Genomic DNA, 57,479 nt, shown 5'->3' on the forward strand with positions numbered 1-57,479 from the left:
GAACTGCTTAAAGCAAGAGAAGCATTTGATGAGATTGTTGAATTAATCCAAAGTATTAAAAACTCTGGTGCAGAGGATGCACTCTATGATTGGGAACTGGCCAAAGCTTATGTTGAAATAGAATCGTTTGGTGATGCATTAAATAGCTATCAGGAAGCATATACTAGTTTACAGCATGACAGCGACTTTTTAAAAGAGTATGGCTATTTCCTGACCGAGGAAGGAAGACTGCAAGAAGCCATTCCAGTCCTGAAAGCATATCTCGGCCAGCAGCCTATTGATGAAGATGTGCGTGAGCATGTGGAACGCTTGGAACAAGATTTATTGTAGGTGACATGTCTAGCTTTTAGAGAGGAGAGAGGGGAGAGCGGAATGCTATCATCTGTAACTGCAAAAGATAAGAAGGACTTCATCCAGTGGTTTTTAAACCATTACCGCTTAAAAAAACGGGAAAGTGTATGGATACTTAATTACTTAGTAAACCATATGGATATTTTAGAACATGTGCATTTTGTTAGAGATGTAAAGTATTGTCCTAGAGGCGTAATGATTTCCAGTCGCTGTTCAGAGAAAATACCATTTCGATTTTACAAAAATCATCTGGTAACAACGGACGCAGAGAAAACTTTTCATGACATCCGGTTAAACAAACAGGAAGCGTTATTTATCCAATTAAATTTTCATCAGGCAAACCAAAGCGCTTATTATGCTGCTGTATTAGAAGAAAACCCATTCTTGCCGGATGATTACTATTTAACAAAAGATGACAAACAGACCACATCTGAATTATTGGATCAGCTCCTGATTAATCAAAAACAGGAACGTTTGCGGGAAGCGATTGATGAGGCTTTAGATTCGGGAAATCATACGAAATTTTTAGAGCTGACAAAAGAGTTAGAAAAACTGCTGAATAAATCATAAAGAGCAAGCTTAAAAACGTATAAATCAAATGATAATGTTTAAAAGCAACCTATATTTTTATGGGTTGTTTTTTTTCGTAACTCAAGTTTCATACATTAAAAAGTAACTTCATTTCCATAGAAACAGGAGTTACGGCGTTCCGTTTTGCTTTCCGACGTCCTGGGGCTGCGATTACTCGTCCCATCGAAAACATTTGTATGTCGGAAAGCGGAGTGGTTGGTTGCAGGAGCTATGGACCATCACCAATTCCAAAAAGGCCGGATATTTAATCAAAAAGTAAGCATGTAATGGAGAACATATTCATCCGGGAATAGCAAGATATATATGCTTATTCTTAGGTGTGAAAATTGAATTTGTAACAAATAGATTAAATATTATTCATCATGGATAGAATAAGAAAGATTGGCAAATAAGCTTGGAATCGCGAAAAAGAGACCGTGTTTGTCATGGCCTGGGCCTGTCTGTCTATCAGTTGTATTTGCTGACAATTTATCCTTTCCTATATGTGTGAAAAATTGTTACAATATAGGCAAGTATTTTGGAAGGGAGGATTGTTTATGAAATGGACAAGGGTTGATTTGCAGAAATATGAACAAGCGAAGGAGTATATTGATACAGTGATTGTACCGTTAGCACCTTTTCAAATTGGTGCTTTAGATGCTACTGCTAAAAATGCAGATCAGTATGAGATTTTAACGCTTTTTGCCAGAGAGCTGGAGAAAGAATTAATGGGCAGAATTATGCTTACTCCGACTTATACATACATCAACTCGGCAGAGAGGTCCGAAGAGGCAGAGCGATTAAATCAGTGGACAGCTCATTTTAACGAACAGCCTTTTAAACAGGTGCTCTATATCAGCTTTGATCCGTCTTGGCGAAAAATAGCCAATGATTTAGAAGGAGAATTTATTTGGCTTCCAACTATTCCTTTAAAAGATGCCGAACCAGCTGCAATAAAAGACATGATAAGAGACCAGACTATGCAAACAGCAGAATTAGTCAAGTCCTTTTGGTAGAGTAAAACAAAATTATCAAAACATTTACAGTTAACCTAGGATATATATTGACCGAACCAATAGTTTACGCTATCATTATTAGTGTCCTAGTAATCTGATTTTATCTTAAAAATGTCCGTGACTATTTGAACACAGAGGGGGGAAAACCATGAGTGATGAAAAACGCGATATATCCCGCAGACAATTTTTAAATTATACGCTTACAGGCGTAGGGGGCTTTATGGCTGCCGGTTTGCTGATATCACCTGTTCGGATGGCAATCGATCCTGTATTGAAGTCCGGTGAAGGCGGAGATTTTGCAAATGTTGGACTAGAAGTTTCTGAAATCACTTCTGATCCACAGCGTGTCGATTGGACTGTCGATCAGGTAGATGGCTGGTATGAATCAGAAGTAAATCAAACAGCCTGGGTATATCGAAATGATGATGACGAAATTGTTGCCTTTTCCCCAGTTTGTAAACATTTAGGTTGTTTTGTTTCTTGGGAAGGAAATGACGACTATCCAGAGGAGTACTTCTGTCCTTGCCACAATGGCCGTTATTACAAGAATGGGGTGAATGTTCCTGGAACACCGCCATTGCAACCGCTTGATGTTTATGAACAGGAAGAAAGGGATGGCATGCTGTTCCTAGGTAATATTAGACCACATGAGGAGGCGTAATAAACAATGTTACAGAAGATTTATGATTGGATCGATGATCGCATTGATATTACGCCAATATGGCGAGATATTGCCGATCACGAGGTTCCAGAGCACGTTAATCCAGCGCATCACTTTTCCGCATTTGTATACTGTTTTGGCGGATTAACATTCTTTGTAGTAGTAATCCAAATTCTTTCCGGTATGTTTTTAACAATGTATTATGTGCCGGATATTGAAAACGCATGGCAATCTGTTTACTACCTGCAGACAGAAGTAGCACATGCTCAAATTGTCCGCGGTATGCATCACTGGGGCGCTAGTGTCGTTGTCGTAATGCTATTATTACATACTTTACGGGTATTTTTCCAAGGGGCATATAAAAAACCTCGTGAGCTTAACTGGATGGTAGGAGTTCTTATCTTCTTTGTTATTCTGGGACTAGGCTTTACAGGCTACCTGCTTCCTTGGGACAACAAAGCGTACTTTGCGACTCAAGTGGGACTAGAAATCGCGGAACAAGTACCATTTATTGGAGAAGCTCTTAAAACGCTTCTAGCTGGGGATGCTACTATTGTTGGTGCACAAACCCTGACACGTTTCTTTGCAATCCATGTCTTCTTTTTACCGGGAGCATTGTTTGCATTATTAGCAATTCACTTTATCTTAATCCGTAGACAAGGTATTTCCGGACCACTATAAAAAGGAGGGCAACCAATGCATAAGGGTAAAGGTATGAAATTCGTTGGTGATTCTCGGATCACAGCGGAAAGAACATCAAAAATACCAAAAGATTATTCCGAGTATCCTGGTAGAACAGAAGCTTTTTGGCCCAACTTTTTATTAAAAGAATGGTTGGCCGGAGCAGTTTTCCTTGTAGGGTTTTTATGCTTGGTGTTGGCACACCCATCTCCGCTTGAAGGAATGGCTGATCCGACAGATGCAGCATATATCCCGCTGCCAGACTGGTATTTCTTATTCTTGTATGAATTATTAAAGTATCAATTTGCAAGTGGTAATTGGATTATTCTTGGAATTCTTGTTATTCCGGGAATTGGGTTTGGAGCGCTATTCCTTGCTCCATTCTTGGACAACGGTCCTGGGCGCCGTCCGCGTCACCGTCCAATTGCTGTTGGGATGATGCTTTTAGGACTAGCGTCCGTTATTTGGTTAACGTATACTTCTGCAGCACCAGTTGACTGGGAAGAGCGTGCCGAGCAAAACAAACCAATTCCTCCAGGCGAATCTATTGTTGATGAGAGTCACCCTGGATTTGCAGCGTATGAAACAAGCTGTCTAAGCTGTCATGGCGGAGAATTGGAAGGTGGAGCAGGTCCTGCGTTAGTCGGAGGAAATGAGCACACCAAAGAAGAAATTATGGATATTGCTGTCAATGGTATTGGTTCCATGCCTGCCGATCAGTTCCAAGGAACGGATGAAGAACTGGAACAATTAGCAGATTTTATCATTGAAACCAATGAAGCAGCAGCAGAATAAAGAATAGTCAGAAGCACCTTTGTCCACAATAAGGCAAAGGTGCTTTCTCTATTGATGATAATGACAGAAGGGAGAAATTGAATTGAAAATGCTGTCATACATATTATTAGATAAAAAATTTTTGATCCTGCTTTTCATGATAAATTTCCTGGGGACCATCTATGGTTATTACTGGTATGGATCACAATTAGAAATAACTCCGCCGATATTTATTCCGTTTGTCCCGGACAGTCCGACAGCCAGTCTGTTCTTTACGATTTTCCTGTTGTTTTTTATTTTTGGGAAAAACATACCCTACATCGAGGCATTAGCAATTGTTTCTTTATTTAAATACGGCGTCTGGGCCGTCGTTATGAATTTATTAACCGTGGCAACTGGTGGAAATATTGGCGAAGCAGGCTACATGCTGATTGCATCCCATTTAGGAATGGCTATTCAAGGATTGCTTTATGCACCGTATTACAAAATAAAGCTGCGGCATTTAACACTTGCCGGGATTGTTGTGTTACATAATGATATTATTGATTATGTCTTTGGCCAAATGCCTATTTATTCCGATTTAACAGAGTATATGAATGAAATTGGTTATTTTACATTTTGGTTAAGCGTGGTGTCTGTTCTGCTTGCTTATTACCTGACGGTTCACAAGAAACAACGGCATATATAAGAAGCTTCCTGAAGTTAGAGCCCTCAGAATTTCGGGCAAGATATAGCTATTTCCAAAGTATTTATGTTACTATTTCATCTATTCTTACTAATCAGAAAAACCTGACCGTCATACCAAGTCGCCTCTCATCATAAACTTAGAATATACATCAAAAGATCAGAGGTGATCTCTATGGCAGAGAAACTGCTTCGTGTGATGACAATCGGATTCATAGGGATGTTTTACCATGCAAACGATGTTCATGCTGCCTCTATTCCATCAGGAAACATTTACTATAACAGCTTAGCGCCGTCTCCGTTTATTTTAGGTGTCATAATTGTAGGCGGTTGCATTATTGTTACATTATCTTATGTAAGTTGGAAAAAATACAAAGGGGAAAATGCAGGGAATAAGCCGGTCCGCAAAAACGACAAATCAGTTGACTAAAATAGAGATACTGACTAAAATTGACCTTATGATACAGTAATGGGGGTATTAAGAAATGGTCGCTTATTTGATTTATTTTGTCTTATTAATGATTGTACCGATGCTTGCATCAGGAAAAGTAAAAAGCACGTATACAAAGTACTCTAAAAAACCAACATCTTCCGGAATGACGGGCGCAGACGTTGCCAGGAAAATTTTAGATGATAATGGTTTGCATGATGTACAGATTGGAATGGTTAAAGGGGAATTAACAGATCATTATGATCCACGTAAAAAGCAAGTAAACCTTTCTGAAAATAATTACAACGGCAGATCGATGGCTTCTTCTGCTATCGCAGCACATGAAGTAGGCCACGCGATCCAGGATCAGGAAGAGTATGCATTTTTACGCTTTCGAAGTGCTTTAGTTCCAGTAGCAAACTTCGGCTCTAATATTTCTATGTTCTTAATCATTGCGGGTATGCTTATGCAAGCAAGTAATATGCTGCTTCTTGGAATTATCTTCTTCGCAGCTGCAGTGCTTTTCCAATTAGTGACACTGCCAGTTGAGTTTGATGCTTCAAATCGGGCGATGACCCAGATGGTTTCAGCGGGTATTATCCGTAACAATGAAGAACGGGAAACAAAAAAAGTATTAAATGCCGCCGCAATGACCTATGTTGCTGCAGCATTGGTTGCCGTTGCTGAGCTTATCCGCTTTATTCTTATCTTTGCGGCAAATAGAGACTGATATGTAAAAAAAGATGATCCGAAAGGGGTCATCTTTTTTTAGCTAAGGAATAAATATAAATAAAACCAAAAAAATCACTAGTTCTTTAAAATATTGGTATTCTTGCCGGGCAGATGTCCGCTCCGGGAAGCCGCTTTTCGCTGGCAACGTTCAGCCTTCTCGAAAGAAGCCCACTTTCTGCGGGGGCTTCACCTGCTGCTTTTCCCGCAGGAGTCGACAACATCCGCTCCCATCTATGTGGAATTACATTTTTATTTGCTTTTTTACAAAGAAATAACACAAATTCTAGCGATGGTTTTGATGGGGCAAGTAATCGCAATCCCAGTGTGAAGACCCCGCAGAAAAAAGCGAACTCCTTTTTTCTACCCACAGGGCATAAGTGTGACTTTACTTCTGTCTATGCCTATAGGCTTGCCAATCAGCAGGTCTTCTTTGAAGGAGATGAGCTCGGGGCCCACGGAAAGCGTAGTGTATTTCTTATTAGCCAATCATTCAGCTATGTAAGAGAAAGGAGCTAAGGATAATTTCCTAAGCTCCTTTTTATCTTGCCTAATCATTTAACGGCTTTTTATTCTCATCCAATGTGAAACCTTCTCCCATCACCTCATGCACGGTTGTCATCGAAACAAAGGCAGAAGGGTCTGTCTGATTAATGATGTTTTTCATCCGGACAATTTCATTTCGTGCGACTACACAGTAGAGCACATTCCTTTTCTCTTTGGAAAAGCTCCCCTGACCATTTAAAATTGTCACGCCCCGTTCCATTTTTTCCATAATCTGTTCTGCGATTTCTTCACTTTGATTTGAGATGATAAATGCTCCTTTTGCAGCGTATGCGCCTTCCTGAATAAAATCAATCACCCGCGCGCCAACAAATACAGCCAGCAGAGTGTACATTCCTTCAGACAGCTCAAGGAATGTCAGAATAGAAGTGATAATCACAAGAAAGTCAAAGACAAACATCGCTTTTCCGATACTCCAAGAAGTGAATTTGTTAATGATGCGAGCGATAATATCCACTCCGCCGGTTGTCCCGCCAAAGCGGAAAATAATTCCTAATCCAATACCGATAAACACACCTGCAAATAAAGCGACAAGTGTCATATCATCCTCTAATCCAATTTGAATCTGATAGATTTGAAAAATCCAGAGAAAAAGAGACACGGATAAAGTTCCAACCATGGTATAGACAAACGCATTCCTGCCTAGTATTTTCCATCCAATAAAAAATACCGGAATATTAAGGACAATATTCGAGATTGCCGGGTCGATATCCCATAAGAAGAAAAGCAGCAGGGTGATACCTGTAAAACCGCCTTCTCCTAGATTGTGCTGCATATTAAAATGGACAAGTCCAAAGGAAAAGATGGCTGCTCCTATTAAAATAAATACAATATTTTTTACTCGAATCTTCAACTTATTATGCCTCCTTATGTTCACGTTTCAACCGTAAAGCTGACGATGTGCCTATGTATGCAATTCCTAGTATTTACAGCTTGTTTATAGCCAATATCTATTATAGCCAATATAAAATCAAGTAACAATCCGCATACTGTACCAATTAGTTGTCAAAATCCTTGCTTTTAGCTAACATGAAAGAAGAGAAAAAAAGTATATTGATTTTAAAGAGGTGTCAGAAATGGAGAATACCAGCCATACATTAAAAGATGTCCAAAAACGTGTGGATCAATACATATCTCAATTTAAGGAAGGATATTTCTCTCCGCTTGCTTTGATGGCAAGATTATCTGAGGAGACAGGAGAATTAGCAAGAGAAATTAATCATTACCATGGTGAGAAGCCAAAGAAAGCAGAAGAGAAAGAAAATACAGTGGAGGAAGAAGTCGGCGATATGCTTTTTGTATTGGCCTGTTTAGCTAACTCGCTGGATTTTGATTTGTCGGATTCCTTCGAGAAATCGATGCAAAAATTTGAAACAAGAGATAAAAATCGCTGGACAAGAAAAGAGGAGGAAAATAATCATGGCAATTAAAATAATCGTAGCAGGTCCGAGAGGAAGAATGGGAAAAGAAGCAGTCCATATGATTTATGACACAGCTGATTTTGAATTGACTGCTTGTTTAGACCATAAAAATGACGGAAAGAAATTAAGTGATTTAGAAGGCTTTTCAGGTGATTTTAATGCCCCAATCTACACAGACATCGAAAAATGCTTTTCCGAGCAGCAGGCTGATGTATTTGTTGATTTAACGATACCTGAAGTCGGTTATAAACATACAAAAGCAGCTTTGAATCATGGCATTCGTCCAGTGGTAGGAACTACAGGATATACAAATGAGCAGTTAGAAGAGTTAAAACAGCTGGCAAAAGAAAAACAAACCGGGTGTATTATTGCGCCTAATTTTGCTATCGGAGCTGTGTTAATGATGAAATTTGCAAAAATGGCAGCTGCCTATTTTCCGGATGTGGAAATCATTGAAAAGCATCATGATCAAAAATTGGACGCGCCATCCGGTACGGCGAAGAAAACCGCGGAGCTTATTCAGGAATCCAGAAAATCGAAAAAGCAAGGTCATGACGATGAAGAAGAAACCATTAAAGGTGTCCGCGGGGGAGATTTTGATGGCATGCGTATTCACAGTATGCGTCTCCCTGGTCTGGTAGCTCATCAGGAAGTGGTGTTTGGCGGTGCCGGACAAACGTTAACCATCCAGCATGATTCGATGAACAGAGCCTCCTTTATGGACGGCATCAAAGAATGTGTCCACCAGGTCATGGATTTGGACGAGCTTATTTATGGTTTAGAAAATATTTTATAAGAAATAACAGATATAAATAAAGGGGGAGCCGTCATGAATGTTGCATTAATTGCGCACGATAAGAAAAAAGAAGATATGGTCGAGTTTACAACTGCTTATACACATGTACTAAAGAATCATCACTTATTTGCTACAGGAACAACAGGGACCCGGATTATGGAGTCAACAGGTCTTTCGGTCCATCGTTTTAAATCTGGTCCGCTTGGCGGCGATCAGCAGATAGGCAGTATGATTGCAGAGAATAAAATGGACATGGTTATTTTCTTTCGGGATCCGTTGACTGCCCAGCCGCATGAGCCTGATATCAGCGCGTTAATGCGGTTATGTGATGTGTATCAAATTCCTTTAGCGACCAATATTGCCGGCGGGGAAATTTTCATGCACGGGCTGAATCGGGGCGATTTTCAGTGGAGAGAAATCGTGAAGGAAGATTAAGAAAGAAGGGGAATTGTGAAGAAAATAGGAATTACATGCTATCCAACCATTGGCGGTTCAGGAGTAATCGCTACAGAATTAGGTAAGAAATTAGCGGAAAAGGGTCATGAAATACATTTTATCACCTCCAGTATGCCCTTTCGTTTAGAAAAAGTGTATGTGAATGTGTATTATCATCAGGTAGAGATGAGTCATTACCCTGTATTTCAATATCCGCCTTATGATTTAGCTTTAGCTGCCAAGATGGCAGAGGTGATCGACCGCGAAAAATTGGATATTCTTCATGTTCATTATGCGATGCCGCATGCTATTTGCGGTATTTTAGCAAGAGATATGGCGAAGCACCCTGTAAAAATTGTCACTACCTTACATGGAACAGATATTACTATACTGGGCATAGATAACACGTTAAAGCCTATTATCCGTCATGGTATCGAACAATCCGATGCAGTTACCGTTGTTTCAGAAAGCTTGCGTAAACAAACTGTAGACATGCTGGATATCCAGAAAGAAATGGATGTAATTTATAACTTTATTAATGAAAATGAATACTACCCCCAAAAAGGGGCGGAGCTGCGCAGCCAATTTCAGATAAATGCTTCTGACAAAATTATGATTCATATCTCGAACTTTCGGAAGGTAAAACGGGTCCAAGATATCATAGATACCTTTAAAATAGTTAATGAAAGCATTCCTTCCAAATTATTATTAATTGGTGACGGCCCGGAATATTCGGATATGGTTCAGCATGTTAATGAATTAGGGCTGAAAACAGAAGTACATTTTCTGGGGAAACAAAATAATGTCAGTGATATACTGGCAATGGCAGATGTAATGCTGCTTATGTCTGAAAAAGAGAGCTTCGGGCTAGTATTATTAGAAGCGATGGCTTGCGGCGTGGCTGGGATTGGAACCAATGTCGGTGGTATTCCTGAAGTATTGACCCATGATAAAACAGGGTATATTGTAGAGCTTGGAGATATCGAACAGGCTGCATCATACGCTATTGAGCTTTTATCAGATCCGGAGAAGCAACACCAATTTTCAGAAGCAGCTATCGAGCATGTGCGGAATCATTTTGCATCCGCAAAGATTGTTAACCAATATGAAGCTTTATACGACAAGGTTTTAGAAGAAGGGAAAAGAGGCTAGAAGCATGCTACCATCTATTTTCCATAAGGCAGCAAACATAATTTCCATCATAGAAGAGCATCATTACGAAGCATACTTCGTCGGCGGCTGTGTACGCGATTATATTATCGGCCGTCCTATTCATGATGTAGATATTGCATCATCAGCTTTCCCTTCGGAAATACAAGCAATTTTCCCGAAGGTCATCCCGGTGGGAATCGAGCATGGTACTGTGATTGTCCGGTATGAACAGGAATCTTTTGAAGTAACTACTTACCGGACAGAAGGGACCTATACAGATCACCGCCGGCCGGATGAAGTTCATTTTGTCCGCGATATAAAAGAAGACTTAAAACGCAGAGATTTTACCATGAATGCCATTGCCATGGATGCCAATGGCAAGGTATTAGACCCTTTTGGAGGAAGAGAGGACATTGCCGGCAGACGAATCCAGACGGTAGGTGATGCAGCAGACCGGTTCAAAGAGGATGCTTTGCGCATTATCCGTGCGCTGCGTTTTTCCAGCCAACTAGGGTTTTCCATTGAAGTTAATACAAAAGAAGCTATGAAAAGCTGCAGAGCATTAATAGATAAATTAGCAGTGGAACGGTTAACCGTTGAATTAGAAAAATTATGTGCTGGTGCTTATTTTAGCAAAGCAGTGGAGTATATTTTTGAATTAGAGCTCTATCACCACCTGCCTATTTTTAAAGACACTCCGCTGCTGTTAAAGGAAATAGAACCTGTTGCTTCGCTTGCTCCTGTTTTTGCCTTTGTCGAGCTAAATAGTGAGTCTATCACAGCAGCAGACTGTACCAAGGCCTATAAATGTTCCAATCAATTAAAGCAGCAAGCACACGCGCTTGTAGATGCATATCATCGCTATAAAGAGAATGGAATAGATGCCTGGTTTGTCTATCAGCTGCCAAGGAAACAGTGGGACTTTTTCATATACTTAGTAAAACAGACAGATAAGAAAATCATCGATATAGAAGTATTTTATTCTATCCGGAAGAAGCTTCCTATTTTATCTAAAAAAGAGCTTTGCGTGAATGGATATGATTTAATGAAATGGTTTCCTGAACGTCCAAAAGGTAAATGGATAAAGCAGCAATTAGATGCAATAGAATATCAAATTGTTACCTCCAAGCTGGCAAATGAAAAATCGAAAATAAAGGACTGGATACAATGGAATCTACCCGTTCAAGATTAATCAAACTATTATCCGAAAATAAAATGAGCTACATCTCTGGCCAAGCGCTCTCTGAACAATTAGGCATTTCCCGGAATGCAATCTGGAAGCATATGAAGGATTTGGAAAGTGATGGCTATCATATTGATGCGAAAAGAAGTCAGGGCTACCGGATTGTTTCGTTTCCGGATAAAGTCAGCAGTAATACGATCCGCTGGGGTTTGGAAACAAAATGGATGGGGCATCATATTATTCATAAAGAGGCAACATCGTCGACTCAAATCATTGGACACGAAGCAGCACGGGACAATGCTCCGGATGGCACGATCATCATTGCAGAGGAACAGACAGCAGGCAGAGGAAGAATGAAAAAGAATTGGTTTTCGGATAAAGAAGGTTTATGGGCGACCCTCCTGCTCAGACCGCCTATTCCACCAAATAAAGCTTCCGAACTGACGCTGTTAACAGCAGTTGCTTTAAGAAAAGCACTCCATCAGCTGACCGGATTACCCATCGGTATCAAATGGCCGAATGATTTATTGATCGGAGATAAAAAACTCTGCGGTATTTTAACAGAAATGCAGGGAGAGCAAGACCGAATCAATTATGTTTTAATTGGTATCGGCTTAAATGTGAATCAGGATGAAGCGAGCTGGGATGCTTCCATTCGGGATATTGCAACCTCCTTAAAAAGAGAGTCCGGGAACAGCTGGGATAAGATTAAAATCGTTCAGACAATATTAAAGCATTTTGAAAATACATATGAGATGTATTTAAACTATGGTTTTAAAGCTATTAAATCGGAATGGGAAGAACATGCCTTTAAAATAGATGAAAATATTAAAATCAAAACATTTCATGAAGAGTGGACCGGCCGATTTTTAGGGATTACTGACGAAGGAGCCCTGATTGTGGAATCAGCGGAAGGCAGTCCTGTAACGCTCTATTCTGCTGAAATCACATGGTTTGACCGCTAGAAAAAATAAAAATTAGATTGGAGGTGATCTGTTGCGATATGTTGTGATTGACCTGGAGACGACCGGAAATTCTCCGTCAAAGTCGGGAAAAATAATTGAGATAGGCATGGTTGCGATTGAAAATGATGAAATTAAAGAAACAAAGACGACCTTATTAAATCCGAATCAGCCTATCCCTCCATTTATTTCTCATCTGACAGGGATTCATGATGAAGAAGTAAAGGACGCCCCGTTATTTAGCGATGAAGCGGAAGAAATCACCCGGATTTTAAAGGACAGTTATATTGTTGCACATAATGCCGCCTTTGATGTCGGCTTTCTCAATATGGAATTAACGTCGAACGGTTATCCCGAATTAAAAAATCAGGTTCTGGACACAGTGGAGCTGTCGAGAATATTATTCCCGAGTATATCCAGTTATAAATTGAGTCATCTGGCTGCGCATTTCGAGCTGCATCATGACGATCCGCACCGTGCTTTATCAGATGCGTATGTAACGGCAAAGCTATTTATGAAGTTAAAAGAGAAATTAGATCATCTCCCATATGAAACGTTATTTAAACTAAAAAATCTCGAAGAAAAACTGCAATCCGACTTAGCGGCTATCCTGGATAACCGCCTGGAAGAAATAGCATTCCGAGAGCATCCGGATAAGCAAATAAAGCATTATCAGGGTCTTGCTTTTCGTATGTCTGAAAAAGAGATGAAATCTGATGCGCAGATAGACATATCGTTCGGAGAATACTTAGATGCCGTTTATGAAGAGCAGGGATCGCTTTCGAGAGCCTTTTCTTCCTATGAGCCAAGGAAAGGGCAGCGGCAAATGTCAGAGACGATTTATGATGCCTTTTCTGCAAAAAAACATGCGTTTATCGAAGCGGGCACCGGCACAGGAAAATCTTTAGCTTATTTATTGCCAGCTGTTTACCAGGCTGTTAACCAACGTGAACGCCTCGTCATCAGCACGTATACAACTCAATTGCAGAGCCAGCTGCTGGAAGAAGAAATTCCTTTATTAAGGAAAATTATCACAAGCCCTTTTAAAGTGGCTTTAATGAAAGGAAAAAATCATTACTTAAATTTAGAGAAGTTTCTTTATGAGCTTGATTACGGTCCAAAGGATAATTATGATTTTGTCCTGACAAAAGCGATATTACTTGTATGGATCACGGAGACAGAAACAGGGGATATTGATGAGATTCAACTGCCGGCAGGGGGCTATATTTTCTTCCAGAAGGTTTCTGCTGATGTAGAGAAAATAATGAACCCAAAATCGCCCTGGTTTCACCATTCCTATTATCAGCTGGCCAGACGAAGGGCACAAAAAGCTGATGTTGTCATTACGAATCACGCCTTGCTTTGTACGGATATGTTTAATGACTATGCTTTTTTACCAAGCTATCAAAAGGCCATTATCGATGAGGCGCATCATTTTGAAGAAACAGCATCCCATCATTACGGGCTAAAATTGGATTACATACAAATGCAATTTACATGTAATTATTTAGGGACAGCTGATGAGGATAAACAATTCAGTTCCGTTCTGAAAGCTTCTGATATAGGACAAAGAGAAGCATTAGCTCATAAATGGAATACAGCTATCAGAGAAGCGAAGTATGATATTGACGAACTTTTTCATCTGATTGAGCGCTTTGTCAGGTCACAGCAGAAGAACGATAAAGCAACCAGTGATTTGGGAAGAGTCCAATATCGTATCAAGCCGGAAACCTATCAGCAGGATTCCTGGCAGCTTGCTCAGGATATGGCGGCACGATTGCGTATGCATTTTCAGAGGCTGTTGGAAGTTTTATCTCAATTAATGGATGCATATTCCGTGGACAATGGAGATGAAAAACAATTTCTGGAAGATATCGGTCAAATGCAGGATGCGTTAGTAAAATATATAGAAGATTTAAAAGTGATGTTCCAGGAACAAAATGAGGTAGCATTGATTAAATGGGCTGAAGTAGATTTAAAAGGAAAGCATCATAGTGTATTCCTTTACAGTGAGCCGGCGGATATCGCGCCGATACTGGCTGAAGAATTTTTCTCCCAAAAAGAGAGTATCATCTTCACCAGTGCGACATTAACAATGGGAAGCTCCTTTACATTTATAAAAGAAAGATTAGGTGTAGCTGAGCAAGATTTATTAACAGAGCAAATTGCTTCCCCGTTTCAGTATGATAAACAGGTGCAATTGTTGATTCCAACTGATTTTCCAGATATTAAATATGGAAACATTGATGATTTTGTTTATGCTGTATGTGAAGCAATCTTGTCGCTGGCAGAGATTACTTCAGGCAGAATGCTTGTCTTGTTTACCTCCTATGACATGCTGAAAAAGGCAAATGATTTGTTAAAGGAAATGATGACAGAGCAGCAATACGTCATTATTGCCCAGGGAGTGACAAGCGGAAGCCGAAGCAGGTTAAAGAAAAATTTTCAATCCTATGATCAGGCAATCCTGCTTGGAACAAGCTCTTTCTGGGAGGGCGTAGATATACCAGGAGAGGATTTATCGGCGCTTGTAATGGCAAGGCTGCCTTTTCAGCCGCCAAACCATCCTGTTTTTGAAGCGAAGTCGCATCAGATGAAAGAAGAAGGAAAAAATCCGTTTATGAACCTGTCCTTGCCACAGGCAGTTATTAAATTTAAACAAGGTTTTGGGCGGTTAATCCGTTCCTCAGAAGACAGAGGAATTGTATTTATTTGCGATGGACGGATTAAAACAGCTAAATACGGGAAATACTTTTTGGAATCCATCCCCTCCGTACCTGTTCATTATGAAGCAACACGGCATTTGATAAGTAATGCCGAAGAATGGTTTCATCAATAAATAAGAACAGCTGCTCATCAGCGGGAATATTTCCTCCCCGGTGATGCAAAGTTATTTTTTAACGGTATTTGTTTACAGAAACCGCACATCTAGGTATAGTAAATGATGAAAGATAATCTTAGAAGAAACGGATGGAATGACATGAGGGAATCAAAAAATAGATGGGTATTATGGACATTGATTATAATCACAGTCCTCTTGCTTATCGGAATAGGCTACAGCATTTATTTATATCAAATAATCAACGATAGCCGGACAGCAGGATTTGATAACACGAAAAATCAAATAGAATCGCAGACCTCTTATCAAAATGTTCATTCGATACAGGGCTACTATGGGGAAAATAATTACCACGTATTTTATGCGAGTAATGAAGACAATGAGGAGCGTCTTGTTTTTCTCCCGTTAGAAGGGGAGGAACGTGAATTAATTGCGATTGATACGGAGGATATGATGAGTGAAGAGGCTATCATAGATTCCTGGTCATCCAGCTGTGATACATGCCGCTTTGCAGATATCAGCCCTGCCTATGAAGATGGTCAGGCTCTGTGGGAAATTACGTATCATGATAAAGATAATCGGTTTGTCATGGATTATTATTCGATTGATGGACAGAGTCTGGAAGAAAGATACACGTACGATAAAATGTTCCCATAAGCGGATGAAGCTGCCGGAAAACAGTAAAAGAATCATCTTTTTTAGCAGAAAGACACAACAAATAAGAAACGTTTAATAACAAGTTGGAGGATTTTAAGATGAAGATAACAATTCAAGAAGCACCGAAACACGTAAACGAGGAGGTAACCATTGGCGGCTGGCTGGCAAATAAACGATCAAGCGGCAAAATTGCTTTCTTACAGCTTCGTGATGGTACCGGATTTATGCAAGGTGTGGTTGTGAAAAGTGATGTTTCGGAGGAAGTATTCTCAGATGCTAAAAATCTGACGCAAGAGACATCTTTATATGTTACCGGAAAGATTGTAGAAGATACGCGCTCTGATTTCGGCTATGAAATGCAGGTAAGTCATCTGGAGGTTATTCATGAAGCAACAGATTACCCGATTACGCCAAAAAATCATGGCACGGAATTCCTGATGGATCATCGTCATTTATGGCTTCGTTCTAAAAAGCAGCACGCCGTTATGAAGATTCGCAACGAGATTATCCGGGCTACCTATGAATTCTTTAATACGAACGGTTTTGTAAAGGTGGACCCGCCTATTTTAACCGGTTCCTCTGCTGAAGGTACAACCGAGCTTTTCCATACGAAATATTTCGATGAAGAAGCCTATTTATCTCAAAGCGGACAGCTTTATATGGAAGCAGCGGCAATGGCATTAGGGAAAGTATTTTCATTTGGGCCGACGTTCCGCGCAGAAAAGTCAAAAACAAGAAGGCATTTGATTGAATTTTGGATGATTGAACCAGAAATGGCATTTATGGACCACGAAGACAGCTTGCAGGTACAGGAAAACTATGTCAGCTTCATTGTACAGTCTGTGTTAGCGAACTGTAATTTAGAACTGAAAATATTAGAAAGAGATACATCTAAACTCGAGAAAATCACAGCTCCATTCCCGCGTATCAGCTATGATGATGCAGTAGAATTCTTAAAGGAAAAAGGCTTCGATGACATCGAATGGGGAGAAGATTTCGGTGCGCCGCATGAAACAGCAATTGCCGAAAGCTATGATAAGCCTGTTTTCATTACAAATTACCCGAAAGACATCAAGGCTTTCTATATGAAGCCGGACCCGGAACGTTCCGATGTTGTGCTATGTGCTGACTTGATTGCTCCGGAAGGCTATGGAGAGATTATCGGCGGATCACAACGTATTGATGACCTGGAATTAATGGAGCGCCGTTATGAAGAGCATGGACTTACTGGACCAGCGTATGCATGGTACTTGGAACTTCGCAAATATGGCAGTGTTCCGCACAGCGGATTCGGCTTAGGCCTGGAAAGAACGGTAGCCTGGTTATCCGGAGTAGAACATGTTCGCGAAACGATTCCATTCCCAAGACTGCTGAATCGTTTATACCCTTAAAAAAGCTTTAAGTGTCATATCAGAGGCGTTGGAACCTCTGTTTTACAAATACGCAATCCCTGGATTACGTTATGATTATCCATAAATCCCTTGCTCGTAAGCGAGGGGTTTTTCCTATCTTCATTATGAAAAAATGCTATACTGTTATCTGAGGTGCTAGAATGAATAAAAAAATAAATTACCAAGAAATTATCCAAGATCAAATGACTGTATCCAAAAAATTGCTAACAACTTATTACGAATTAGGTCTAAATGAAACAGAACTTATTTTACTCATACAGATTACCCGTTTTGCTGATGAAGGAAACCATTTTCCAACCCCTTTTGAATTGGCCCAATCAGGGAGTTTTTCAGAAGAAGAGGCGGCCCGTATGCTGCGAAAATTAGTACAGAAAGGGTTTCTGTCTATTGAAAAAAATGATTCTGAGCAGACGCCTATCAGTGAATCATATTCTCTAGAACCATTAATGGAAAAATTATATGAGGAAGATGCCGCTGTAGTTAATCGTGATGAAGAAAACATAGGGAATATCTTTATTTTATTTGAACAGGAATTTGGAAGACCTTTGTCGCCATTTGAAATAGAAACTATTAACAGCTGGCTGGATGAGGACGGAATAGAACCATCATTAATAAAAGCAGGGCTGCGTGAATCGGTACTTATGAGCAAGTTAAATTTCAAATACATTGACCGTATTTTAAGAGAATGGAAGAAAAAAGGGATCCACACAGTACAGGACGCCAGAAAAGCAAGTCAGCAATTTCATCAGGGCAAATCAGATAATAATCATCAAACCAATACACGTCCTAAAAGAGATACATCCTTTTATTATAATTGGCTGGAAGGAGATTGAGTTTATGCTGAATAATACACAAATTAGAGAATGTTTAGATGCCATGGCAGAAATGTTTCCAGATGCAGAGGGGGAGCTTGTGCATTCTAATCCCTTTGAGTTAGTTATTGCTGTTTTGCTTTCTGCACAATGTACAGATAAATTGGTTAACAAGGTAACAGCAGATTTGTTCCAAAAATATAAAACACCGGAGGATTATCTTGCGGTGCCATTAGAAGAAGTGGAAAATGATATACGTTCTATTGGTTTATACCGGTCCAAGGCAAAAAATATCCAAAAGCTTTGCCGGACATTAATTGATAATTATAATGGGGAAGTCCCGAAAACGAAAGACGAATTGGTTAAACTTGCCGGTGTCGGCAGAAAAACAGCAAATGTCGTTGCTTCTGTTGCTTTTAATGAACCGTCAATTGCCGTGGATACCCATGTGGAACGGGTATCCAAGCGCTTAGGTATTTGCAGATGGAAGGACAGTGTTGTAGAAGTAGAAAACACACTGATGCGCAAGGTCCCAAGAGATGAATGGAGTGTCACACATCATCGGATGATTTTCTTTGGGCGCTATCATTGTAAAGCCAGGAATCCCAATTGTCCCGAGTGTCCATTATTGTATCTCTGCAGAGAGGGAAAAAAGCGGATGAAGAAAATAGAGGTATGAGCTCCTTAGAAAAAACAATAAAAAATAATCCCGGCCCATCAAAAAGGACCGGGATTATTTTTTTATTCCTCTGTGTTTTCTTCATCATTGCCATTGTTGTTGTCTGATTCGTTCTGAGGCGCAGGGTCATCCGTGCTTTCCTCATCGGAATTGCTTTCTTCCTGCGGCGCTTCCTGATTATCTGAATCCCCGTTGCTGTCACCATTATCGGAGGAATCATTATTTTCTTCTTCATTCCCATTATTTGAATCATTATCATCTGTGTTCGTATCTTCGGATGAATCCGATTCAGAGTCAGAGCCCGAATCGGAATCGGATTCGGAGCCAGAATCAGATTCCGATTCTTCCTCGTTCTCATCTTCTGGAGGCTCTTCCTCTTCCGTTTCTTCTTCGTCTTCTTCCTCTTCTGCTTCAGGCACAGTCACGCTTGTAGATGAAGAAGGGCCGCGGAGATCGCTGTTTTCTTCACTTATTGGCGTGACGGAAATATTGTAGTCGCCTGGGGTAACTCCGCTTACGTTGATACTATTTGAGCCTACATTTTCAGTATCTCCATTTACGCTTACTTCAAAGTTAGCGGATGGGCCATCATAGCCCCATGAAACATTAATGGTTTCATTTCCGTCATATTCAGCGGAAAGACCGCTCACTCCTGGTATTTCTTCGTCTTCTTCCTCTTCTTCGTCATCCTCGCCGCCAGGTACTTGAACAGTTGTTGTAGCTGGATCACTGCTTAATGAGCCTCTTTCGGCTATAACCTGTATCGTATACTCTGCGCCTTCTTCCACATCCGAAATTTCCATAGATGTGTCACTGGTAGAAGAGAGGGACTGCATACTGCCGCCATCAATGCTGGCACTTACGTCGAAATTAACATCTTCTTCCGAATCAGTATCATAATCCCAAGAGACTTCAATGGAATTATTGTCTTCATTATAGCTTCCAGACAGCCCGCTTACGGCGTCCAGCTCTTCATAGCGTTCAGACACTTGACTTGGTTCATGTCCCTTAACAAATAACTCAGTCACTTTGCTATCACTTGGTGTACTGTCACTTGCCAAGGCAGCCGGATTGGTTCCTTTTTCGATGGCTAACTCAACGACGGAGTCAGGACGGGTAAAGTCAGGCGTATCGATTCCTTCTGATAAATGACTCATTGTCTGTCTGAATATTTGCTGAGACAGGGTAGTATCCTGAAGCGGTACACGGCCGCCGCCTTCTGAATCATAACCGCCAGTCCACGCTGCGATTGTATAGTTTGTTGTATAGCCGACAAACCAGGCGTCCCGGCTTCCTTCTTGGCCATCCATTGTCGTTGTTCCGGTCTTACCGGCAACGTCCAGTCCAGGCACTGCTGCATTTGTACCAGTACCAGAGCTGACCACAGATTTAAGCATATCGGTTACCATATAAGCTGTATAATCTTCCATCACTTGTTCAGACTCCGGTGTTAAATCAATTTCCCGGCCATCTGAGAATTCTACTTTGGTTACAGCGTACGGCTCTGTGTAATTACCTTCATTCCCAAATGCGCTATATGCTCCTGCCATTTGCATCGGGGTAACTTCTGTTTCTGTCCCGCCAATTGCTTCACGGAGATCAAGGTAATCTGAATCAAATTCAAAGCCCAGATTTTCAGCAAATTCCTTAGAATTTTCAGGACCGACTTCTTCCATCAGTTTTACTGCTGGGACATTTAACGATTGCTGCAGTGCATATCTCGCAGTTACCCAGCCGTTATAGGTTCTAGTGGCATTCCTTATTGGATTCGAACCTTCAATTTCATAAGGGCCTTCATCATCTAACTGATGGTACGTTGACATTTGATTATATTCAATCGCCGGTCCATAAGACATAATCGGTTTTGCAGTGGAACCAGCCTGTGTTGTACCTCTTGTAGCATAATTAAAACCGCCTTCGTTATTCAGACTGCCGCCGATTGCTTGGATAGCACCGGATTGTGTATCTAATACAACCATGGCTCCCTGTGTATTATCAGGGTAACTGATTGACGATTCTTCCTCATCAAGCAGGCTTTCAACATATGGCTGTGCATCGGGATCAAGCGTTGTATATACTTTCAACCCATCCGCATCAAGCTCTACATCGTCTAGTTTTTCGTCGATTTCTTGACGAACCTGATCAATAAATGCATCGTATGGTGTCGGATCAGGACGATCTTCTGTTAATAGAGAAGTAACATCGACACTTCTTGCCTCATCTGCCTCTGCTTCTGTAATCTTGCCATGGCGCACCATTAAATTTAATACGGTGTTCATTCGTTCTTCCGTCAATTCCGGATTTTCAAATGGGTTATAGGCTGTCGGCCGCTGCGGCAAACCAGCTAAAATAGCAGCTTCCGGCAAAGTAAGATCATTTAAATCCTCTTTTCCAAAATAGGTTTCTGCTGCCTGAGCAACACCATAGGAATGACTGCCGTAAAAAATACTGTTTAAGTACATTTCCATGATTTCTTCTTTGCTATATTGTCTTTCCAGCTTCATTGCCATCCACATTTCCTGGACTTTAATGCTTATTTTCTTTTCATTACTTAAAAATGCACGTTCTACTACCTGCTGTGTAATGGTACTTGCACCTTGAGAGCCAAATCCGCCGGTAAAGTTCCCGCGAATCGCTCCGCCGATACGTCTGACATCGATTCCGTTATGGTCAAAAAAGCGGACATCCTCTGTAGCTGTGACAGCATCGATAAGTAAATCCGGCAGTTCTTCAAATCTTACTTCCTGCCTTTTTTCATCTGAACTTAAATTGGCAAATTGATCGCCATTTTTATCGTAAAGGGTTGAAGCAAAAGGAACGGTTAACTGCTCTTCATCAATATCCGGTGCGGTTGCAATCCAATAGGCACCGACAGCAGTGCCGCTTAAGAATAAAATCAATAATAATAACAAAGTAATTTTAATGATTTTTTTCCAAATCGGCTGTTTCTTTTTCTTCTTTGTTTTCTTTCCTTGCTGCTTTCTTCTAGCAGCTCTTGTTTGGCTCGTTTGATCTGCCATTTTTTATACCTCCATATCTATAGGTAGAGCTTATCAACAACAGATAAAAAATCAACTTTTTTCTGGTAATGAAAGGGGACAGGGTGTCCCAATTGTTTTACATGATTATAAGAAATTGATTTCTTACCACCATCAAATTGCTCCTGCCAGCAAACAAATAAATCTTTTGCATCGAATAGATAAGTTTCTTCATAAGCTCTAAACCGTAAAATAATAAAGCTGATTCCACCGTGCTTTATTACTTGCTGCATGTGATGAACTTGATGTTCATGGATATTGGCAAGCGGAAAGGATGTTTTATTTTTCGTTTCCTTTGCCTCAAAATCAATATACTTTCCTTTATAAATGCCGTTGTAATCAGTAGTTGATGCTTGTTTAAAGTATGCTTCGGTAATTACTGCAGCACTCCGTCTTGGATAATGGACATTTACAATTTGCACGGGTGTCGGTTTTTTATGAATAACTGCCTGTCCTTGTATTCGATAAAAATCAGTGGTTTCATTTATTTCTTCTTCAAGCGTCATTCCTCTCCTGCTAAAACTTGTTTGCTTTGGTTTTATGGTTAGTGGTTTCCGCTGACCATTTGGATAATTCATTTTGCCAAGCCTCCTAACACTCTATCCTAAATGAAAAACAGCAATATTGAAACATTACTGTTTCGGGCAGGATACATATAAAACCAGTACACCATATATTATAATATAAATTCAAGAAGGAAACGAATTATAGCGTGCGAAATCTGAAAAGATATGGACAAAATATGGAGAAATCAAATCATGTACTTTCCTTTGCCTCAGCCTTACATAGTCTACGCAAAAATGCATCTATTCATAAGGGTTGAAGCTTAAAAAATAACCTAATTATATTTCGCGGGCAGGGTGCACCCGCAAAATAAAATTAGGTTATTTGCTGAAAATACTTTTTAACTTAAGTGGAAGGACGGTCAGGACCTGCTATTTTTTTATCTCTTGTTTTCTCATTGTTATTCTTTTTGTTATTTGCATTCGTTTTTTGCTGTCCTTTTGACGGTTTCATGAATATTAACCTCCTTTTTCCTTGTAAATAGCTGCTTTCGTTTATTTACTGTATTCCTCTTGAAGGAAGAGTTGATGAAACCTCCAGCAGCATAAGGCTTCAATATATAGCTTGTCTAATTTTGTGCAAATCATTACAGTTTTGCACTAGTTTTGTTTTGATTATTCTAGTTTTGTCGAATGGGAAGGAGGTTTCCCTTCTCACGTGGAATAAGTAGCGCATCCACTTTTAGAAACGAACGATTTTATTTTTAAATATATAGGAGGAGAATAAAATATGTTACTTTCAAAATCTGCCCTTCCCGAAGAAAATAAAGGATACAGCAAAAAGGATATGGAAGCACAAATAGAACAAATTCAGGAACAGCTTGCATTAATTCATTTTAAGTTAAAAGCAAAAGTAGATAGTGAAGTATGGGTGCAATTTCAAACAAAAACAAATAGTTTAAAACAAACCGAACTGGAATTTCAAAGACTAAAACAGCTATTATAATCATTTACAGGTGATTTTATGTGTTGTTCATGACTTTTCTATCTATTATATGATAAAATTTATTTAACGATTTTATATAAAAGCATGCAGTTTGAAATTGAAGGATGACTATTTAAAATGAAACTCAGCGAACAAACAGAGAAGTTAAATCACCATTTAGAAACACTTCGGGAGAGGTTTGAGAAAAGCGAAGCTCCCAGTGACCGAAAAGACCGTTCATTTTTTAATATGGTAAAAGCAGAAACAGCTCCTATCTATGATTTATTAGAAAGCTGGGAGAGAGATGCTTCAGCCGCTGTAAAAGAAAGAAAAGCATCCGTTCACCCAAATCAAGTTCAATCAACAAGGGAGAATATGGAATTATTGTTAATGCATAGTTATTATTTGGATGTCAGAAGAAAAAGATATATGGAATTATATACATCCATTCGATATGTTTTTGATTTACTGCTGGATACCTTGGAAGAAGAAGATAAATAAAGAGAGATGCGAAAGCGTCAGGAGGAACATTCACATGAAAGAAAAATTACTCGAAGAAGCAATTCAAATCAGAGCTAGAGCGTATGTACCCTATTCCGAATTTCCGGTAGGTGCCGCACTGTTAACAAGCTCAGGGAAAATCTATACGGGATGCAATATCGAAAATGCTGCCTATCCATCTACCTGCTGTGCAGAACGGGTTGCTATTTTTAAAGCTATTTCGGACGGAGAGACAGAATTTACAGAGATGGCTGTTGCAGCAGATACAAAACGTCCAGTGCCTCCATGCGGGACGTGCAGGCAGGTGATGAGTGAATTTTTTGCTCCTGATATGACCATCCACTTAACTAATTTAAACAAAGATGTACAGACGCTAACTACAGATCAATTATTACCTTTTTCATTCCAAAAGGAAGATATGGATTAAAAAGCCTTTGCGTTTATCAGAAAGCGTCAAACCGGCAATGATAACCTTTTTTTTAATGGAAATATTGGAGAGATTTATAAATTTTAGAAGGAGACTGATATTCAGTTTCCTTTTTTATGTTATAATAGCTTTAATAAATATAGAATAATGTTAAAATAAAAACACATGATGAAAAATGATAAGTAATAGTATATTTCAGAGGTGATTTGGTAATGAGTATTGATCGCGTTCAACTTAATGGAAAGAAAATTTTAGAAAAAGATTTTAAAACAGGAATCAGAGGGTATTCTCAGGAAGAAGTAGATGAATTTTTAGATATCATTATTCAGGATTATGATAATTTCAAACAGGAAATTGATCGTCTAAACGAAGAGATCGAAAAATTGAAAAGCAATCGTCCAGCAGCAGAAACACCTAGAGCACGTTCTACACAGCAAAGCTCACAGGTTAATTATGACGTGTTAAAACGCTTATCCAACCTTGAAAAAGCTGTATTTGGAAAAAGATACGCTGATTCAGAAGAATAACTGAAGAGATGATTGATTTTTTTAAAGAACTTTGCTAAACTGTTTTAGGCTGCTTAAATGTCTATGTAATCGCTATGTCCATTTTTGGATGTAGAGGAAAGTCCATGCTCACACAGGCTGCGATGCCTGTAGTGTTCGCGCTTGATGAAATCATAAGTCAAGGTAGTTTTTAATAAACTAACGGCAGACGAGCTGTACTAAGTCACTTTTTGTGATATGTCAGCTCTCTTGAAAGTGCCACAGTGACGTAGCTGGTTTGGAAACATACCAGGTGGAACGAGGTAAACCCCGCGAGTGAGCAACCCAAATAATGGTAGGGGCATCCTTTAGTAGGGAATGGAACCGAACAAGGGACAGCAACAGCTGTAGATAGATGATTACAACCGGCGTACAAGGCTTGACCACCGTTTGCAGTACAATGGAACAGAACATGGCTTACCGGACATTTAAAGGTCGTGCTGATGAACAAACAGATTCTATTTCCAATTAAATGAAATAGAATCTTTTTTTCTTTTAATGATAAACCTACTAATAATGACTAATGACCGAGAGGAATATTTAAAAATGAAACAAGTAACTTTAATTGCTACAGCAGCGATGGGACTTGAATCAATTGTTGCAAAAGAAGTAAGAGATCTTGGATATGAAGCCACAGTAGAAAACGGAAAAGTTATCTTTGATGCGCCAATTTCCGCTATCCCAAGATGTAATTTATGGTTAAGAACCGCTGACCGCGTAAAAATTCTTGTCGGCAAATTTCAGGCCAAGACATTTGATGAATTATTTGAACAGACTAAGGCGCTTCCCTGGGAAAGTTATATTGATGAAACAGGGCAGATACCTGTATCAGGCAAATCTGTCAAATCGACGCTATACAGTGTGCCAGATTGCCAAGCTATTGTGAAAAAAGCAATTGTAGAACGAATGAAATTAAAATATGGACTCATAAATAAGCTGGAGGAATCCGGAGCGCTCTACAAAACAGAAATTGCTCTATTAAAGGATGAAGCAACACTGACGATTGATACTTCCGGGACAGGCTTACACAAGCGAGGATACCGTGTCGGGCAAGGGGAAGCTCCTTTAAAAGAGACACTTGCAGCAGCGCTTGTTCAATTAACCAACTGGAAGCCTGACCAGCCTTTAACCGACCCATTCTGCGGCTCTGGAACGATTTTAATCGAGGCTGCACTCATCGGCCAAAACATTGCACCCGGATTTAATCGTGAATTTGCTTCAGAGGAATGGAGTTTTGTAAAACAGAAGCATTGGGATGCGGCTTTTGGAGAAGCAGAAGAGGTAGCGAACTATGACCAGCCTTTATTTATCACTGGTTCGGATATCAGCCATCAGCTGATTGAAACAGCACAGGCAAATGCGCTGGAAGCAGGGCTTGGTGATTTGATTGAGTGGAAGCAGATGCAGGTCAGCGATCTTACAATCAAGCAAAAGGACGGGTATTTAATCACGAACCCGCCATACGGAGAACGTTTAAGCGATAGGGAAGAAGTAGAGAAGATGTATCAGGATCTGGGGACTATCATGCGTCATCATCCATCCTGGAGCGCATACATTATTACGGCGTATGAGCAATTTGAAAAAGTATTTGGAAAACCAGCCACAAAGAAACGTAAGCTGTTTAATGGTTTTATCCAGACGAATTATTATCAATATTTCGGGCAGAAAGAGGATTAGAACCCCTCGTAATCATGCATTAAAGACGGCAGCAGGTAATCATGGAAAAACGATTACCTGCTGCCGTTTTTTATTATTTTTCAAATGAATTCTTTTTGTCTTGTTCAGACACGTGCTTTTCTGCAATCTATTAAAAAAATTCTTTTTCAATTTCCGTTAACTCACGGTCCAGCTTATGCTTAAAATCAGTTTCGAGATGTTTATATATTTTTCTGTTCATCATTTATTGAATTACTTCCACTTATAAAATACCGTCAAATGGAGGAGATCCTGGCGGTGCATTTTGAATAATATCTATCATCGGAATCGTATATGCAAATAATATCAAAGCAATTGTGATTCCAATCCACAGCTTCCAATTTTCCATCCATTGCGGTGTAGGCTGTGCATCCTCTTCTTCTTCCGCAATAGGGTATTCTTCTTCCCCTTTAGGAGCAAATGCGATTAAATCCACAAAAATGTATACCATCAGTACAATACCGATAAACAAGAGGGTGCCTCCAACAGCCTGTGCAGTCTGATAACCAACCCATTCTGCCGCTTGCTCGGTACCGCCGTATTCGGAGAAGGAGGATCTTCTTGGTCCTCCTAAAAGTCCTTGAATATGCATTGCCCCAGACATAATAAGCATCCCGACAGCCCAAATAATGGTTTGATAAATTCCCAGCTTATGAATCTTTGGCGTCAGCTTTCTGCCTGTTAAATGCGGTATTAACCAGTATGCAATCCCAAAGAAAGTGAGGAGTACTGTCGTCGCAATCGTTAAATGAAAGTGTCCTGTTACCCAAATCGTATTATGAACAAGCGTATTCAATTGGTGAGATGCGTTAATAATACCGCCTGCTCCGCCAGGGATAAACGCAAGCATTCCGACAAACGGAGCTACAAAACGGACGTCCTTCCAAGGCAATTTTTTAAACCAGTCAAACAGTCCGGTTGCACCTTGTTTTCTGCCTGTAGTTTCAAACATAGCAAACATTGAAAATGCAGTCATTAAACTTGGTACAATAACCATAAAGGTAAGAACTACCTGAATAAACTTCCATGTTGGATCAATTCCAGGCTCTGTAAGCTGATGGTGAAAACCAACAGGAATGGAGAAAAATAAGAATAAAACAAAGGAAAGCCTTGCTAACGAATCACTGAATATTTTTCCGCCAATAATCTTTGGTATAATCGCGTACCATGCCATATATGCAGGCAATAACCAGAAATAAACCAGCGGATGGCCAAAATACCAGAATAATGTCCGGCTTAACAGAACATTAATCGTCTCTGCATACCCTAATGACCATGGGATAAATTGGACCAGCACTGCGACTGCCACACCAATGGAACAAATAACCCACATAATCATATTAATCGTAACCATAAATGCTAACAGCGGTGTTTTCTGACCTGGATGCGCTTTTTTCCAAACATAGACCTGATGCCAATTTACAAAAGCCGCAATCCAAGAGCCAACGACCACAAGCGCAAGCCCGATATAAAAGATAGGGTGTGCTTTTAATGGCGCATAGAAGGTATATAGAACATTTGCTTCTCCCAGTAAAATGGCTGTTCCTGTTAAAGCTGTTCCTATCGTCATCGTCCAAAAAGACAGCCAGCCCAGCTTCCGTTGTTTATCGGACATTCCGACGGTTTTACCTAATAAGGAATATTGAAAGCCGATAATGAAGAAGGTAGTCAGTACTAATGCCAGGATAACGCCGTGTAAAGTAAGAATTTGATAATAGCCGATACCAAGCGGAAGTTCAAAATCGCCTGAACGCACCAATACTTGTAATAACCCCATTAATCCTCCAATAAATAAGGAAATAAATGCAACATACATAAAGGAAAGATATAATTTCGCTTCCGGTTTTGTAATCGGTAAGGGTGTTACATTAATTTCTTCATTCGGCTGCTGTTTCATTGCCAGACTCATCGTCGACCACCTCCACTGTCGCAAACATCATATGGTGTCCTACACCACAATATTCATTACATACTAATGTAAATTCTCCCGTTTGATTAAGCTCTACTTCCAAGCTGCTGATATATCCGGGCTCCACCATCATATTGACGTTGGTGCCGGCGATATTTAATCCATGGATAACATCGGTTGTAACTGCCTGAAATAAAACGGTTGATCCTTTAGGTATTTCAATGTGAGATACCGCGTTACCTTCCCCGTCATCACCTAAATCGTAACTGAAGGTACTCGCAACAATATTAACAATATATCTATCATCATCTACTTGTGTCAGTCCGAGGTTTTCTCTCTCGAAAGCCTCGTTTGCTTCTACATTCTCAGGGTCAATGGTCACACCGTGACTTTGCGGATGTGTACCTAAATAGAATGCCCCGAATCCAAGTATCAGCAGAAATAATACAAGTGCTCCGCCGCCGAAGATAAGCCATATCTTCTCGTATTTGTGTAAGTGCATCTTCTTTCTCCTCCTTCTTTATCGCGATAAAAATAATAAAAATACTGCAAACCAGCTGATAAGAATAACAACCCCTATAGTGATAACGGAAAAAAATGTACCCTTTAAATTAGGTTCAGGTTTTTTCATGTGATTCACCCCTTTTGTAACTTCTTGCCTATATGACTATCATATCGAAAATAAGTCTTGTGTACGTTATCAAATCGCACTTTTCACAATTCGTTCACTTATTCACAAATAAGGTGATTTGACTATTTTACAAACTTTTTGGTTAGAAAAGTTTATGTCTTTTTGGTGAACAAATAAAGAAAATCATTGACAAAATGTAATAGTACGGATTCAAAAAGTATGGTCCATTTTATAGGGTTTTTGCCTATCTCCTTATGAGGGAAGCATTGCATCATGCATGATATAAAAAGGGGACGGAGGGTTGGACTGGTTTGTTTAAAGCAATGAGATTTTCTATGTTTCCTGCAAAAGCAGGCAAGGCAATTCGATTATTCACTTCGATGGCATCCGCAGCAGAGGTGAGACCTTACCTGAAGGAATCATTCTTGATTACCAATAAAAAAAGCAGAACCCCTCTCAAGGATCCTGCTTGCATCTATAATAGTTTTTATTTTTTCTCAACGTTTGCCGCTTGTGGACCGCGTTCGCCTTCCACTACATCGAAGACAACTTCTTGTCCTTCTTCTAATGTTTTAAAGCCTTCTTCTTGGATAGCAGAATAATGTACGAAAATATCATTCCCTTCCTCTAATTGAATAAACCCGTAACCTTTTTCTGCATTAAACCATTTTACTACTCCGTTTTCCATGTTAAATTTCCTCCTAAATACTTCCACGTAAAACGCGTGTGATTACAAAGCAGAAGAACGAAATATGAAAAAGGCAGCCTTCGATAGAAGAACGGGATCATAATCATCCACTTCTGTCTATCGAAGCTGCCTTTACTTTCTAATGATTCCGTGCTATCTTCTTTGCTTGTACCCATATTAGCTTAAATTTTTTTCGTAGTCAAGAAAACCTTACCATTTTCTATAATAATCAAAAGGTTTTGAATATATATGATTTATTTTCTTTTCTCTAAATGGATTAATTTAAAGTTGAGAAACATATAGGCCATGAATTTCTGTTATAATAGGGTTGTTTAAAAACCTGAGGATAGATAAAGGGAAATGAAATAATATAGTCAATATAAGCTCTTGCTAAAATATTTTAAGTTCAGGAGACATATTATATAGAGGAGGATTATAAATGCAGGGAGAACAAGGCTACTTAGATTTATGCCGTAAAATATTAGCTACGGGAGAGAATCGTGATGATCGGACAAACACAGGTACTTATTCCGTTTTTGGCCATCAAATCCGATTTGATTTACAGAAGGGGTTCCCGTTGTTAACTACAAAAAAAGTTCCGTTCCGATTGGTTGCTACTGAATTATTATGGTTTATCAAAGGAGATTCAAACATCCGTTATTTACTGGAACATAATAATAATATCTGGAACGAATGGGCTTTTGAGAAATGGATTAAAAGCGCGGAGTATACAGGCCCGGATATGACAAACTTTGGGATACGCAGCCAAGAGGACGCTGCCTTTAAAAAAGAATATGACCAGCAAATGGAGCTGTTCAAAGAGAAAATACTCCAGGATGATACCTTCGCTCAGACGTATGGCGATTTGGGTTCTGTCTATGGGAAACAGTGGAGAGATTGGAAAACATCTAAAGGAGAATCCATCGATCAATTAAAAGAAACCATTGAAGCAATTAAAAACAACCCAAACTCCAGACGCCACATTGTATCTGCTTGGAACCCGGAGGATATTCCGACGATGGCCCTGCCTCCATGTCATACGCTGTTTCAGTTTTATGTAGCGGATGGAAAATTATCCTGTCAGCTCTATCAGCGCAGTGCAGATGTGTTTATCGGTGTTCCGTTCAATATTGCCAGCTATGCACTGTTAACGCATTTAATTGCACATGAATGCGGGTTAGAAGCGGGCGAGTTTGTTCATACCTTTGGAGACGCACATATCTATTCCAATCATATAGAACAGGTCAACCAGCAGTTAGAAAGAGATATCCGGGAGATGCCGGCATTAAAGATAAATGCCTCTGGAAAATCGATTTTTGATATTGAAATAACGGATTTGGAAATCGAAAATTATCACCCGCACCCAGCCATTAAAGCGCCAATCGCCGTTTAAATAATGAAGCATACACAACTGAATGGAGGCTAACGCATGATTTCATTACTATTTGCCGCTAGCAGGAATAATGTGATCGGCTATCAAAATGGGATGCCCTGGCATTTGCCGCAGGACTTAAAATTTTTTAAAGAGAAGACAACAGGAAATACGATTATTATGGGAAGAAAAACATTAGAATCGATGAACGGGCCTCTTCCGAAGCGGCGTAATGTTGTGCTGACCAGAAATAAAGATTTTGCACTCGACGGGGTAGAAATTATTCATGACTTATCTGATGTAGAGCGCTGGAACGAAGCACACCCAGAGAAAGAATATTTCATCATCGGCGGCGGAGAGATTTATGAACAGGCATTGCCTATCGCTGACCGCATGTATATTACACGGATTGACGAAGAATTCCCCGGCGATACATTTGCGCCGGATTTTGATGAAGCGGCGTGGGAGCTGACGGAAAAGGAAAAAGGCATAAAAAATGAGAAAAATCCGTATGACTATTATTTTCTGCAGTACGACCGCAAAAATTAACTTGTCTAACGATTTCTAAACATGCTATGATGGAAAGAGATTATGTTCTATTAGAGGACACAATATGAATAAAGAGGGTGTCAATGATGGGTATTGCAAGTATAGGCGTTCCAGGACTTATATTAATCGTGATATTAGCCCTTATTATCTTTGGACCTAATAAGCTTCCGCAAATAGGGAAGGCTGCCGGACAAACGCTGAAGGAATTTAAAAGTTCTACACGTGATTTAACGCAGGATATCACAGATGAGACAAAAGAGGTTAAGTCGATTGTGAAAGAAGAAAAATGAGTTTAGTCTCATATACGGAGTGAAGGATAATGAACATATTTTCAAATATCGGATTTCCCGGTTTAATTTTAATCATTATTGCTGCTTTAATTGTCTTTGGTCCAAATAAACTTCCTGAAATCGGAAGAGCGCTTGGAACAACATTAAAAGAGTTTAAAAATGCAAGTCAGGATATTTTAAATGACAATCCTAAAAAGAAACAATAATCAAATGCAGAGGTGTAGGGATTATTCCTTGCATCTCTTTTGTGTCATCAGTTAAAAAGGTGGGGTGAACTATGTCTGAACCAGAAGAGCAGATACCTGGAGAAAAAGAAATGAACGTTGGAGGACATTTGACAGAACTCCGAAATCGTTTAATTGTTACAGCGATTATATTCTTATTGTTTTTTATTGTCGGTTTTATTAATGTGAAAAGCATTTATCAGTTTTTTGTAGATGATATTGATATGCAGCTGACAGTCATCAGCCCAGCTGAGATTATTTGGATCTATTTTTCCATCGCAGGATTACTTGCCTTTGCCGCAACGATACCTGTTATCGTATATCAGCTTTGGGCATTTGTCAGTCCCGCTTTAACCGCAAAAGAAAAGCGAGTATCCTTAGGGTACATACCGGGATCATTAATTTTATTTGTACTGGGGCTTGTCTTTGGTTATGTGGTATTTATTAAATTGATTTTTCCATTTTTATTATCTTTGAATGATGATATGTTTAATATTATGTTTACCGTGGATCGCTATTTTGGATTTTTATTAAAAATAACACTGCCATTCGCCTTTTTATTTGAGCTTCCGGTGGTAACCATGTTCCTGACAAGCCTGGGGATATTAACTCCGGCATTTATGGTGAAAAACCGTAAATATGCTTATTTTATTTTAATTGTTGTCGGGGTATTGATAACACCGCCTGATTTTTTTCTGCAGATTGTTGTAGCAATACCGTTAATCGTTATTTATGAACTGAGTATCCAATTATGTAAGATGGTATATCGAAAGAAACAAGCACAACATGAAGCCTTTATGAATGAATAGGGGAGGGGAACTATGCGTCAATCTTTTTATCAATTCTTATTAACACATCGCGGGAAATTGGAGCAGGATGATTATTCTCAACTAGCAGATTGGGCATTCTACGATCATCATTTCCCGAAATACGCTGAAACGTATGATGAAATCAGCGAATACCTTGAATGGAATAGTCCATTTCCTGGTGCATTGGCAGCGTTTGATGCACTTTGGTCGGAATATGAATGGAAACACAGCAGCTGAAACAGGCTGCTTTTTTCATGGAGAAATCATATTAGTTCATCGCAAAAGCTTAAAGTAAGAAGTTAAACAAACGTTTGATTAATGACTTTTTGACGAATATCGGATGATTTCGACATTCTTTTGGCTTCCCAGCTGTTTAATTGGTGATTCCTGCGGTTTCCCGGGAAATGATTGCATGAATACGGGGGAATGTCTACACAGTTATATGGCTTCCGCATATTCTATAGCAGAACACAAAAAAGAGTAAATATGGATGGATAAGGGGTGGATAGTGATGGTTTTTCCACGCAGAAATCAAATGCCTCGTTCGCCGCAGCCCCCTTTTCGTAATGGACGCCATGATTTGAGGGGAATCCCGAGAGAAATAAGAAACACAAACGGAGCTGTAAATACAAAAGGCGAATCAAGAGGATTAGCAAGTTTATTGTCCGGGTCGGGAGGCGGAGGTGTCACGCAAAGCCTGGCTCAATCAGGAGGCGTTTCTACGCTTTCTAAAACGTTGGGAGGGGTACAGCAGGTTCTGGGTGTTGTACAATCAACAGCACCCTTAGTGCAAGAGTATGGACCGATGATTAAGAATCTCCCTTCGATGTACAGGATGATGAAGGCTTTTAAAACATTCAGCAAGGAAGACAGTGAGGAAATATCAGAGGAAGAGCGTATTCCTCCAGAACGTCCAAATCAAACAGCAGAAATCAATAAGCAGCCGGAGCAGACGGCAAAAATCAAAGAAGAACCTGTACAAAATAGAGAAAAGGGTGTTTCTACACCGAGATTATATGTTTAAGTCAAGCAGAAGGCTGAAATTATGATTAAAATAAGCCTTCTGCTTGATTTTTTTTTATAAAAAAGGAAAAATAGGGGGAGAGTATAGAAAAGAAGGAAAATAGCGATTGGAGGAAAAAAAGTATGTCACAACAAAAAGAACTCGCCACTTTTGCAGGAGGATGTTTTTGGTGTATGGTAGAGCCGTTTGATGAACGTCCCGGGGTAATCAGCATTCGTTCCGGATATACTGGCGGTCACGTAGAAAATCCAACCTATGAGCAGGTTTGCTCCAATACAACAGGACATGTTGAAGCGGTTCAAATAGAATATGACCCAAGCATTATGCCATATGAAGAGCTTGTAGAAACATTTTGGCAGCAAATTGACCCGACTGACGCAGACGGCCAATTTAATGATCGTGGTGAATCCTATCAAACAGCTATTTTCTATCACGATGAAGAACAGAAAGAAATAGCGGAGCATTCCAAAGAATTGCTGCAGCAAAGCGGAAAATTTAAAAAAGATATTGTTACGCCGATTCTTCCGGCTAAACCATTTTATGAAGCGGAGGAAGAGCATCAGGATTATTATAAGAAACGCTCTTTTCATTATAGAATGTATAAAAAAGGATCTGGACGAGAAGGATTTATCAAAGAGAATTGGCAAAATAAGCCTTCTGCAGAAGAATTACAAGAAAAGTTGACACCGCTGCAATACCATGTCACGCAGGAAAATGGGACAGAGCGTCCGTTTGACAATGAATATTGGGATAATAAAGAAGAAGGTATTTACGTCGATATTATTTCCGGCAAGGTTCTTTTTTCATCAAAAGATCAATACGATGCCGGCTGTGGCTGGCCAAGCTTCACCAAGCCAGTTGACCCGCAGCAGGTTACAGATGTGACGGATACTTCTCATGGTATGATCCGTACCGAAGTACGCAGTAAACAATCTGATTCGCATTTGGGACATGTTTTTGAAGATGGACCAAAAGAAGCGGGAGGATTACGCTATTGTATGAACTCTGCTGCAATGCGTTTTATTCCAAAGGACAAAATGGAAGAAGAAGGGTATGGAAACTTTTTATATCTATTCAAATAGATTATAATATTATTATGTAAACAAGAGAAGGGGAACAAAAGAATGATTCATAAAGACTGGGAGAACAGCGAAACTATTAAACAAATCACATGTGTACATGCTAATGCCAAGAAATTTATCGTTGACCGTAAGCTTACACCGGGGAAGGTGTATGATGTAAAAAATGAAACAGAAGAGTTTTACTTTATTATTGACAATAGCGATCGGATAGCAGGATTCAGAAAAGATTACTTTGAAGAAAAATAAAGCAAAAAATAGCATGAGATAAGCCTTCTGCTTTGGAGAAAGTCTTATCTCATGCTTACATAAAGCGTTTCTTTTTATTTTAAAATGCGTTATAATGATTTAATATGTCAATAATATTGGTAAAGAGGAGGAGAATCTCGTTGGCTTTCATTATTACTTCACCATGTAAAACAGAAAAAGCGGGGGAATGTGTAGAAGTTTGCCCTGTTGATTGTATAGAAGAAGGCGAAGATATGTTCTATATCGATCCGGATATTTGCATCGATTGCGGTGCATGTGAGGCAGTTTGTCCAGTAGAAGCAATCTATATGGAGGATGAAGTGCCGGAAGAGGAGAATGAATATATTTCATTGAACCGGTTATTTTTTGAAAATCGTTAATTATACAAAGGCTGCTTCCTTTTATAGAAGCAGTCTTTTTCTATATCCTCATATTTATTCTTTTCTATTTCTGTTGAGTAATGATTACGTGAACAGGAGATACTAAAGAAAATATGTAAATGTGAGGTGCATTAAATATGGATATAAAATCAATTTGGCAGGCAGATACCGCATTCCAAGACTTTCCCAAGCTCGATGAATCAAAGAAAACAGAAGTTTGCATCGTCGGGGCCGGATTAACAGGAATCACTGCTGCGTATCTGCTCTCGAAAAAAGGCATAAAAGTTATCCTGATAGAAGCTGACCGTGTGCTGAGTGGTGTGACTGGACATACTTCAGCAAAAATCACTGCCCAGCATGGTATCATTTATTCAGAACTGATTGAAACCATGGGCGAGAAAAAAGCAAAACAATATTATCAGGCCATGCAAGAAACCATGCATTTTATAAAAAATGAAATCAAGGAAAACCAGATTGATTGTAATTATGAAGAACAGGATGCGTTTCTATATACAAATGATAACGCTTATTTAGCGCAATTAGATAAGGAAGCAGAAGCATATAAGACCTTAGATATTCCAGGAGAGCTTACCTCAGAGATGCCGCTGGAGATTCCTTTTAAAAAAGCGTTAAAAATGACTGGACAAGCCCAATTTCATCCTTTAAAGTATTTACAATTTATGCTAGAGGAAGCTGTAAAAAACGGCACAGAGGTTTACGAGCAAACTGTTGCAATGAAGCTGGAATATAATAGACAGCATACGGTCTTAACAAAGGATAAGCACCGTGTTGCATGTGATTATCTGATAGCAGCTACTCAATTTCCGTATATTGATCATCAAGGTCTCTATTTTGCCAAAATGTATGCAGAGCAATCTTATATTGTATCAGGAAAATACACAGGTAAATACCCGGGCGGAATGTATATTAATGTAGAAAATCCAACCCGTTCTATCCGGACAGCTACGTTAAATAATAAAGATACCTATCTTCTTATTGGCGGCGAAAACCACCGCTCAGGAGAAAGCACGGAGGAGAAATTATGCTATGACAATTTAAAGGCGTTTGCTAAAGAGCAATTTGAGATAACGGACATTTCTTATCAGTGGTCTGCACAGGACTTTACCACGCTGGATAAAATGCCATACATTGGCCCTATAACTGACGATGATCCTTCTATCTTCATTGCTACAGGCTATCGAAAATGGGGGATGACCAATGGCACATTAGCTGCAAATATTATAGCAGATAGTATTGCTGAAAAGGATGAAAATCCATACAATGAATTATTTTCTCCGGCACGTTTCGCTTCAAAGCCGATGCTAAAGAATCTATTCAAATTTAATATGGAGGTTGCCGCAGAGCTTTTAAAAGGTAAGCTGGATTTTATTCCGCCAGGGACAATAGATGATTTAGAAATAAATGAAGCCGTCATCACAAGGGTAAAAGGCTCTCGCGCTGGTGTTTATAAGGATATGGAGGAAAAACTGCATGTTTTGGATACGACTTGTACGCATCTAGGCTGTGAGGTCAATTGGAATGGTGCTGATAAAACATGGGATTGCCCTTGCCACGGTTCTCGTTATCATTATGACGGCGAGGTGTTGGCAGGACCTGCGAAAGAACCCTTAAGAAAATTGTCTCTGGATGAGTAATACAGAAAAGGAACACTCTTTTTTCAAATAAAAGTGTTCCTTTTTTTATGCAGCAATCATTGACTTAACTTTTAATCCCATTTAGTGTAATATGGATGAATCTAATAAATTTGGATAAAAAAATAGTTCAAATTTAGAAAAAAGCAGGTGATCATATTGGAAATGGAAATAGGTAATATTATTACGATGATTGGTTCTATCGTCATTTTTATTAATTTATTACTGGCACTAGGTGTGCTATTTTTTGAAAAAAGAGATGTCGGCTATACCTGGGCATGGCTGCTTATTTTATTTTTCTTGCCCATTGTTGGATTTTTAATTTATATCTTTTTAGGCCGCAGTCTAAAACAGAATAACTTTTATGGCTTAACAGCAGAAGAACAAAAACTGCTTAAAGAAGAAGTAGACACACAACTAAAACTGATAGAGGAAGAAAAACGGGATGATATCCCATGGTTAAATCAGTACAATGACATTGTCACCATGAATTTACGCTCTTCTCACGGCAGATTATCAGAGGACAATGAAATTTTCATATTTAAGGATGGCCATAAAAAGTTTGATGCTCTGCTGAATGACATCAAGGAAGCGAAACTAGAAGTCAATGTGCAATATTATATAATTCAGCCCGATCAACTGGGGAAAAGATTAAGAGATGCATTAATTACTAAAGCAAAAGAAGGCGTAAAGGTCCGCGTTTTATACGATGAAGTAGGATCAAAAAAGTTGCCATCCCGATTCTTTGATGACTTAAAAAAGGCGGGAGGAGAAGTGCGTGTGTTCTTCCCATCCTTCTTAAAGCTGATTAACTTCCGAATCAATAATCGAAATCACAGAAAAATGGTCATTATTGATGGTGAATTCTCCTATATTGGCGGCTTCAACGTCGGCGATGAGTACCTTGGAGAGGATAAAAAATTCGGTTACTGGCGCGATACGCATTTAAAAATATACGGAAATGCTGTCAACGACATACAGGTCCGATTTATTATGGACTGGCACCAGGCTGGAAAGGATAAGCTTCATGATGATTATAAGAAGTTTTGCTTCCATTTAGAGAAGCACCATGGAACAAGCCCGGTGCAAGTTGTTTCCAGCGGTCCAAACTCTGAGACGGAGCATTTAAAGAATATGTATATTAAGATGATTCTCTCTGCAAAAGAGAGTGTCTGTATTCAAACGCCGTATTTTATACCGGATACGAGTTTCATGGATGCTTGTAAAATGGCGCTTTTATCAGGAGTAGACTTACGAATCATGATTCCTTGCAAGCCGGATCATCCGTTCGTGTATTGGGCTACATGGGCATATGCAGGAGATCTATTAGAATATGGAGCGAAAATATTGCTTTATGAGAATGGCTTTCTGCACGCAAAAACCATTGTAGTGGATAAGAAAATGGCTTCTGTCGGAACAATGAATATCGATTCCCGAAGCTTCCGGTTGAATTTTGAAGTAAATGCGATTACGTATGATGAAGCCGTTTCTAATGAATTGCACAATATATTTGAAGAAGATTGTAAGTTAAGCTCAGAGTTAACACTTGAACGCTACCATAAACGATCCTTATGGATTAAATTTAAAGAAGATATTTCCCGTTTGCTTTCACCAATTCTATAAAATAGAACGGGCACAGCTTTATCACGCTGTGCCCGTTCTATTTTTAATATTTAACGTTAAAAGAGGTATACTCCGGATCTCCGGAAAGCTTATTGACATCCATCTCATTTACTTTTGCAAATCGAGAGGGGCCTTTTTTAATTTCTTCAAGAAAACGATCTACATTATTATCTTCTCCATATGCTTCAAAGGCTACTGCACCGTCATCTTCATTTTTTACCCAGCCGACAATATCATGATTCATCGCAGCATGTTGGGTAAAGTACCGAAACCCGACTCCTTGCACACGTCCTTGAACTCTAGCAGATACATACTTCATAGAAAATCACCTCTTAATAGATATGATAGCATAATTTATTTATCAATTTACAGTAAAGTGATATAATTACATACATAAATATTCTGAAAATTATAAAATGAAAAGAATAATTAATCAAAGTATCTGAGCAAGGAGGGAGGGGACGTATATGGAATGGATGATTAGAAATATTAATATGGAAGAGATAGACCAATTTGCATCGATTTTAAAAGAAGCCGCCGAATGGTTAAAGAGAACAAATAAGGAAATGTGGTATACTAGCGAACTTACCAAAGAAGCATTATTAGAAAAGTATGCACTGAATGAACTGTTTATTGGGTTTTTAAATGGGGAATCTGCTGGAACAATAATTGTTCAGGAACAGGATCACATATTTTGGCCGCATGAAAATAAAAATGACGCTTTATATTTGCATAAAATCGCTATACGCAGAAAGTATGCTAAAGAAGGCGTTTCTGTTAACCTGATAGATTGGGCTAAGCAGCAAGCCAAAATGCAACTGAAAAAATATATAAGATTGGATTGTGCAGCTGACAGACCTAATTTATGTTATTTTTATGAGTGTCAGGGATTTCAGCAAGTCGGCCAAAAGACGGTTGGTGAATTTTTTGTAGCTCTTTATGAATATCAGGTTTGAGATTAATAAATCATTTTGATTTAGCCGTATGAATGAACAATGGAATATAAAATCAAAAGTGTTAAAAATTTAATTTTGTCTCACTATCTAAAGTATACTTGGTTGTGAGATAGATTATTTTATTAGTTCTCATAATAAATATTATGTAGGGGGCGTTATAGGAAATAAAAAAATTAAAGCTTTTCAATTCGATATTTATAGCTTCTCTTCTTCACAGAGTTAAAATCAATAAAATGAACACTATATTCTAGCACATCATTGGCGCTTAATTTATGTGCTTTTGCAAAATCCTTTATTTCAAGTAATAACTCTTTATCATAGGTTGTTTTATATTGAATACGATCTTTAGGGCGAGATTTTTTATCAAACTGAATAACTCCTTGCTTTAAAACCGCTTGTAAGCCTGATTCTAATAAATAATTTGGGTGTGTATCATATTGAATGGCCAATGTATTTAATTGATCAATAATCGATTTGCTAACATTTGTTCTAAATTTTACTCTCGATGTATCTGTTGTCTGAATCAGCTTTCCATCAATTAATTTCCACATTATATTACTCCTTTATTATTTGATTATGTGCTTTTGAATGAAGCCTTAAGTAATTTTCTTTATAGGATTCATAATGCTCTATTTCGTCATTGTATATAATATCTGCCAGTCTGGGAAGATACAATTTACCTTTTACCCAAACCCGAAAAACTGGATTACCAGATTGAGTAATTTCTTCAGTTATTTCACTACGCAGCTTCCATGTTTGAAAAACGAGTAGAAGTCCTTCGGCAAAGCTAAAACTGGCTGTAGTAATATTCATCACATAACCTTTCTTTTGAACCCAGCCATCACCATCTACAACTCCTCTAATAAAAGAGGGGAGGAACTCATCTGGCACCTCAGGAAATTGTACAGATAATGACTTATTAGGCAGTACTCCCAACTTCGCTAAATCATTCTTAATTTCTTTTGAATTAATAACCAATGTTGCTGTTGTTCTTGTTTTATATTTTTTCGATAAAATATAATCTGCACCCATATATCTCGCCACTTGACGAAGTATTGTTTGATTTTTTTGAGTTAAGGAAACACTAGAGATGCTCTGATTGATACAACCATCAGTTATAAACAACCCCAAAACCCACGCCATTTCATGTGACCACGTTTTAAAGAAATTTTCATTAACTTTATGCTTTCGCGGCTGCCCTGAAGATTGCTCTCTGTTCATTTTAACTCCATGTTTATAGATTACATTGCGAATAGCCCGATCAGAGATACCGACTCGTGCAACCATTTCTTTATAAGGCATACCGCTTTTATACATTCTAATAATAGCTTCGTCCGTGACCCCTGGGTTTCTAGGCATTTTTTTATCTCCTTTTGTTTGGTTTCTCTAATTATACAAACAAACGTTCGTATAATCAAGTGGAAACCTAGGAGAATTTAAAAATTTATCGTATAGTGAATTGGATAATACGCTAGTAATCACTCATCACCTTTAGGCATATCCATTTTATCTACAGCATTTTTCAAATCATCATTGTTAATATGCGTATAAATCATCGTCGTTTGTATCGATGAGTGGCCGAGTTGGCGCCTTAACTTCGGTACATCATTAATTTCATTGTGATACCTCGTAGCAAAAGAATGTCTTAGTTTGTGAACGGATAAGGATGGTTTTCCGAAAGCATTCGCGTATTTTTCGATTAACTTTTCAATAGAACGCGCAGTTAGTCGTCTTGGTGTGCCTTTTGGTCCCATTGCAGCAGCGATAAATAAAGCTTTGTTTGTTTTCTCAACATGATAGCGTTTTGCTCTGATTTGTAAATATTCATCTAAATCATCCATCGCTTGCTTGCTGAAATAAACATATTGTTCTTTGTTTCCTTTACGAATAACACGTGCAGTAAATTTGCTGTGATCAATATCATCTAAATCCAGGTTCACAACCTCTGAAAGTCGTAATCCAGAGCCTAAAATAAGCGAGACAACCGCTGTATCACGTTCACGATTTAGGCGGTGAAAATTTGCAAGCTTTTTGTTGTCTTTATAAAGCTCACCATAATCATGGGCAACAAATTGGCGAAATCGTTCATATTCATCACCAATTAAGATTTTTCCTTCCATTTTATTTGCAGTTGTTTCCATACTTTCTTTGATGTCGTTGAATTCAAGCTTTGCCATCACATTACGTTTTAAATATGGCTGTAAATCACGTGTTTCAGCAATGTTTTGCAGGTAGTTGAAAAGCGATTTTAAAGCAGATAACTTGCGATTTATTGTGAGTTCCTTGTTATGTAATTGGTATTTAAGAAAGGTCAAAAATCGTTCAGCTTCCTGAACAGTTAGTGATTCAAGCGACTCAAGGGGCAGATCTTTCAATTCACCAGAATAAAAATTTTCGGTCACGAGCCAATTGAAAAAAATTTTATAATCGTGTGCGTAATTGAGTAATGAAGCTGCTGATAATTTTCTTTCTTTATGATTGATAAATTCCTCGACATACCAAGGAAGTTCCTTAAGAAGCGTTTGAAGTTTATTGTAAAGTTGCTGTTTTGAATGATTTGCCATTAGATCACCTCATAGATAAATTTTACAGGACTGTAATCAGAATTGCAATTATTACGTCAAATTTATATTTTACGTAATAATCTATTTGGATGATATTTTATATACACCAATAAATAAATCTTCTTTCTCTGCCTGCCCTCTACATAAAAGCTTGTTTTGGTTTGCCTGCCCCCTATTTGTTCATGTTGATATTCTCTCTTGAATAAAATACCGGATTTATTCAAAGTAATAATTCAAAGAATAAATCCAACCATACCTATTGCTTCATCCACATCGGTTCTAGCATATTTCCATCAATATCAGACACCTCTAAGCCATACATTTGTTCTTCCGGCATCCCCATGTCGACATGATAAGCATCACCGCCGTTTACTTTCGCTAATCGGCCGAATTCTTTGACTGTTTCAGCACTTTCTAAGTTAAAGCAGATTAAAACAGCATTTTCTTTTTGAGTATCGGCAATCTTTTTACCTTGGAGAAACTGTTGATAGAAAGCATGCTCTAAAAGCATAATATAAAAATTTTCGTCCCATACCATACAGCTTGCATGGGTATCAGAGAAGTCATCGTTCTTTGTAAATCCTAGTTTTTCGTAAAAATCAGTGGCATTAGCAACGTTCTTGACTGGAAAGTTAACAAAAATCATTGTACTCATTAAAACGCCTCCTTTTCATCAGTTTACTATAAATGGATTATAAAAGCTTCTTCTCGATTGCTCAAATTTTTTTCTCTACGTGACATAAATGTAAAAAAACGCTATCTGTCGGGAATAAACGTATTAATATTTTTTCGCCTGCTTTATATTTTCAGGTAAAAAAATTACGATGAACTCGAAACCAGCATTCGAGCCATCGCAATAGAATATTTCATTCCAAAAATGGTTCCAATCATTTCATTAAAAACAATGACCAGAACCATTTTTAAATTGATTGTGACTGGTGTTATATCCCAGCCTCAGTTATTTTCGTTTTATCTGCTCTTATTATTAAAATGGTGAATTCCCCGATTGTTTTCTAATTGATCCTCAACCACTCCGCTTTGATAACTTTCATTCAATTGATTTTGCACAGCTTGAACGCCTTTGTTATCTTCAAATAGCTGGTTTTTCTTATTTTTATTCTTTTTGCTCATTACTGCCACCTCCTTATCTTTTAGTATGTACAAAACGTTGTAATAGCATGGCGATAATTACTTCCAAATAGTGGTTGTAGAACGACCTGTTCTCTTATCTCATCCGATGAAGCTATAGCTGCCATACTGCTAAATTTGATTTACCAATCCTTTTATTCAATCTTTACCCGAATATCTGCTTCCAGTTCATCCCCTTCCAAACTGAGATATTCCCAGCCGCCTTGTAAACTGATGGTTTCTGTATGCTCTCCGTGGCTTTCAAACAATAATTTCTTCTCTGAATCAGCGGTATTCCAAAACTGCACCCAACAAGTATAATAAAAGTAGTAGTAAAAGCGACTAAAATTAATAATTGTTTTTTCATCTATACTGCTCCTTTCTCCCTGCGTTTTTTCATATTCCAACGGCAAATAAAATAAATTACCAACAAAACCAGCGCAGGAATATTTTGAGCAATGAACATATAAGCTTTCATACTGAATGTCATATCGGAAAAGAAATCTGATTTTAAAAACATATATATGGAATACCCAAAGGATACGATCGGGAATAAAAGCCCCATAAATCGATTCTTTCTAGTCGATAAATAAAACTGGATTCCTAAAATCAAAACTCCTCCAACAAAGATAAGCAGCAGCTCCATTAGACTTAAATGCATAACCTGTCCCCTCTTTCATACATATAACATAACTTATTGAACAATTTTGTAATAAACGCGTGCCGTTATTCGGTAGATGACCACATAAACAATCAGGAAAACCAGAAAAGCGATCAGCACACTGATTGGGAATAAGTTCACCTGATTAATCATGATCAGAATCATTAATTTCCTCATGAGGAGGAAAATCGCTAAAATATGGATTCCTGTTACGACGACAGGGAGAAAAAAGACGGTTAAAATCTGAGATTTAATGGCTTTTTTAATTTCCGATTGATTCAACCCGATTTTTTGCAGGATAGAAAAACGCTCTTTATCGTCATAAGCCTCAGAAGTTTGTTTATAATAAATAATCAGTACCGTCATTAATAATAGTAAGACAGCTAAATTCAAAACAATGAACAAAACGCCACTTCGGAGGGCCTGTAAGTCACTTGCTGCTTCTGATCGTGTGTCTACAACGACAATATCCATATCTTCCTTTTTCATATTTGAGCGCAGCTGTTCTCCAAATGCTATTTCCTGATCGTCATTTACTCCTTGTTCCAAGCTGATTTGTGTAGAAACGTTTGTGCTTGCAGCATAGTCACCCAATATTTCTTTTTGCTGGTGCTCTATTTGTCGAAGGGTTTCTATATCATCAACAATCATGTAATAGGTGTCACTAATTAAACTTGTCGTTTCATTGTCTATAGAAAATTCTTTCATATCTTCCATGACAGTGGCGGGAAATTGAAAATCCATCAGTGAAAGCGTTCCATTTGTATATTCATCCCCTGTTCCATGTACATATACTTCATTTTCATCAAGCGACAGGTTATCTCCAGTTAACTGATTATAGCTTTCCTGATCGGTCATATATAAATTGATCGGACTCTCATTCGCTAACATGGAATAGGCATCTTTTGTAACTTCGAAGCCATCGCCCGCAGCAAGTGTTACAAAATTTAGATAGGTATAAGAAGATGAACCGGTAACGGTATTGTTGGTTTCAGAAGCTGTTTGATCAATCAGCTCACTTAATTTTGCTTTGATTTCTTCCTCTGTTTCATCTGTCTCCTCTGGTAATCTTACCTCTGAAATCACATTACCTGAATAGGTTGCATCATCACTCTCAGATACGATATATAAGGAAACCGCAATCGAAAGTAAAAGAATCATACCGACAGATAAAATGGTAATGTTCCCAAGACCTACTGCATTCTTTTTCATCCGGTAAAGCATGCCGGAAACAGGGATAAAATGGTTGGTCTGATAGTAATAGTTTTTATTATTTTTTAAAATTTTGAGTACAGCAATACTTCCGGTGGTAAATAAGAGATACGTACCGGCAATAATCAATACTGCTGCAAGAAAAGCATAAGGCATACCACTAATGGGAGATTGCAGGGTTAACACAATATAATAACCCCACCCAGTTAATAAAACACCAAGAATCGAAAAGAAGATTTTGGTTTTTGGCTCTTTTTCACCGACATTTCCGCTTTTTAAAAGCTCTATCGGGTTGGCTAATCGAATTTGAGAGATGTTCCCCAATAAAATCAATAGAAAAATGATGCTAAAGAAGCTTAGTGTCCATATCACCGCTTCGGAAGAAAACTCAGACCCAAGAGCTACATCCGCACCCATCATTTGGCGAATCAATAATACACAAACTTTATTAAGGATGGTGCCTGCAACAAATCCTACGACCATGCTGAATACAGCAATATATAAGGTTTCGTAAGCAAGCATTTCGCGTGACTTGCTGCCTTAATACTATGCGTTACCATCAAAATCGTTTGTCCCTCTTTATTAATTTGTCCGAAATGCTCCAGCAATTCATCTGTAGATTTGGAATCCAGGGCGCCCGTCGGCTCATCTGCCAATATTAATTCCAGATCAGCAATCAATGCTCTGGCAACTGCCGCTCTTTGCTTTTGACCGCCTGATACTTCATACGGGAATTTAGTCAAGATATGCTCGATGCCAAGTTTCTTTGCTATCGGCATTAGTTTGTGCTCCATTTCCTTATGCTTTTTTCCGGATAAAACAAGTGGAACAAAGATATTATCCTGTATCGAGAACATATCTAAAAGGTTGAAATCCTGAAATACAAATCCGAGGTTATTACGCCGGAATTCAGAAATTTCTTTTTCAGGTATTTGCACAATATTTTTCCGGTTCAGCAATACATTACCGCGTGTTGGCTTATCCAATGCCGCCAGAATATTTAATAACGTCGTCTTACCGGAGCCGGATTCCCCCATAATAGCTATATAATCTCCTGCGTCCACGCTGAAAGAGACATCAGAAAGTGCTTCTACTTGATTTCCTCCAAACCTCGTTGTATAGACCTTTCTTAAATGTTGAACTTGTAAAAGTGTCATGGTACATCTCCTTTCTTCCAACAACTTTCTTGTTGATAGGTAAAGAATAGCAAAAAAGAGAAATGTCAATCTACAGTCCTATCTGACATTTCTCCTTTGTTTCTAACATTTTTGTTAGATTGGCTATTCTGTTGTCATTTGTTTATCATCAAACACGATAGAAACCTTCGTTCCCTTTTTAGGCTCCGATTCAATTTTTATTTGATGCCCCAATTTCGTCAGGATTTGCTTGGAAAGGTAAAGCCCAATTCCACTGGCGCTCTTATGCTCGCGTCCTGTAAACCCTGTGAAATTTCTTTCAGCTACACGAGGGATATCTTCTGGGCGAATACCGATGCCTGTATCCTCTATCACGACAGCATTTTCTTCCAAGTAAATAGAGATGGCTCCTTCCTTTGTATATTTCAACGCATTGGATACAATTTGTTCGAGCACAAAGCTCAGCCATTTTGAATCGGTAACGATGCGTTGATCTATCCCGTCATAATGAACAGATAGTCTTTTCCGAATAAAGACAGAAGCATATTTTTTGAGGCTTTCACGAATCATGGCATCCAAGTCCACTTTTTGAAAATGATAATCCGTCGAAGTGCTTCCTAAACGTACATACTGTAATATCAATTCGACGTATTGATCGATTTTGAATAACTGTTCCCTCATTTCTTCCGTCACTTCCCTATCCTCATCTTGAAGAATTAAATGAAGGGCAGAAATCGGTATTTTTATCTGATGGACCCACATGGTGAAATAATCTAAAATCTCCTGCTCTTTTTCCGCTTTTGTATTTTCCAGCTGAGAATGTGCTGCACTCAATTTTTTCAGTAAATCCTGATAGTCACTTTCTATTAAATTACCCGGCAGCGATAATTGCTGTATCTCCATATGCGTTTGCTTTTGTTGAAAGGTGGGGAGAAATGTATAATCAAATTCATAAATAAATTCACGAAAATATACAATCAGGGAGATGTATAAAATGGATGAAAAAATAACTGCAGAAATAAAAAGTTCTTCAAAAGCAGAAGACATTCTAGCTCAAATTAATAGTAAAACGAAGCTGGGAGACTTACGAAAAATCGCAAAGGAGATAAAAAAAGATCATGAACTAGCTCTGGAGCTTTGGTCGACCGAAGCATTTTTACCCAGACTATTAGCCATCTTAATTATGGATAAAAAGCTTCTTTCAGAAGATGTGCTTAATAAGCTTGATGAGGATATGCAAATTCACACGTTTGATGAACGAAATAACTTAATGGACTGGTTAATGGCTAATCAGCTTACCAAGGACAAAAAGAGAATTGCATTGATGCAGTCATGGGAAAATAGCCCCCGCGCTCTCCAAAGGCGAGCTTTCTGGTATTATCAAGCGCGCTTGAGATGGACCGGACAAGCACCGCCTGATAATACTGCAGAGCTGCTAGCTGCATTAGAAGCTAATATTATGCAGGAAGAACCGGAAGTTCAATGGGCTATGAATTTCACAGCAGGCTGGATAGGTATTTATGATGAAAAGAATCGTACCCGCTGTATGAAACTTGGCGAGAAAACGGGCCTTTACAAGGATGAAATAGTAGCAAAAGGATGTACTCCCAGCTATTTGCCGGAGTTTATTACGATTGAAATTAACAAACGACATCATATTTAATCACCTTTAATTTACTACTTTCGCGTTACAATTCTAATCCGTATAAAAATAGTGGACTAGAATAATAAAAGGAGCGCTTCTTTTATAAAAGAACTAGCACCTCTTTTACTATCGATAAGCAATATTGGATCCAATATTGCTTATCGATAGTTTTGCGTTTGAGAGTAAATATTATATTAATTTTAGATTAACAGCTTTTCAAAACAACTCTTCTTCATATTGTCTTTTTCACACCTGCAATATATAGTGTCTTCACAGCACTGATTCAATAAACTGCTGTGCAGTCAACACACTAGCAAATTCATCATGAATCGTTGCCAGCGACAAATGATGGATGGTATCTGCATCTATGAATTTACCATGATGATCTTTCATTCCAAACGCAGCAGTGGCATCTGAAAGCAGATACGTTTTATACCCTAAATTCCCGCTCATTCTTGTCGTGGTAGATACGCAATGCGGTGTGGTTAAACCAGCAATTGCAATGGTATCAATATGACATGCTTGCAAATATTCATCTAAATGCGTTCCAATAAAAGCACTGTTCACTCTTTTTGTTATTACTTTTTCTTGTTCCAAAGGAGCGACCATTTGTTTAATAGGAAATCCCTTTCCTTTATAATAAAATACAGACTCCGGATTATCTGAAATGTGCTGAATATGAATAATCTCCCATTGATGTTCCCGACATTGTTCTAGTACCTTCTCCATATTTTCTTCTGCATCAAGGTTATTCCGCTCTCCCCACTTTTTGTCATCAAACGCCTTTTGAACATCTATTATGATTAATGCTTTATTTCCTTCCATAACGTCACCCCTTCATTTTTTATGCCTTCCCCCTTCTATTATCTTATTTTATATAACAATAAAAAGCTTTTACATAGTCTTAAAAAGGAAATTAGAGTATTTATCTTTTCATAATTAGGAATTTAAGTTATTCTGTTTTATAAAAAAAGGTTGAGGTATTATATGGACCAAATCGATAGAGAAATTTTGAGGATATTACAGGAGAATGCGAAAATCTCCATGAAGGAGTTAGCAAAAGCCGTTCACTTAACCTCCCCGTCCGTCATAGAAAGAGTACGAAGATTAGAAGAGCAGCAAATTATCGAAGGTTATCATGCGCATGTCTCCTTAAAAAAGCTGCATCGTCCCATTATTGCACTTGTCATGTTTAAATCTACTGATTGTAAAGCGTTATCGAACTTTTGTAATAATCATCCGGATGTGCTTGAGTGTTATCGAGTTGCCGGAGAAGTGAGCTATATTGCCAAATTGGCCACACATTCAGTGGAAAGCTTAGAACAATTTATTGATGAAACGATGCAATATGGAACACCATCAACAAATATTGTGCTGTCTTCCTATGAAAAGAAAGTAATTGATGCGTTTGATATGGAAGAATAAAAAATGAGTGGATTGTATAATCCCTCTCATTTTTGTCATTCATTTCCAAATCTCTTCCAAAGACATTATAATCAATATATCTTTAAATTGATAAGAGCTTCCCTCTGACGCAATAAATACTAGTTGTATTCACTTAAAAATTCTTCTATTTTTTGTCTGGTTGTTTGATTAGCTGTACTTTCCCAGTTAGTGTCATAACTATGATCAGAAAACGGAAAATAATAAGCTTGGTTGTCTATATTATTTTCTTCGAGTTTTTCATGCAGTATCTCTATTTGCTCTTCAGGTATTACTTTATCTTTTAGACCGACAAATGAAATCGTGGGTGCAGAAGTTTCATTTACATACTGGATAGGAGACATTTGAAGATAACGATGTTTGATTTCTTCTGTTTTTGGCTGGCCATCCATGAGCTGTTCAAGCAGTGGCTGAATAAATTCTTTACTATTAGTATCATCATAGAGCTGTAATAAATCCGATGGCCCATATAGATTAATAATAGAATTTATTTCCACGGTGGAATCGGAATCCGTTTCTCTGGGAGCAAGGCTGTTTTCCTTTAAATCCGTATACCCTGTTAACAATGCTAAATGGCCCCCGGCAGAAGATCCTATTAAATTAATTCTGTTTATATCTAAATGATATTCATCCGCACGTTCAACAATCCAGTTTACCACATCATGTGTATCTGAAATTTGTTTTTGCCACATGTCGGGTCCATTTTGACTGTATTCCACATTAAATACAACATATCCTTTCGAATTAAACCATTTACTCCATGAGGAAACCTCATTTTTATCCCCGCTGCTCCATCCTCCGCCATGAATATTTACGATAACAGGACGATTTTCATCATTCACTTTTGTATCCCATACATCCAGTAATAAATCTCCATCTTCCGCAGTTTTATAAACAACATCTTCTTCTAAATCGGAATACGTATCTGTTCCAGAAAAAGAGAATGTATAGTTATCCATCAATGCAGTTTCTGCGTCAATACGATCTGCATAATATTGGTTTTGAATCCCAGATAGGAGCGCGATTCCTAAAAAAGAAATACAGTTGACCGCCCAAATCATTTTTAAAAATAATGCAGATTTTTTCCAAATAAGAAGGAGTAAAATAATGAAAGCTGCTACACCTAAAATGAATAATGCTACAGGGAATGTGAGCAGGTAAAATGAAATTTGGCCTGAATAGGAACCATATCCACTAGCAAAAAATGTGCGCCAAAGCAAAACACACACGCCAGTTAGCACGAGTAAACTAGCAATAATACCAATTTTGTTGAAAATAGATTTAAATTTTGTAAATGTCATTTCTTTTCTCTCTTTCGTTAGTATGTCTGAATAGCGGTACCCTGAAAAGAGATTTTTGAAACTAAAACCTGTTTGTCAGACTACTTTAAATGCGCTAATGTTCACTAGATTTATAACTTTACTTAATTGTTCGCCGTTATTATTTTTATCTATAACATTTTACTCTTATTATTTTTATTTACCACTGAACCATTATTTGGAGTGCACTGGAAGAAAGATTGATATCTCATCTTCTGTAGACATAATAAGTATTTGTTACCATTTCCCCCTTTTTTCTGGTAAGATTCTCTTCCTCTTTGCATTCATATGGCAGGAGAGCATGTTTTACAGATAAAACAAAAAAGATCAAAAACGCTTCATGTTATTTAATCTGGATAAAGAAAGCATTATGTAGTTAGATTGGGGTGTAGAAATTCTAGAATAATATATTTTTACACTCCCTTTTTTAAACGAACGTACCTCATACTAAATCATAGAGGGGTTTATCCCTCCTCTTAAAATAACTAACAAAGTCTTTGTTTATTTAAACTTGTGAGATCTATATTCTCCAATTGTTTTAATTGGTTAATTTTAATGGCTAGCATTTCTTCTGTTTTCTTTAATTCTTCCTGATGCTTCTGAAGTTTTTTTGATGCGCTTTTAAAATATCAATTCGTTCACTTAATACTTCTCTATCCCCTTTTAAAAAGCTCATCATTTCTTTTAAATCAGCGATGGAAACATTCGCATTACGTAAGCAGGAAATCACTTCTATCCAAGATAAATCTTCGTCATTCAACCCAGCAACGATAGCCCATGTATCTTCATGTCCCTCCATCAAGCTGCTTGCCTGATTAAAGGGGGTTCTACCCCAAAGATCGACTAAGAATAATACTTCATCCTGATTGTCGAAAGAAGCAATGGCCTCTTCCATTTTTGCTCTTACGTCATCCGGACCTTCACTCGGCATCAACGTAACAGCCTTGACATTCTCTTGCTCTCCAAAGATCATCGCTCCAGACTGCAAGATACCTGTCGCAAATTCACCATGGCTGGCAATGATAATTCCTACCATCTTTTTAACCTCCTTTTTATGTTTGTTAAGGATTAAACTTGTATGAGCCGATTCTAAATAATGATTTTTCAATATTTGAAGCGCTTTCATAAAAAGAAAAAGAGAAAGGAGAGAAGAGTAGTTTAATGAAGTTAAGGATACGAAGTGCCCTTATTCTTCATTCACTACCATTCACTCCTCCCTAATTGAGTTAGTAATATCAAAAATATTAAATGATTATTCTACTAGCTTTCAATGAGTCATCTTTTAATAGTAGCAAACAAAGGTGCTAGAAAATCTAAATAACCGGTAATAAGCTAATTAAACGTTTCAATTATTAATTACTTCTTTATTCTATACTTTATATTTAATTCTCTCCTACCAGCCGTATTTTTTATATCCCCATTCTTTTTCAATATGCTCTTCTTTTTTTATAACGAGTGTTTCGTGAGGTATATCTTTTTCCACATTTAAACCAGGATATAGTGCGCATTCACTTCCTACTTTTACACCTGGGAAGAATATATTATTAATACCTGTCCTAGTATAGTCACCAATAAAAATCGCATTAGAATAGGTATCTGAATAAGTTCTTCCATTTATTTTGTGTATTTGAGGAGTGTCATTAAATCTTACGATTCCACATACACAGGCTGCAGCAATATCTACATATTGGCCAATCACACCATACATTTCACTATAATGAATAGCAGAAATACCTTTCATTGTAACACCCTCAACTTCCGCATTATGTCCTATCCTGTTCTCACAACCAATTACAGTATTTGGTTCAAGTTTTGCATAATCTTTAACATACGAGTTATTTCCTATTAAAACAGGGCCATTTATAATAGCACCAGTATCAACATTTACATTATCCCCAATAATGACATTGCCATTAATGGTTACATTCTTACCTATAATTGAATTATTACCTATCTGAATATTACCGTTTATAGTTGATTCTTTAGAAACAGATGAATTGTCCCCAATAGAATATCCGTTTATTTCCTTAGTAAATGAATTAAGATAGTATGCATTCACATTTAATATATCCCATGGAAATTGTAAACTATGCACTTTATCCTGAGCAAATACCGGTTGAATCTTGTTTCCCTCTTTTAAATAATCATTCAATCCATTTTCAATAAATAACTGGTTAGGAATCATAGCCCCTGTCACACGTTGACTGAATCCGTAATTAGCGTACGAAATTGTTTCTAATGCATGCTTATCTAACTTAAATACTCCTGCAACTTCAGAATTAACATAGTGTTCTCGAGCATGGGCTAAAAATTGATTTACTTGATTATTCTCTACAAAAGCCCCAATCATATCAATACTTTTTTGTTTTTTTTCTATTAGTAGAACACTGGTATCTTCTTCTGATTCCTTAAGATATGTCAAATCGTCTAGACTTATAAGACAATTCCCCTTTTGAATAATAACTCCTTCCTTAAATTGTTCTAAATTGTTTCGTAAAAAAACATCTAAATTTAGGGTTGGATCAATACAATTTATTTCCCGATACTTTCGTAATAAATTTCTAGTTTGGTCTGGTTTATAACTAAGAAATACATAGATATCCGATTCCAATATACCGACTTTTAATAATCTATCTATTTGCCAAAAAATCATTTCTTTATTCAATATTGGAAGGCTATTAATTTGATAATGTTTATCAAAAGGAAACATTTTTGGCTCTATTTCACCACATAATATAAAAGCTTTCATTGTTTTCCTCCTCATCTTATCTTGGAGTTTTATTAATCTAAATAAAACTCCAAGATAAGAGTGTCTAGAGAATGTTAACCTCTGTCGGGTTTATTTATATATAGTATGCATCAAATAGTAATTTTTTGTTTGATACAGTGCAAACCCTAAATTAAAAGGCTTTCCATTCTTCATACAAGCAATAATTTTTGTATCAATTAACGGTGCTCCTTCTTCAACATCCAAAAATTCAGCAATTTTTGAATTAGCTAAGGTAGCACTAATTCGTTGATCTATAAATTCATAGGATACTCCTTGCTCATTTAAATACTCATAAATAGAGTTTTCGCAAATTTCCACATTTAAATCTTTAACAATTGATGCATCAAAATATTCTATCTCATAAATAACTGCCACTTTATCAGCATATCTAATTCGTTCAACTAACCAAAGTTCTTCTCCAGCAGCGATTTTCATATCTTCAGCTTGTACAGCATTCGCTTTTACTTTTTCCAATTTAAGTAATTTTGTAGAAGGTTCCATTCCTCTATTTTTCACTTCTGAAGTAAATCCAATTCCAGCTTTGAATCCAAAAAATTTTGGTATGGGGTTAACAAAAGTTCCTATTCCCTTTTTTTTGGATAGTATTTTTTCATTAACAAGTTCTTCAATTCCTCGTCTAACTGTTATTCTTGACACTGAAAGGTTATTAGATAATTCTAATTCTGATTCAATAATTTGATGTGGTTGATAAATACCCGCCTTAATTTGACTTAGTATATAATTTTTAACAATCTCATATTTAGGTGCGTTATTAGTCATAATAAATATCCTCTCTAACTATTATAATCTGTTGTTATTATACCATCAGAAAGAATATTAATCACTTTGTAAATTATTTCCAATAACCGTAGTATTGGTTAAAGAGTCTATCATTGTACTCATCAGCACCATCTAAATTTGAACTCTTAAATACAGGTATTTCTAACTCTGCTTCTTTTAGGCGTGAAATTACACCAATAATAACCGATTGCGCAATTCCAATTCCTGTAAAATCAGATGTAGGCCCTAAATCTGCTTCTACTCCTTCTATTCGATAAGCTGCATCTCCTTTTGGAGCATGATTATCAATAGTGACATCAGCAATTTCATAGATATTTTTCCCTGACTCATGCCGGGAAGAAACTGATTGGGTATGCTCCATAGACGTCAAAGCAATCACATTTGCTCCCAGCTTTTTAGCTTCAATACACATTTCAACTGGTATATTATTTCTTCCTGAATTAGAAACGACCATAATTGAATCCCCGGCTTCAACTTTATAAAGAGATAACATATTCTTGGCATATCCATCTAATCGTTCCATATAAGTGCTTTTATTTGGCATTTGATGCAACATTACTTCAGGTGGGAGAATACCTTTCACATAAGCTAGTCCTCCTGCCCTAATATAAATTTCCTCTGCTACCATATGGGAGTGACCTGATCCAAAAATATAAAAACGACCGCCATCTTTACAACTATCAAAAATTAACTCTGTAGCCTTATCAATTGATTTTTCTTCATTTTGCACAACTTGCTCCCATGTATTGCTCAAATAATTCAAAAACTTTTTAACTTCTGTTTTAGTAGTCATTTGATCTCCACCTTTTCTTATTATGAATTCATATTAACACAACATGTTATAACAAGTAAAGGATTTAATATGTTCTTCGATTTTATTAATTAATTTCTCCGCCTCGCCTACTTTAAAGAAACTACTTTGAGCCTCGTACATATCAGTTTTATATAAATCCTTTTCTGCAAAGTAAAATAAATAATCATTTGTAAGACTAAAAATTAAAGCTTGATATTTGCTTCTCAATTTCTCTGTTAAGTTAGAAGTTATTTCTCCGGGTATAAAGACAATTAATTGACTATCTAATAGGCCTATCCAAAAAGGAACTTTAATTGAAGAAATATCATTTAAGGTGTCTTTCATTTTAATAGTGGCACGCTTTCCTTCAATTTCTACTTCAATTAATCTGCTTTCTTCTACACTATTTTCCTCTTTTAACTTCCATTTTAATTCCTCTATAGAAATTTGTTCCTCTCTCTTAGAAATATTACTTACATCTTTAGTTTTTAATCTTATTGATTTTTCGACAAAAGAAATTCGTTCTAATGTTTCTTTTTCTTTTAAGTACTCTTTCTCTCTTATAAACTGGCCATATAGTGAATTACTAAAAAATCTAGATTGGCTGAAACTTTGTTTTTCTCTTGTAAACCGTGTACTAATATTTGCACTGCTTCCATTGATAAAACTTACTAAATCAAAAGACTCGTTCATTTTTTCATAAAAACCAGATAGAAAATCTGCTGAAATTAAATAATTACTAGAAGACAAAACAGTAGGGTGACATGAATAATTAACTATAGCTGTTTTGCTTGTATCAGTAATAATTTCAAATACGGTCATTATTTGATCTATCTTTTTCGAAGGTTGATGTCTATTCGTAGCAACTTTATGAATATTCGTTTTACTGATACTGTAATTAAAAGTTTTCATTTTATATTTACTCAATACTATTGATTCAGTTATTAATAAAATAAGATGCTCTTCCATGTAGCTATCATAGTCTCCAAAAATCCCTGTTAAACCACTCTTTATTTTTTTATTTGTATTAATCATTCCACTGGGGCCCGAATGGGTATGTGTTGCAAAAAGAAACAAGTCGAATTTATGAGAATCAGTTAAGACATTTTCTTTAATTATTTTTTTAACTTTATAGCGTAATGTACTGTCAATACCTATCACATCAAGTGATATGAAAAATAAGTAATGATGATTGGATTCATCAAAAAATGTATGAGTTTTAACAAATAATGGATCGTGTTCTCCTTTACACTCTCTAACAGGATAATAACCGCTTAACCCCTTAACTTTAATATAATTAATTTTCTTTTCTGAAAAACCATATCGAATTACCATTAATATTCCTCCTTAATAACCGAACATCACCTATTATAATATGTTATAAATACATGATATTCAATGGTTAAATAATTACAAATAATTTACATATAGTTCCAATTACGAACATAAAGCAGACATCTTAGTGATATTTGATACTAATTTTCAATAGTATATGCATTAAATATATACTAGTCTTGCGATCTTTTTTTGCCGCCAAATACAGTGTATTTCACCTGTTTAATGCATTTATAGGCTTATAAGCATAACATGATAAATTATAAGAGATTTTATGTTGTATATCGACAAATACTGAAATTATGTGATGAGGGAGGTAGTTAGTAAATATCGCAGCGCTGACTCGCCATTCACTTTAAAAGCTACAAAACGTGGATCGATAGCTTTACAAAAAAGCGCCAATAAAATGAGGTCTCTTATCTCATTTTATTAGCGCTGCTCCTGGGTATACGACCTTATCCCTGTCAGACGAACTATGACTACAATTTCTCTAAAGATATAGTAGTCGATATAGGAATAAAGCGCATAATCTTCATAAAACATATATTCCATTTTCAACTGTTAAATCCATTTGATAAATGAAACCGAATCTATGGACTAGGAGCCAAATTCGAATATAATCAACGAGCCTCTAGATTAAACTTTTCTAAAATAGCAAATAAGGCAGCTTGTTGTAGTGACGTTGGCACTTCTATATTTTATTTGTTTTAAAGGCGATTGTATTCTTTGTAATAA

At 37.7% G+C, this 57,479-nt stretch carries 63 protein-coding genes, 1 other RNA gene and 1 pseudogene (1 of these 65 only partly in view); 41 read left to right on the top strand and 24 right to left on the bottom strand.

What is annotated here, in order from left to right:
* From ACFO3P_RS18060 to ACFO3P_RS18100, 9 genes are all read left to right on the top strand, one after another.
* On the top strand, positions 1 to 330 hold the 3' end of the coding sequence (locus tag ACFO3P_RS18060; protein ID WP_256704716.1) for a tetratricopeptide repeat protein. The gene continues 930 nt to the left of window position 1, outside the view; 330 of the gene's 1,260 nt are visible here — the last part of the coding sequence; its start codon lies off the left edge, out of view; it ends in the stop codon at positions 328 to 330.
* A gap of 42 nt (positions 331 to 372) precedes the next feature.
* Positions 373 to 921 (top strand): ReoY family proteolytic degradation factor, encoded by a 549-nt coding sequence (locus ACFO3P_RS18065; protein WP_042534132.1) that lies wholly within the window; start codon positions 373 to 375, stop codon positions 919 to 921.
* Positions 922 to 1,478: 557 nt separating this feature from the next.
* Positions 1,479 to 1,937 carry a DUF2487 family protein gene (locus tag ACFO3P_RS18070; protein ID WP_042534130.1) on the top strand — a complete coding sequence of 153 codons (459 nt, stop codon included), beginning with the start codon at positions 1,479 to 1,481 and terminating at the stop codon, positions 1,935 to 1,937.
* A 148-nt stretch (positions 1,938 to 2,085) separates the two neighbouring features.
* Positions 2,086 to 2,598 carry a QcrA and Rieske domain-containing protein gene (locus ACFO3P_RS18075; RefSeq protein ID WP_042534127.1) on the top strand — a complete coding sequence of 171 codons (513 nt, stop codon included), beginning with the start codon at positions 2,086 to 2,088 and terminating at the stop codon, positions 2,596 to 2,598.
* A gap of 6 nt (positions 2,599 to 2,604) precedes the next feature.
* A complete protein-coding gene (gene qcrB / locus ACFO3P_RS18080) occupies positions 2,605 to 3,279 on the top strand; it encodes a menaquinol-cytochrome c reductase cytochrome b subunit (RefSeq protein ID WP_040981375.1) in 675 nt (224 codons plus the stop codon).
* Positions 3,280 to 3,294: 15 nt separating this feature from the next.
* Positions 3,295 to 4,074 (top strand): menaquinol-cytochrome c reductase cytochrome b/c subunit, encoded by a 780-nt coding sequence (locus ACFO3P_RS18085; protein WP_289585160.1) that lies wholly within the window; start codon positions 3,295 to 3,297, stop codon positions 4,072 to 4,074.
* An 88-nt stretch (positions 4,075 to 4,162) separates the two neighbouring features.
* A complete protein-coding gene (gene lhaT, locus ACFO3P_RS18090; protein WP_042536273.1) occupies positions 4,163 to 4,741 on the top strand; it encodes a lipoprotein heptaprenylglyceryl N-acetyltransferase LhaT in 579 nt (192 codons plus the stop codon).
* 171 nt (positions 4,742 to 4,912) lie between these two features.
* Complete coding sequence (locus tag ACFO3P_RS18095; protein WP_042534119.1) at positions 4,913 to 5,167, top strand: sporulation protein YpjB; 255 nt, start codon at positions 4,913 to 4,915, stop codon at positions 5,165 to 5,167.
* Positions 5,168 to 5,222: 55 nt separating this feature from the next.
* Entirely contained in the window at positions 5,223 to 5,897 is a 675-nt protein-coding gene (locus ACFO3P_RS18100; RefSeq protein WP_042534117.1) for a zinc metallopeptidase, read from the top strand.
* 549 nt (positions 5,898 to 6,446) lie between these two features.
* On the opposite strand, the gene ACFO3P_RS18105 is transcribed toward ACFO3P_RS18100, so the two are convergent.
* On the bottom strand, positions 6,447 to 7,313 hold the full coding sequence (locus ACFO3P_RS18105) for a YitT family protein (RefSeq protein ID WP_289585159.1): 867 nt from the start codon (positions 7,311 to 7,313) through the stop codon (positions 6,447 to 6,449).
* Positions 7,314 to 7,536: 223 nt separating this feature from the next.
* Between ACFO3P_RS18105 and ACFO3P_RS18110 the strand changes: the two genes are divergently transcribed.
* The 11 genes from ACFO3P_RS18110 to nth all read left to right on the top strand — a co-directional run bounded on the left by ACFO3P_RS18110 (position 7,537) and on the right by nth (position 18,808).
* Positions 7,537 to 7,890, top strand: a complete 354-nt coding sequence (locus tag ACFO3P_RS18110; protein WP_042534113.1) for a nucleotide pyrophosphohydrolase — start codon at positions 7,537 to 7,539, stop codon at positions 7,888 to 7,890.
* Complete coding sequence (dapB, locus tag ACFO3P_RS18115) at positions 7,880 to 8,677, top strand: 4-hydroxy-tetrahydrodipicolinate reductase (protein WP_289585158.1); 798 nt, start codon at positions 7,880 to 7,882, stop codon at positions 8,675 to 8,677. Before ACFO3P_RS18110 ends, dapB begins: the two co-directional genes overlap by 11 nt.
* Before the next feature lie 33 nt (positions 8,678 to 8,710).
* Positions 8,711 to 9,112, top strand: a complete 402-nt coding sequence (locus ACFO3P_RS18120) for a methylglyoxal synthase (protein ID WP_042534109.1) — start codon at positions 8,711 to 8,713, stop codon at positions 9,110 to 9,112.
* Between the two features lie 15 nt (positions 9,113 to 9,127).
* On the top strand, positions 9,128 to 10,264 hold the full coding sequence (gene bshA, locus ACFO3P_RS18125) for an N-acetyl-alpha-D-glucosaminyl L-malate synthase BshA (protein WP_042534107.1): 1,137 nt from the start codon (positions 9,128 to 9,130) through the stop codon (positions 10,262 to 10,264).
* 4 nt (positions 10,265 to 10,268) lie between these two features.
* Positions 10,269 to 11,456 carry a CCA tRNA nucleotidyltransferase gene (locus ACFO3P_RS18130; RefSeq protein WP_289585157.1) on the top strand — a complete coding sequence of 396 codons (1,188 nt, stop codon included), beginning with the start codon at positions 10,269 to 10,271 and terminating at the stop codon, positions 11,454 to 11,456.
* On the top strand, positions 11,432 to 12,412 hold the full coding sequence (locus ACFO3P_RS18135) for a biotin--[acetyl-CoA-carboxylase] ligase (protein WP_289585156.1): 981 nt from the start codon (positions 11,432 to 11,434) through the stop codon (positions 12,410 to 12,412). The genes ACFO3P_RS18130 and ACFO3P_RS18135 overlap by 25 nt, the downstream gene beginning before the upstream one ends.
* 31 nt (positions 12,413 to 12,443) lie before the next feature.
* Entirely contained in the window at positions 12,444 to 15,248 is a 2,805-nt protein-coding gene (gene dinG / locus ACFO3P_RS18140) for an ATP-dependent DNA helicase DinG (protein WP_289585155.1), read from the top strand.
* A 141-nt stretch (positions 15,249 to 15,389) separates the two neighbouring features.
* Positions 15,390 to 15,905: a hypothetical protein gene (locus ACFO3P_RS18145; RefSeq protein ID WP_289585154.1), complete on the top strand. Its 516-nt coding sequence runs from the start codon at positions 15,390 to 15,392 to the stop codon at positions 15,903 to 15,905.
* 98 nt (positions 15,906 to 16,003) lie between these two features.
* Positions 16,004 to 17,296, top strand: coding sequence for an asparagine--tRNA ligase (asnS, locus tag ACFO3P_RS18150; protein ID WP_042534100.1), 1,293 nt, complete (start codon positions 16,004 to 16,006; stop codon positions 17,294 to 17,296).
* 161 nt (positions 17,297 to 17,457) lie between these two features.
* Positions 17,458 to 18,150, top strand: coding sequence for a DnaD domain-containing protein (locus ACFO3P_RS18155; RefSeq protein ID WP_256704712.1), 693 nt, complete (start codon positions 17,458 to 17,460; stop codon positions 18,148 to 18,150).
* 4 nt (positions 18,151 to 18,154) lie between these two features.
* Positions 18,155 to 18,808 (top strand): endonuclease III, encoded by a 654-nt coding sequence (gene nth / locus ACFO3P_RS18160; protein ID WP_042534096.1) that lies wholly within the window; start codon positions 18,155 to 18,157, stop codon positions 18,806 to 18,808.
* A 62-nt stretch (positions 18,809 to 18,870) separates the two neighbouring features.
* Here the strand turns inward: nth and ACFO3P_RS18165 are convergent, their stop codons facing one another.
* Together ACFO3P_RS18165 and recU are read right to left on the bottom strand one after the other, a co-directional pair.
* Positions 18,871 to 21,828, bottom strand: a complete 2,958-nt coding sequence (locus ACFO3P_RS18165; RefSeq protein WP_193062173.1) for a transglycosylase domain-containing protein — start codon at positions 21,826 to 21,828, stop codon at positions 18,871 to 18,873.
* Positions 21,829 to 21,845: 17 nt separating this feature from the next.
* A complete protein-coding gene (gene recU, locus ACFO3P_RS18170) occupies positions 21,846 to 22,424 on the bottom strand; it encodes a Holliday junction resolvase RecU (RefSeq protein WP_193062172.1) in 579 nt (192 codons plus the stop codon).
* Between the two features lie 715 nt (positions 22,425 to 23,139).
* On the opposite strand from recU, the gene ACFO3P_RS18175 reads away from it, so the two are divergent.
* From ACFO3P_RS18175 to ACFO3P_RS18200, 6 genes are all read left to right on the top strand, one after another.
* Positions 23,140 to 23,355, top strand: a complete 216-nt coding sequence (locus tag ACFO3P_RS18175) for a hypothetical protein (protein ID WP_042534092.1) — start codon at positions 23,140 to 23,142, stop codon at positions 23,353 to 23,355.
* Between the two features lie 117 nt (positions 23,356 to 23,472).
* Positions 23,473 to 23,835 carry a DUF1798 family protein gene (locus tag ACFO3P_RS18180; protein WP_042534091.1) on the top strand — a complete coding sequence of 121 codons (363 nt, stop codon included), beginning with the start codon at positions 23,473 to 23,475 and terminating at the stop codon, positions 23,833 to 23,835.
* Between the two features lie 34 nt (positions 23,836 to 23,869).
* Entirely contained in the window at positions 23,870 to 24,262 is a 393-nt protein-coding gene (locus ACFO3P_RS18185) for a cytidine deaminase (RefSeq protein ID WP_042534089.1), read from the top strand.
* 212 nt (positions 24,263 to 24,474) lie between these two features.
* Complete coding sequence (gpsB, locus tag ACFO3P_RS18190) at positions 24,475 to 24,789, top strand: cell division regulator GpsB (protein ID WP_042534087.1); 315 nt, start codon at positions 24,475 to 24,477, stop codon at positions 24,787 to 24,789.
* Between the two features lie 57 nt (positions 24,790 to 24,846).
* Positions 24,847 to 25,232, top strand: an RNA gene (gene rnpB / locus ACFO3P_RS18195) — RNase P RNA component class B.
* Positions 25,233 to 25,353: 121 nt separating this feature from the next.
* Complete coding sequence (locus tag ACFO3P_RS18200; RefSeq protein WP_193062171.1) at positions 25,354 to 26,484, top strand: THUMP domain-containing class I SAM-dependent RNA methyltransferase; 1,131 nt, start codon at positions 25,354 to 25,356, stop codon at positions 26,482 to 26,484.
* A gap of 241 nt (positions 26,485 to 26,725) precedes the next feature.
* Here ACFO3P_RS18200 and ACFO3P_RS18205 read toward each other — a convergent pair whose 3' ends face one another.
* From ACFO3P_RS18205 to ACFO3P_RS18220, 4 genes are all read right to left on the bottom strand, one after another.
* Positions 26,726 to 28,399 (bottom strand): b(o/a)3-type cytochrome-c oxidase subunit 1, encoded by a 1,674-nt coding sequence (locus tag ACFO3P_RS18205; protein ID WP_379542575.1) that lies wholly within the window; start codon positions 28,397 to 28,399, stop codon positions 26,726 to 26,728.
* Positions 28,380 to 28,913: a cupredoxin domain-containing protein gene (locus ACFO3P_RS18210; protein WP_212928184.1), complete on the bottom strand. Its 534-nt coding sequence runs from the start codon at positions 28,911 to 28,913 to the stop codon at positions 28,380 to 28,382. The genes ACFO3P_RS18205 and ACFO3P_RS18210 overlap by 20 nt, the downstream gene beginning before the upstream one ends.
* Positions 28,914 to 28,931: 18 nt before the next feature.
* Positions 28,932 to 29,042, bottom strand: coding sequence for a cytochrome c oxidase subunit 2A (locus ACFO3P_RS18215; RefSeq protein ID WP_084612974.1), 111 nt, complete (start codon positions 29,040 to 29,042; stop codon positions 28,932 to 28,934).
* A gap of 487 nt (positions 29,043 to 29,529) precedes the next feature.
* Entirely contained in the window at positions 29,530 to 29,730 is a 201-nt protein-coding gene (locus ACFO3P_RS18220; protein ID WP_042534079.1) for a cold-shock protein, read from the bottom strand.
* 439 nt (positions 29,731 to 30,169) lie between these two features.
* On the opposite strand from ACFO3P_RS18220, the gene ACFO3P_RS18225 reads away from it, so the two are divergent.
* The 12 genes from ACFO3P_RS18225 to cls all read left to right on the top strand — a co-directional run bounded on the left by ACFO3P_RS18225 (position 30,170) and on the right by cls (position 38,981).
* Positions 30,170 to 31,123 carry a thymidylate synthase gene (locus ACFO3P_RS18225; RefSeq protein WP_289585152.1) on the top strand — a complete coding sequence of 318 codons (954 nt, stop codon included), beginning with the start codon at positions 30,170 to 30,172 and terminating at the stop codon, positions 31,121 to 31,123.
* A 36-nt stretch (positions 31,124 to 31,159) separates the two neighbouring features.
* On the top strand, positions 31,160 to 31,651 hold the full coding sequence (locus ACFO3P_RS18230; RefSeq protein ID WP_193062167.1) for a dihydrofolate reductase: 492 nt from the start codon (positions 31,160 to 31,162) through the stop codon (positions 31,649 to 31,651).
* 86 nt (positions 31,652 to 31,737) lie between these two features.
* A complete protein-coding gene (gene tatA, locus ACFO3P_RS18235; protein WP_042534073.1) occupies positions 31,738 to 31,941 on the top strand; it encodes a twin-arginine translocase TatA/TatE family subunit in 204 nt (67 codons plus the stop codon).
* 35 nt (positions 31,942 to 31,976) lie between these two features.
* A complete protein-coding gene (gene tatA / locus ACFO3P_RS18240) occupies positions 31,977 to 32,147 on the top strand; it encodes a twin-arginine translocase TatA/TatE family subunit (RefSeq protein WP_040982187.1) in 171 nt (56 codons plus the stop codon).
* A gap of 71 nt (positions 32,148 to 32,218) precedes the next feature.
* Positions 32,219 to 32,974, top strand: coding sequence for a twin-arginine translocase subunit TatC (gene tatC / locus ACFO3P_RS18245; RefSeq protein ID WP_042534071.1), 756 nt, complete (start codon positions 32,219 to 32,221; stop codon positions 32,972 to 32,974).
* Positions 32,975 to 32,986: 12 nt separating this feature from the next.
* Positions 32,987 to 33,211, top strand: coding sequence for a YozE family protein (locus ACFO3P_RS18250; RefSeq protein ID WP_289585151.1), 225 nt, complete (start codon positions 32,987 to 32,989; stop codon positions 33,209 to 33,211).
* Between the two features lie 253 nt (positions 33,212 to 33,464).
* Complete coding sequence (vrrA, locus tag ACFO3P_RS18255; RefSeq protein WP_193062165.1) at positions 33,465 to 33,998, top strand: VrrA/YqfQ family protein; 534 nt, start codon at positions 33,465 to 33,467, stop codon at positions 33,996 to 33,998.
* A 122-nt stretch (positions 33,999 to 34,120) separates the two neighbouring features.
* Entirely contained in the window at positions 34,121 to 35,080 is a 960-nt protein-coding gene (gene msrB, locus ACFO3P_RS18260) for a peptide-methionine (R)-S-oxide reductase MsrB (protein WP_256704707.1), read from the top strand.
* Positions 35,081 to 35,122: 42 nt separating this feature from the next.
* On the top strand, positions 35,123 to 35,326 hold the full coding sequence (locus ACFO3P_RS18265) for a DUF6501 family protein (protein ID WP_042534067.1): 204 nt from the start codon (positions 35,123 to 35,125) through the stop codon (positions 35,324 to 35,326).
* 140 nt (positions 35,327 to 35,466) lie between these two features.
* On the top strand, positions 35,467 to 35,706 hold the full coding sequence (locus ACFO3P_RS18270; protein WP_017796848.1) for a 4Fe-4S dicluster domain-containing protein: 240 nt from the start codon (positions 35,467 to 35,469) through the stop codon (positions 35,704 to 35,706).
* Between the two features lie 137 nt (positions 35,707 to 35,843).
* Entirely contained in the window at positions 35,844 to 37,361 is a 1,518-nt protein-coding gene (locus tag ACFO3P_RS18275) for an FAD-dependent oxidoreductase (protein WP_276540056.1), read from the top strand.
* 162 nt (positions 37,362 to 37,523) lie between these two features.
* The gene (cls, locus tag ACFO3P_RS18280) at positions 37,524 to 38,981 is read left to right on the top strand and encodes a cardiolipin synthase (protein WP_289585169.1); all 1,458 of its coding nucleotides are present in this window, start codon (positions 37,524 to 37,526) and stop codon (positions 38,979 to 38,981) included.
* A gap of 43 nt (positions 38,982 to 39,024) precedes the next feature.
* Here the strand turns inward: cls and ACFO3P_RS18285 are convergent, their stop codons facing one another.
* Positions 39,025 to 39,300 carry an acylphosphatase gene (locus ACFO3P_RS18285; protein ID WP_042534065.1) on the bottom strand — a complete coding sequence of 92 codons (276 nt, stop codon included), beginning with the start codon at positions 39,298 to 39,300 and terminating at the stop codon, positions 39,025 to 39,027.
* A gap of 148 nt (positions 39,301 to 39,448) precedes the next feature.
* On the opposite strand from ACFO3P_RS18285, the gene ACFO3P_RS18290 reads away from it, so the two are divergent.
* On the top strand, positions 39,449 to 39,937 hold the full coding sequence (locus ACFO3P_RS18290) for a GNAT family N-acetyltransferase (RefSeq protein ID WP_042534064.1): 489 nt from the start codon (positions 39,449 to 39,451) through the stop codon (positions 39,935 to 39,937).
* 173 nt (positions 39,938 to 40,110) lie between these two features.
* Here ACFO3P_RS18290 and ACFO3P_RS18295 read toward each other — a convergent pair whose 3' ends face one another.
* The 9 genes from ACFO3P_RS18295 to ACFO3P_RS18335 all read right to left on the bottom strand — a co-directional run bounded on the left by ACFO3P_RS18295 (position 40,111) and on the right by ACFO3P_RS18335 (position 47,541).
* Positions 40,111 to 40,488: a hypothetical protein gene (locus ACFO3P_RS18295; protein WP_042534063.1), complete on the bottom strand. Its 378-nt coding sequence runs from the start codon at positions 40,486 to 40,488 to the stop codon at positions 40,111 to 40,113.
* 4 nt (positions 40,489 to 40,492) lie between these two features.
* Positions 40,493 to 41,296, bottom strand: coding sequence for an LAGLIDADG family homing endonuclease (locus ACFO3P_RS18300; RefSeq protein WP_212928189.1), 804 nt, complete (start codon positions 41,294 to 41,296; stop codon positions 40,493 to 40,495).
* Between the two features lie 119 nt (positions 41,297 to 41,415).
* A complete protein-coding gene (xerS, locus tag ACFO3P_RS18305) occupies positions 41,416 to 42,501 on the bottom strand; it encodes a tyrosine recombinase XerS (protein WP_042534061.1) in 1,086 nt (361 codons plus the stop codon).
* A gap of 256 nt (positions 42,502 to 42,757) precedes the next feature.
* Positions 42,758 to 43,156, bottom strand: coding sequence for a VOC family protein (locus ACFO3P_RS18310; RefSeq protein WP_289585150.1), 399 nt, complete (start codon positions 43,154 to 43,156; stop codon positions 42,758 to 42,760).
* A gap of 314 nt (positions 43,157 to 43,470) precedes the next feature.
* A complete protein-coding gene (locus ACFO3P_RS18315) occupies positions 43,471 to 43,632 on the bottom strand; it encodes a hypothetical protein (RefSeq protein WP_175297063.1) in 162 nt (53 codons plus the stop codon).
* 364 nt (positions 43,633 to 43,996) lie between these two features.
* On the bottom strand, positions 43,997 to 44,290 hold the full coding sequence (locus ACFO3P_RS18320) for a hypothetical protein (protein ID WP_212928192.1): 294 nt from the start codon (positions 44,288 to 44,290) through the stop codon (positions 43,997 to 43,999).
* Between the two features lie 33 nt (positions 44,291 to 44,323).
* Positions 44,324 to 46,024 (bottom strand): ABC transporter permease, encoded by a 1,701-nt coding sequence (locus tag ACFO3P_RS18325; protein ID WP_289585149.1) that lies wholly within the window; start codon positions 46,022 to 46,024, stop codon positions 44,324 to 44,326.
* Positions 45,976 to 46,659 carry an ABC transporter ATP-binding protein gene (locus ACFO3P_RS18330; RefSeq protein WP_289585148.1) on the bottom strand — a complete coding sequence of 228 codons (684 nt, stop codon included), beginning with the start codon at positions 46,657 to 46,659 and terminating at the stop codon, positions 45,976 to 45,978. Before ACFO3P_RS18330 ends, ACFO3P_RS18325 begins: the two co-directional genes overlap by 49 nt.
* A gap of 123 nt (positions 46,660 to 46,782) precedes the next feature.
* A complete protein-coding gene (locus tag ACFO3P_RS18335; protein WP_289585147.1) occupies positions 46,783 to 47,541 on the bottom strand; it encodes a sensor histidine kinase in 759 nt (252 codons plus the stop codon).
* A 91-nt stretch (positions 47,542 to 47,632) separates the two neighbouring features.
* Here ACFO3P_RS18335 and ACFO3P_RS18340 point away from each other — a divergent pair, with 91 nt between their 5' ends.
* Entirely contained in the window at positions 47,633 to 48,301 is a 669-nt protein-coding gene (locus ACFO3P_RS18340; RefSeq protein WP_289585146.1) for a DNA alkylation repair protein, read from the top strand.
* A 252-nt stretch (positions 48,302 to 48,553) separates the two neighbouring features.
* Here the strand turns inward: ACFO3P_RS18340 and ACFO3P_RS18345 are convergent, their stop codons facing one another.
* Complete coding sequence (locus ACFO3P_RS18345) at positions 48,554 to 49,108, bottom strand: cysteine hydrolase family protein (protein ID WP_193062154.1); 555 nt, start codon at positions 49,106 to 49,108, stop codon at positions 48,554 to 48,556.
* Between the two features lie 162 nt (positions 49,109 to 49,270).
* On the opposite strand from ACFO3P_RS18345, the gene ACFO3P_RS18350 reads away from it, so the two are divergent.
* The gene (locus tag ACFO3P_RS18350; protein WP_042534056.1) at positions 49,271 to 49,708 is read left to right on the top strand and encodes an Lrp/AsnC family transcriptional regulator; all 438 of its coding nucleotides are present in this window, start codon (positions 49,271 to 49,273) and stop codon (positions 49,706 to 49,708) included.
* A 119-nt stretch (positions 49,709 to 49,827) separates the two neighbouring features.
* Here ACFO3P_RS18350 and ACFO3P_RS18355 read toward each other — a convergent pair whose 3' ends face one another.
* The 6 genes and pseudogenes from ACFO3P_RS18355 to ACFO3P_RS18380 all read right to left on the bottom strand — a co-directional run bounded on the left by ACFO3P_RS18355 (position 49,828) and on the right by ACFO3P_RS18380 (position 56,744).
* Positions 49,828 to 51,027, bottom strand: a complete 1,200-nt coding sequence (locus ACFO3P_RS18355; protein ID WP_042534055.1) for an alpha/beta hydrolase — start codon at positions 51,025 to 51,027, stop codon at positions 49,828 to 49,830.
* 772 nt (positions 51,028 to 51,799) lie between these two features.
* A pseudogene (locus tag ACFO3P_RS18360) lies at positions 51,800 to 52,081 on the bottom strand (PTS sugar transporter subunit IIA); the annotation flags it as partial.
* Positions 52,082 to 52,438: 357 nt separating this feature from the next.
* Positions 52,439 to 53,794, bottom strand: a complete 1,356-nt coding sequence (locus ACFO3P_RS18365) for a hypothetical protein (RefSeq protein ID WP_042534054.1) — start codon at positions 53,792 to 53,794, stop codon at positions 52,439 to 52,441.
* A gap of 90 nt (positions 53,795 to 53,884) precedes the next feature.
* A complete protein-coding gene (locus ACFO3P_RS18370; protein WP_042534053.1) occupies positions 53,885 to 54,595 on the bottom strand; it encodes a GntR family transcriptional regulator in 711 nt (236 codons plus the stop codon).
* 73 nt (positions 54,596 to 54,668) lie between these two features.
* Positions 54,669 to 55,409: an SIS domain-containing protein gene (locus tag ACFO3P_RS18375; protein WP_042534052.1), complete on the bottom strand. Its 741-nt coding sequence runs from the start codon at positions 55,407 to 55,409 to the stop codon at positions 54,669 to 54,671.
* 33 nt (positions 55,410 to 55,442) lie between these two features.
* Entirely contained in the window at positions 55,443 to 56,744 is a 1,302-nt protein-coding gene (locus tag ACFO3P_RS18380; RefSeq protein WP_193062151.1) for a neutral/alkaline non-lysosomal ceramidase N-terminal domain-containing protein, read from the bottom strand.
* Positions 56,745 to 57,479 lie beyond the last annotated feature (735 nt).

Source organism: Oceanobacillus aidingensis (assembly GCF_042654105.1).
GTDB lineage: Bacteria > Bacillota > Bacilli > Bacillales > Amphibacillaceae > Oceanobacillus > Oceanobacillus oncorhynchi.

Coding starts and splice junctions, on each gene's coding strand:
- ACFO3P_RS18065 (WP_042534132.1), top strand. CDS start 373: ATGCTATCATCTGTAACTGCAAAAGATAAGAAGGACTTCATCCAGTGG.
- ACFO3P_RS18070 (WP_042534130.1), top strand. CDS start 1,479: ATGAAATGGACAAGGGTTGATTTGCAGAAATATGAACAAGCGAAGGAG.
- ACFO3P_RS18075 (WP_042534127.1), top strand. CDS start 2,086: ATGAGTGATGAAAAACGCGATATATCCCGCAGACAATTTTTAAATTAT.
- qcrB (WP_040981375.1), top strand. CDS start 2,605: ATGTTACAGAAGATTTATGATTGGATCGATGATCGCATTGATATTACG.
- ACFO3P_RS18085 (WP_289585160.1), top strand. CDS start 3,295: ATGCATAAGGGTAAAGGTATGAAATTCGTTGGTGATTCTCGGATCACA.
- lhaT (WP_042536273.1), top strand. CDS start 4,163: ATGCTGTCATACATATTATTAGATAAAAAATTTTTGATCCTGCTTTTC.
- ACFO3P_RS18095 (WP_042534119.1), top strand. CDS start 4,913: ATGGCAGAGAAACTGCTTCGTGTGATGACAATCGGATTCATAGGGATG.
- ACFO3P_RS18100 (WP_042534117.1), top strand. CDS start 5,223: ATGGTCGCTTATTTGATTTATTTTGTCTTATTAATGATTGTACCGATG.
- ACFO3P_RS18110 (WP_042534113.1), top strand. CDS start 7,537: ATGGAGAATACCAGCCATACATTAAAAGATGTCCAAAAACGTGTGGAT.
- dapB (WP_289585158.1), top strand. CDS start 7,880: ATGGCAATTAAAATAATCGTAGCAGGTCCGAGAGGAAGAATGGGAAAA.
- ACFO3P_RS18120 (WP_042534109.1), top strand. CDS start 8,711: ATGAATGTTGCATTAATTGCGCACGATAAGAAAAAAGAAGATATGGTC.
- ACFO3P_RS18130 (WP_289585157.1), top strand. CDS start 10,269: ATGCTACCATCTATTTTCCATAAGGCAGCAAACATAATTTCCATCATA.
- ACFO3P_RS18135 (WP_289585156.1), top strand. CDS start 11,432: ATGGAATCTACCCGTTCAAGATTAATCAAACTATTATCCGAAAATAAA.
- ACFO3P_RS18145 (WP_289585154.1), top strand. CDS start 15,390: ATGAGGGAATCAAAAAATAGATGGGTATTATGGACATTGATTATAATC.
- asnS (WP_042534100.1), top strand. CDS start 16,004: ATGAAGATAACAATTCAAGAAGCACCGAAACACGTAAACGAGGAGGTA.
- ACFO3P_RS18155 (WP_256704712.1), top strand. CDS start 17,458: ATGAATAAAAAAATAAATTACCAAGAAATTATCCAAGATCAAATGACT.
- nth (WP_042534096.1), top strand. CDS start 18,155: ATGCTGAATAATACACAAATTAGAGAATGTTTAGATGCCATGGCAGAA.
- ACFO3P_RS18165 (WP_193062173.1), bottom strand. CDS start 21,828: ATGGCAGATCAAACGAGCCAAACAAGAGCTGCTAGAAGAAAGCAGCAA.
- recU (WP_193062172.1), bottom strand. CDS start 22,424: ATGAATTATCCAAATGGTCAGCGGAAACCACTAACCATAAAACCAAAG.
- ACFO3P_RS18175 (WP_042534092.1), top strand. CDS start 23,140: ATGTTACTTTCAAAATCTGCCCTTCCCGAAGAAAATAAAGGATACAGC.
- ACFO3P_RS18180 (WP_042534091.1), top strand. CDS start 23,473: ATGAAACTCAGCGAACAAACAGAGAAGTTAAATCACCATTTAGAAACA.
- ACFO3P_RS18185 (WP_042534089.1), top strand. CDS start 23,870: ATGAAAGAAAAATTACTCGAAGAAGCAATTCAAATCAGAGCTAGAGCG.
- gpsB (WP_042534087.1), top strand. CDS start 24,475: ATGAGTATTGATCGCGTTCAACTTAATGGAAAGAAAATTTTAGAAAAA.
- ACFO3P_RS18200 (WP_193062171.1), top strand. CDS start 25,354: ATGAAACAAGTAACTTTAATTGCTACAGCAGCGATGGGACTTGAATCA.
- ACFO3P_RS18205 (WP_379542575.1), bottom strand. CDS start 28,399: ATGAAACAGCAGCCGAATGAAGAAATTAATGTAACACCCTTACCGATT.
- ACFO3P_RS18210 (WP_212928184.1), bottom strand. CDS start 28,913: ATGCACTTACACAAATACGAGAAGATATGGCTTATCTTCGGCGGCGGA.
- ACFO3P_RS18215 (WP_084612974.1), bottom strand. CDS start 29,042: ATGAAAAAACCTGAACCTAATTTAAAGGGTACATTTTTTTCCGTTATC.
- ACFO3P_RS18220 (WP_042534079.1), bottom strand. CDS start 29,730: ATGGAAAACGGAGTAGTAAAATGGTTTAATGCAGAAAAAGGTTACGGG.
- ACFO3P_RS18225 (WP_289585152.1), top strand. CDS start 30,170: ATGCAGGGAGAACAAGGCTACTTAGATTTATGCCGTAAAATATTAGCT.
- ACFO3P_RS18230 (WP_193062167.1), top strand. CDS start 31,160: ATGATTTCATTACTATTTGCCGCTAGCAGGAATAATGTGATCGGCTAT.
- tatA (WP_042534073.1), top strand. CDS start 31,738: ATGGGTATTGCAAGTATAGGCGTTCCAGGACTTATATTAATCGTGATA.
- tatC (WP_042534071.1), top strand. CDS start 32,219: ATGTCTGAACCAGAAGAGCAGATACCTGGAGAAAAAGAAATGAACGTT.
- ACFO3P_RS18250 (WP_289585151.1), top strand. CDS start 32,987: ATGCGTCAATCTTTTTATCAATTCTTATTAACACATCGCGGGAAATTG.
- vrrA (WP_193062165.1), top strand. CDS start 33,465: ATGGATAAGGGGTGGATAGTGATGGTTTTTCCACGCAGAAATCAAATG.
- msrB (WP_256704707.1), top strand. CDS start 34,121: ATGTCACAACAAAAAGAACTCGCCACTTTTGCAGGAGGATGTTTTTGG.
- ACFO3P_RS18265 (WP_042534067.1), top strand. CDS start 35,123: ATGATTCATAAAGACTGGGAGAACAGCGAAACTATTAAACAAATCACA.
- ACFO3P_RS18275 (WP_276540056.1), top strand. CDS start 35,844: ATGGATATAAAATCAATTTGGCAGGCAGATACCGCATTCCAAGACTTT.
- cls (WP_289585169.1), top strand. CDS start 37,524: ATGGAAATAGGTAATATTATTACGATGATTGGTTCTATCGTCATTTTT.
- ACFO3P_RS18285 (WP_042534065.1), bottom strand. CDS start 39,300: ATGAAGTATGTATCTGCTAGAGTTCAAGGACGTGTGCAAGGAGTCGGG.
- ACFO3P_RS18290 (WP_042534064.1), top strand. CDS start 39,449: ATGGAATGGATGATTAGAAATATTAATATGGAAGAGATAGACCAATTT.
- ACFO3P_RS18295 (WP_042534063.1), bottom strand. CDS start 40,488: ATGTGGAAATTAATTGATGGAAAGCTGATTCAGACAACAGATACATCG.
- ACFO3P_RS18300 (WP_212928189.1), bottom strand. CDS start 41,296: ATGCCTAGAAACCCAGGGGTCACGGACGAAGCTATTATTAGAATGTAT.
- xerS (WP_042534061.1), bottom strand. CDS start 42,501: ATGGCAAATCATTCAAAACAGCAACTTTACAATAAACTTCAAACGCTT.
- ACFO3P_RS18310 (WP_289585150.1), bottom strand. CDS start 43,156: ATGAGTACAATGATTTTTGTTAACTTTCCAGTCAAGAACGTTGCTAAT.
- ACFO3P_RS18315 (WP_175297063.1), bottom strand. CDS start 43,632: ATGAGCAAAAAGAATAAAAATAAGAAAAACCAGCTATTTGAAGATAAC.
- ACFO3P_RS18320 (WP_212928192.1), bottom strand. CDS start 44,290: ATGCATTTAAGTCTAATGGAGCTGCTGCTTATCTTTGTTGGAGGAGTT.
- ACFO3P_RS18325 (WP_289585149.1), bottom strand. CDS start 46,024: ATGCTTGCTTACGAAACCTTATATATTGCTGTATTCAGCATGGTCGTA.
- ACFO3P_RS18330 (WP_289585148.1), bottom strand. CDS start 46,659: ATGACACTTTTACAAGTTCAACATTTAAGAAAGGTCTATACAACGAGG.
- ACFO3P_RS18335 (WP_289585147.1), bottom strand. CDS start 47,541: ATGGAGATACAGCAATTATCGCTGCCGGGTAATTTAATAGAAAGTGAC.
- ACFO3P_RS18340 (WP_289585146.1), top strand. CDS start 47,633: ATGGATGAAAAAATAACTGCAGAAATAAAAAGTTCTTCAAAAGCAGAA.
- ACFO3P_RS18345 (WP_193062154.1), bottom strand. CDS start 49,108: ATGGAAGGAAATAAAGCATTAATCATAATAGATGTTCAAAAGGCGTTT.
- ACFO3P_RS18350 (WP_042534056.1), top strand. CDS start 49,271: ATGGACCAAATCGATAGAGAAATTTTGAGGATATTACAGGAGAATGCG.
- ACFO3P_RS18355 (WP_042534055.1), bottom strand. CDS start 51,027: ATGACATTTACAAAATTTAAATCTATTTTCAACAAAATTGGTATTATT.
- ACFO3P_RS18365 (WP_042534054.1), bottom strand. CDS start 53,794: ATGAAAGCTTTTATATTATGTGGTGAAATAGAGCCAAAAATGTTTCCT.
- ACFO3P_RS18370 (WP_042534053.1), bottom strand. CDS start 54,595: ATGACTAATAACGCACCTAAATATGAGATTGTTAAAAATTATATACTA.
- ACFO3P_RS18375 (WP_042534052.1), bottom strand. CDS start 55,409: ATGACTACTAAAACAGAAGTTAAAAAGTTTTTGAATTATTTGAGCAAT.
- ACFO3P_RS18380 (WP_193062151.1), bottom strand. CDS start 56,744: ATGGTAATTCGATATGGTTTTTCAGAAAAGAAAATTAATTATATTAAA.